The sequence below is a fragment of the Pontibacter sp. 13R65 genome, assembly GCF_047525655.1.
Classification (GTDB): domain Bacteria; phylum Bacteroidota; class Bacteroidia; order Cytophagales; family Hymenobacteraceae; genus Pontibacter.
The window spans coordinates 173,015-230,685 of the sequence record NZ_JBLIQL010000007.1 but is presented as its reverse complement, the minus strand read 5'-3'; the positions used below and the strand labels follow the sequence as shown (position 1 = coordinate 230,685).

Annotated in this window: 47 protein-coding genes and 1 tRNA gene (2 of these 48 running past the window's edge); 18 read left to right on the top strand and 30 right to left on the bottom strand. The window is 46.2% G+C overall.

The annotated features are described in order from the left end of the window. The 8 genes from ACMA1I_RS11395 to ACMA1I_RS11360 all read right to left on the bottom strand — a co-directional run. Positions 1-222 carry the 5' portion of an esterase-like activity of phytase family protein gene (locus tag ACMA1I_RS11395; RefSeq protein ID WP_337068459.1) on the bottom strand. The gene continues 1,056 nt to the left of window position 1, outside the view, so only the first 222 of its 1,278 coding nucleotides appear in the window; the start codon lies at positions 220-222; the stop codon falls past the left edge of the window. A gap of 374 nt (positions 223-596) precedes the next feature. After that, positions 597-3,560, bottom strand: coding sequence for a M16 family metallopeptidase (locus ACMA1I_RS11390; protein WP_337068458.1), 2,964 nt, complete (start codon positions 3,558-3,560; stop codon positions 597-599). Positions 3,561-3,999: 439 nt separating this feature from the next. Then, a complete protein-coding gene (locus tag ACMA1I_RS11385; RefSeq protein WP_337068457.1) occupies positions 4,000-5,901 on the bottom strand; it encodes a DNA polymerase III subunit gamma/tau in 1,902 nt (633 codons plus the stop codon). Positions 5,902-6,078: 177 nt separating this feature from the next. After that, entirely contained in the window at positions 6,079-6,297 is a 219-nt protein-coding gene (locus ACMA1I_RS11380) for a hypothetical protein (protein ID WP_337068456.1), read from the bottom strand. A gap of 263 nt (positions 6,298-6,560) precedes the next feature. Then, entirely contained in the window at positions 6,561-7,484 is a 924-nt protein-coding gene (locus ACMA1I_RS11375; RefSeq protein WP_337068455.1) for a PfkB family carbohydrate kinase, read from the bottom strand. 106 nt (positions 7,485-7,590) lie between these two features. Next, positions 7,591-7,667, bottom strand: a tRNA-His gene (locus tag ACMA1I_RS11370). A gap of 126 nt (positions 7,668-7,793) precedes the next feature. Then, the gene (locus ACMA1I_RS11365; RefSeq protein WP_337068454.1) at positions 7,794-8,162 is read right to left on the bottom strand and encodes a DUF6980 family protein; all 369 of its coding nucleotides are present in this window, start codon (positions 8,160-8,162) and stop codon (positions 7,794-7,796) included. Between the two features lie 19 nt (positions 8,163-8,181). After that, entirely contained in the window at positions 8,182-9,516 is a 1,335-nt protein-coding gene (locus ACMA1I_RS11360; RefSeq protein ID WP_337068453.1) for a dihydroorotase, read from the bottom strand. A gap of 174 nt (positions 9,517-9,690) precedes the next feature. On the opposite strand from ACMA1I_RS11360, the gene ACMA1I_RS11355 reads away from it, so the two are divergent. Further along, positions 9,691-10,779 carry an AI-2E family transporter gene (locus ACMA1I_RS11355; RefSeq protein ID WP_337068452.1) on the top strand — a complete coding sequence of 363 codons (1,089 nt, stop codon included), beginning with the start codon at positions 9,691-9,693 and terminating at the stop codon, positions 10,777-10,779. Between the two features lie 150 nt (positions 10,780-10,929). Further along, positions 10,930-12,285 (top strand): DEAD/DEAH box helicase, encoded by a 1,356-nt coding sequence (locus tag ACMA1I_RS11350; protein WP_337068451.1) that lies wholly within the window; start codon positions 10,930-10,932, stop codon positions 12,283-12,285. A 97-nt stretch (positions 12,286-12,382) separates the two neighbouring features. Here ACMA1I_RS11350 and ACMA1I_RS11345 read toward each other — a convergent pair whose 3' ends face one another. Continuing rightward, positions 12,383-12,835: a hypothetical protein gene (locus ACMA1I_RS11345; protein ID WP_337068450.1), complete on the bottom strand. Its 453-nt coding sequence runs from the start codon at positions 12,833-12,835 to the stop codon at positions 12,383-12,385. 268 nt (positions 12,836-13,103) lie between these two features. Continuing rightward, on the bottom strand, positions 13,104-13,760 hold the full coding sequence (gene upp, locus ACMA1I_RS11340) for a uracil phosphoribosyltransferase (RefSeq protein ID WP_337068449.1): 657 nt from the start codon (positions 13,758-13,760) through the stop codon (positions 13,104-13,106). A gap of 1,168 nt (positions 13,761-14,928) precedes the next feature. Between upp and ACMA1I_RS11335 the strand changes: the two genes are divergently transcribed. Further along, positions 14,929-16,599 carry a hypothetical protein gene (locus ACMA1I_RS11335; protein ID WP_337068445.1) on the top strand — a complete coding sequence of 557 codons (1,671 nt, stop codon included), beginning with the start codon at positions 14,929-14,931 and terminating at the stop codon, positions 16,597-16,599. A gap of 373 nt (positions 16,600-16,972) precedes the next feature. On the opposite strand, the gene ACMA1I_RS11330 is transcribed toward ACMA1I_RS11335, so the two are convergent. From ACMA1I_RS11330 to ACMA1I_RS11315, 4 genes are all read right to left on the bottom strand, one after another. Further along, the gene (locus ACMA1I_RS11330; protein ID WP_337068444.1) at positions 16,973-17,485 is read right to left on the bottom strand and encodes a VOC family protein; all 513 of its coding nucleotides are present in this window, start codon (positions 17,483-17,485) and stop codon (positions 16,973-16,975) included. A gap of 115 nt (positions 17,486-17,600) precedes the next feature. Beyond that, on the bottom strand, positions 17,601-18,605 hold the full coding sequence (locus ACMA1I_RS11325) for a carboxypeptidase-like regulatory domain-containing protein (RefSeq protein ID WP_337068443.1): 1,005 nt from the start codon (positions 18,603-18,605) through the stop codon (positions 17,601-17,603). A 158-nt stretch (positions 18,606-18,763) separates the two neighbouring features. Beyond that, complete coding sequence (locus ACMA1I_RS11320; RefSeq protein ID WP_337068442.1) at positions 18,764-19,630, bottom strand: alpha/beta hydrolase; 867 nt, start codon at positions 19,628-19,630, stop codon at positions 18,764-18,766. Positions 19,631-19,643: 13 nt separating this feature from the next. Continuing rightward, positions 19,644-20,510, bottom strand: coding sequence for a chlorophyllase/cutinase-like alpha/beta fold protein (locus ACMA1I_RS11315; protein ID WP_337068441.1), 867 nt, complete (start codon positions 20,508-20,510; stop codon positions 19,644-19,646). Between the two features lie 362 nt (positions 20,511-20,872). Here ACMA1I_RS11315 and ACMA1I_RS11310 point away from each other — a divergent pair, with 362 nt between their 5' ends. Continuing rightward, entirely contained in the window at positions 20,873-21,634 is a 762-nt protein-coding gene (locus tag ACMA1I_RS11310) for a hypothetical protein (protein ID WP_337068440.1), read from the top strand. A gap of 260 nt (positions 21,635-21,894) precedes the next feature. On the opposite strand, the gene ACMA1I_RS11305 is transcribed toward ACMA1I_RS11310, so the two are convergent. The 4 genes from ACMA1I_RS11305 to ACMA1I_RS11290 form a co-directional block, all read right to left on the bottom strand. Further along, positions 21,895-24,501 (bottom strand): alpha-L-arabinofuranosidase C-terminal domain-containing protein, encoded by a 2,607-nt coding sequence (locus ACMA1I_RS11305; protein WP_337068439.1) that lies wholly within the window; start codon positions 24,499-24,501, stop codon positions 21,895-21,897. Between the two features lie 520 nt (positions 24,502-25,021). Then, the gene (locus tag ACMA1I_RS11300; protein ID WP_337068438.1) at positions 25,022-25,315 is read right to left on the bottom strand and encodes a hypothetical protein; all 294 of its coding nucleotides are present in this window, start codon (positions 25,313-25,315) and stop codon (positions 25,022-25,024) included. Between the two features lie 33 nt (positions 25,316-25,348). Continuing rightward, positions 25,349-25,525, bottom strand: a complete 177-nt coding sequence (locus ACMA1I_RS11295; protein WP_337068437.1) for a hypothetical protein — start codon at positions 25,523-25,525, stop codon at positions 25,349-25,351. Positions 25,526-25,615: 90 nt separating this feature from the next. After that, complete coding sequence (locus ACMA1I_RS11290; protein WP_337068436.1) at positions 25,616-26,545, bottom strand: NAD(P)-dependent alcohol dehydrogenase; 930 nt, start codon at positions 26,543-26,545, stop codon at positions 25,616-25,618. Positions 26,546-27,412: 867 nt separating this feature from the next. Here ACMA1I_RS11290 and ACMA1I_RS11285 point away from each other — a divergent pair. The 7 genes from ACMA1I_RS11285 (at position 27,413) to ACMA1I_RS11255 (ending at position 35,020) form a co-directional block, all read left to right on the top strand. Then, on the top strand, positions 27,413-29,248 hold the full coding sequence (locus ACMA1I_RS11285) for an ABC transporter ATP-binding protein (protein ID WP_337068435.1): 1,836 nt from the start codon (positions 27,413-27,415) through the stop codon (positions 29,246-29,248). A gap of 122 nt (positions 29,249-29,370) precedes the next feature. Next, entirely contained in the window at positions 29,371-29,712 is a 342-nt protein-coding gene (locus tag ACMA1I_RS11280; RefSeq protein ID WP_337068434.1) for a hypothetical protein, read from the top strand. 9 nt (positions 29,713-29,721) lie between these two features. Beyond that, positions 29,722-30,312 carry a D-sedoheptulose 7-phosphate isomerase gene (lpcA, locus tag ACMA1I_RS11275; protein ID WP_337068433.1) on the top strand — a complete coding sequence of 197 codons (591 nt, stop codon included), beginning with the start codon at positions 29,722-29,724 and terminating at the stop codon, positions 30,310-30,312. Between the two features lie 400 nt (positions 30,313-30,712). Next, positions 30,713-32,251, top strand: a complete 1,539-nt coding sequence (locus tag ACMA1I_RS11270; protein WP_337068432.1) for a YifB family Mg chelatase-like AAA ATPase — start codon at positions 30,713-30,715, stop codon at positions 32,249-32,251. 230 nt (positions 32,252-32,481) lie between these two features. Continuing rightward, the gene (locus ACMA1I_RS11265; RefSeq protein ID WP_337068431.1) at positions 32,482-33,081 is read left to right on the top strand and encodes a porin family protein; all 600 of its coding nucleotides are present in this window, start codon (positions 32,482-32,484) and stop codon (positions 33,079-33,081) included. A 348-nt stretch (positions 33,082-33,429) separates the two neighbouring features. Then, positions 33,430-34,095, top strand: coding sequence for a porin family protein (locus ACMA1I_RS11260; protein ID WP_337068430.1), 666 nt, complete (start codon positions 33,430-33,432; stop codon positions 34,093-34,095). 280 nt (positions 34,096-34,375) lie between these two features. Further along, a complete protein-coding gene (locus tag ACMA1I_RS11255) occupies positions 34,376-35,020 on the top strand; it encodes a porin family protein (RefSeq protein WP_337068429.1) in 645 nt (214 codons plus the stop codon). Positions 35,021-35,205: 185 nt separating this feature from the next. Here ACMA1I_RS11255 and ACMA1I_RS11250 read toward each other — a convergent pair whose 3' ends face one another. The 8 genes from ACMA1I_RS11250 to uvrA all read right to left on the bottom strand — a co-directional run bounded on the left by ACMA1I_RS11250 (position 35,206) and on the right by uvrA (position 49,104). Next, complete coding sequence (locus tag ACMA1I_RS11250; protein WP_337068428.1) at positions 35,206-36,576, bottom strand: dipeptidase; 1,371 nt, start codon at positions 36,574-36,576, stop codon at positions 35,206-35,208. A 106-nt stretch (positions 36,577-36,682) separates the two neighbouring features. Continuing rightward, positions 36,683-37,327 carry a glycerol-3-phosphate 1-O-acyltransferase PlsY gene (gene plsY / locus ACMA1I_RS11245; protein ID WP_337068427.1) on the bottom strand — a complete coding sequence of 215 codons (645 nt, stop codon included), beginning with the start codon at positions 37,325-37,327 and terminating at the stop codon, positions 36,683-36,685. Between the two features lie 397 nt (positions 37,328-37,724). Further along, positions 37,725-42,539: a hypothetical protein gene (locus ACMA1I_RS11240; protein ID WP_337068426.1), complete on the bottom strand. Its 4,815-nt coding sequence runs from the start codon at positions 42,537-42,539 to the stop codon at positions 37,725-37,727. An 11-nt stretch (positions 42,540-42,550) separates the two neighbouring features. Further along, a complete protein-coding gene (gene prmA / locus ACMA1I_RS11235; protein WP_337068425.1) occupies positions 42,551-43,378 on the bottom strand; it encodes a 50S ribosomal protein L11 methyltransferase in 828 nt (275 codons plus the stop codon). Between the two features lie 443 nt (positions 43,379-43,821). Then, entirely contained in the window at positions 43,822-44,583 is a 762-nt protein-coding gene (gene tpiA, locus ACMA1I_RS11230) for a triose-phosphate isomerase (RefSeq protein WP_337068424.1), read from the bottom strand. 209 nt (positions 44,584-44,792) lie between these two features. Next, a complete protein-coding gene (locus ACMA1I_RS11225; RefSeq protein ID WP_337068423.1) occupies positions 44,793-45,203 on the bottom strand; it encodes a DUF3037 domain-containing protein in 411 nt (136 codons plus the stop codon). Continuing rightward, positions 45,181-45,981, bottom strand: a complete 801-nt coding sequence (locus tag ACMA1I_RS11220) for a HipA family kinase (RefSeq protein ID WP_337068422.1) — start codon at positions 45,979-45,981, stop codon at positions 45,181-45,183. The genes ACMA1I_RS11225 and ACMA1I_RS11220 overlap by 23 nt, the downstream gene beginning before the upstream one ends. 321 nt (positions 45,982-46,302) lie before the next feature. Further along, positions 46,303-49,104 carry an excinuclease ABC subunit UvrA gene (gene uvrA, locus ACMA1I_RS11215; protein ID WP_337068421.1) on the bottom strand — a complete coding sequence of 934 codons (2,802 nt, stop codon included), beginning with the start codon at positions 49,102-49,104 and terminating at the stop codon, positions 46,303-46,305. Between the two features lie 382 nt (positions 49,105-49,486). Here uvrA and ACMA1I_RS11210 point away from each other — a divergent pair, with 382 nt between their 5' ends. The 5 genes from ACMA1I_RS11210 to nth all read left to right on the top strand — a co-directional run bounded on the left by ACMA1I_RS11210 (position 49,487) and on the right by nth (position 52,674). Then, positions 49,487-49,606, top strand: a complete 120-nt coding sequence (locus ACMA1I_RS11210; protein ID WP_337068419.1) for a 30S ribosomal protein THX — start codon at positions 49,487-49,489, stop codon at positions 49,604-49,606. A 728-nt stretch (positions 49,607-50,334) separates the two neighbouring features. Further along, a complete protein-coding gene (locus ACMA1I_RS11205; RefSeq protein WP_337068418.1) occupies positions 50,335-50,673 on the top strand; it encodes a hypothetical protein in 339 nt (112 codons plus the stop codon). Between the two features lie 493 nt (positions 50,674-51,166). Further along, positions 51,167-51,769 carry an RNA polymerase sigma factor gene (locus tag ACMA1I_RS11200; protein ID WP_337068417.1) on the top strand — a complete coding sequence of 201 codons (603 nt, stop codon included), beginning with the start codon at positions 51,167-51,169 and terminating at the stop codon, positions 51,767-51,769. After that, positions 51,744-51,974: a hypothetical protein gene (locus ACMA1I_RS11195; RefSeq protein ID WP_337068416.1), complete on the top strand. Its 231-nt coding sequence runs from the start codon at positions 51,744-51,746 to the stop codon at positions 51,972-51,974. Before ACMA1I_RS11200 ends, ACMA1I_RS11195 begins: the two co-directional genes overlap by 26 nt. Positions 51,975-51,993: 19 nt before the next feature. Next, complete coding sequence (nth, locus tag ACMA1I_RS11190) at positions 51,994-52,674, top strand: endonuclease III (protein ID WP_337068415.1); 681 nt, start codon at positions 51,994-51,996, stop codon at positions 52,672-52,674. A 189-nt stretch (positions 52,675-52,863) separates the two neighbouring features. Here the strand turns inward: nth and ACMA1I_RS11185 are convergent, their stop codons facing one another. Next, positions 52,864-53,343, bottom strand: a complete 480-nt coding sequence (locus ACMA1I_RS11185; RefSeq protein ID WP_337068414.1) for a DUF4890 domain-containing protein — start codon at positions 53,341-53,343, stop codon at positions 52,864-52,866. A 193-nt stretch (positions 53,344-53,536) separates the two neighbouring features. On the opposite strand from ACMA1I_RS11185, the gene ACMA1I_RS11180 reads away from it, so the two are divergent. Next, positions 53,537-53,680, top strand: a complete 144-nt coding sequence (locus ACMA1I_RS11180) for a hypothetical protein (protein WP_414703903.1) — start codon at positions 53,537-53,539, stop codon at positions 53,678-53,680. Positions 53,681-53,765: 85 nt separating this feature from the next. On the opposite strand, the gene ACMA1I_RS11175 is transcribed toward ACMA1I_RS11180, so the two are convergent. Together ACMA1I_RS11175 and gldB are read right to left on the bottom strand one after the other, a co-directional pair. Then, complete coding sequence (locus ACMA1I_RS11175; RefSeq protein WP_337068413.1) at positions 53,766-54,962, bottom strand: glycosyltransferase family 4 protein; 1,197 nt, start codon at positions 54,960-54,962, stop codon at positions 53,766-53,768. A gap of 141 nt (positions 54,963-55,103) precedes the next feature. Beyond that, positions 55,104-56,093 (bottom strand): gliding motility lipoprotein GldB, encoded by a 990-nt coding sequence (gene gldB, locus ACMA1I_RS11170; protein WP_337068412.1) that lies wholly within the window; start codon positions 56,091-56,093, stop codon positions 55,104-55,106. 75 nt (positions 56,094-56,168) lie between these two features. On the opposite strand from gldB, the gene ACMA1I_RS11165 reads away from it, so the two are divergent. Continuing rightward, positions 56,169-56,822, top strand: coding sequence for an outer membrane beta-barrel protein (locus ACMA1I_RS11165; RefSeq protein ID WP_337068411.1), 654 nt, complete (start codon positions 56,169-56,171; stop codon positions 56,820-56,822). 61 nt (positions 56,823-56,883) lie between these two features. Here the strand turns inward: ACMA1I_RS11165 and ACMA1I_RS11160 are convergent, their stop codons facing one another. Next, a protein-coding gene (locus ACMA1I_RS11160) for an Rne/Rng family ribonuclease (protein WP_337068410.1) crosses the window boundary here: on the bottom strand, positions 56,884-57,671 show its end. 817 nt of this gene lie beyond the right edge of the window; only the last 788 of its 1,605 coding nucleotides appear in the window; the start codon falls outside the window, past its right edge; the stop codon is at positions 56,884-56,886.

Below are 57,671 nucleotides of genomic sequence, written 5' to 3'. Positions count from 1 at the left end.
GTAAAATTCGCCGGCATGTGTAGGATGCGCAACAGCAGCTGAGCCAAAGCCTCCGTTTCGGATGCTGGTATTATTTTCGGTACTTAAAACGGTATAAGGAATGGCAGCCCCTGCATTACTGAGTTCGGGTACCACAAACTTTACAGGTTCTTCGTTATCGTTCTTACAGGCGCTGAACAGACCTACAGCACAAAAAGTAAGTAGTAAAATGTTCTTCATCATTTGTTTTTAATGCATTTAGAGCCTTCAAAACTACTGCAGGAACATTTCTTTAATATTAGCACCTAATGAAGTCTATATTACCATATGTTAATATAATCAGCAAAAAAGCTATTTTACAACCTTAATGCATTTAGGCCAAGCACCTCTATCTGGTGCGGGTGCATTTTCTCCCTAGAAATTATAAACAAGGTACGAGCTACAAGCTCACACCTGCATCAGGCCTAAACCATGAAATGCTGAAAATGCCTTCTGAAGTCCATTTTCATTTAAATAATTCAAAACCAAAAACAGCCGTAACAAAAGAGGCAGCCAATTTCGGCTGCCTCTTCTTATCAATAATAAATTATGCTAATGATTTTGCCCTTCCGGAGCTGTTAGTAGCCGAAAATCTCTTCGAGTTGCAGCTGTTTTACTTTGCCATACTTTGCCAGCTCTTTAAAGTTCAGGCGGTCTTTTGAGCCAATTACCAGAATGGCTTGTGGCTGACCTTTGATAAACTTCTGCTGAAACTCCTGCAGCTGTGAGAAAGTTAGGCTGTTAGCGCTCTCGTACACATCGCGGCGAATGTCATAGTCGAGGCCGAGGCGCTTGGCCCGCTCGTAGTCGAACAAAATAGACGATTTGGTGATTCGCTCCGAAGAAATGCTGTTGCGCAAGGAGGCTTTAGCAATGGCAAAATTTTCGTCGGCCAGTGGCATGTTGGTAAGCAGTTCCTGCATCCCCACCATGGCTTCTGGCAGCTTATCGGCCTGCGTTCCGATGTACGACAGGTTATAATTAGAGCGATCTTTTTTAGAGGCCAGGCTATAGGCAGAGTAAGCAGAGTAAGCCAAGGCCTTAGATTCCCGCAGCTCCTGGAATACAATTGACGACATGCCACCGCCAAAATACTCGTTGTAGAGGCGTGCTGTTGGCACCATAGTCTTGTCGTAAGGCAGCGATTTGGTAAGGAACAGCATCTCCGCCTGCACCATGTTGTAATCTACCCAGTATACTGCCGGCTGCTTAATCTCCAGCTCCGCAAATTCTTTTTCGGCAGGTACAGGCTTCAGCTTCGCAGGTACCTGGTGGCCGGTGTTAAGAGCAGCTACCAAGTCATTTGTTTCACGTGGACCATAGTACAGCACACGGTGCTCATAAGTCGGGATGCTCTTGATAATAGTTACCAGTTCCTGCGGTTTCACAGCTTTCAGCTGCTTTTCGGAAAGATTGGTTGTGAAAGGATTTTTTGAGCCATATTTAGCAAAGTTTACCAGCGCCTGGTTCAGAATCACGCTCTTGTTGAGCTTGGCATCGGCACGGGACTTAAGCATTCCGGCCACCATGTCATCCAGAGCAGCTTTGTCTGGTTTTGGGTTTTGCAGCGTGTTTTCGAACAGTGCCAGCGCTTGTTCAAAGTTCTCATCTAATCCTGAGAGTGTTACATACACCTGATCGCCGGAAGTAGACACGTTAAAGGAAGTGCCGAGCTTGAAAAACTCCTTCTTCAGCTCTTCCGCACTGAACTTGTCGTTGCCCAGGTAGCGCAGGTAATTTACGGCCATGCCCAGCTTCGGATCGTTGTTGGTACCCATGTCCAGGATGTAGTAGAGCTGGAACAAACCATTTTCCTTGTTCTGGGTGTAGAGCAGCGGAATATCGTTCTTCAGCTTTGCCTCTTTTATGTCGGCTTTGTAGTCCACAAAAACAGGCGACAGTGCAGGCGCATCTTCTGCCATGAAGGTTTTGTAGTAGGCCGATTGCGCATCGCGGTTAACAGGCACCGGTGTAATGGTCGGTTTCTCTACCTTGGCAACCTCGGCATTTTTGTCGGTGCGTTTGTATACGAGCACATAGTTGTCGTTGAGGTATTTGTTGGCCACTTCCATTACATCCTGCTTCGTAATTTTAGCAAATTCCTCCGGGCGGTTAACATACCTTTTCCAGTCGATGTCGTTCACAAAGGCCGTAACAAAGGCATCTGCCCGGCTATTGTTGTTTTCATACTCCTGCATCAGGGTAATTTTGTAATCATTCACGACAGCCGGAATAAGCCAGTCATCAAACTTACCTTGCTTTACCATCTCCACTTGAGCCAGTAAAAGCTTTTTCACCTCATCGAGGCTCTGGCCCTGCCGTGGCGAACCACCCAACCTGAAAACAGAATAGTCTTTCATCTGGTTGTCGTAGCCATAAGCCTGCAGCACCTTTTGCTGTTGGTTCAGGTTCAGGTCTATGAGTCCGGCCTGTCCGTTGTACAGAATATTACTGATCATGCTCAGCACCAGCGCATCGCGGGAGTTCATGCCGGGGAAACGGTAACCAATAGCGATAGACTCCGCACTTGGACCTTTCACCTCCTTCACAATGGGCTGCGCAATAGGTTTTTCCTGAGCTACGGTAAAAGCAGGCACTGGCTTATTTTTCAGTTTGCCAAAGTGCTTGTCTATAACACGTATCGTTTCGTCAAAATCGATGTCGCCGCTCAGCGCTACAGCCATGTTATTCGGCACGTAGTACTGGTCGAAGTACTTTTTGATTTCGGTAATAGAGGGATTTTTAAGGTGCTCGATGGTGCCGATGGTAGTCTGGGTGCCGTACTGGTGCTCCTGGAACAAGCCAGAGTTGAGCGCTTCGTACATTTTCCATCCATCATTGTCGAGGGAGCGGTTTTTCTCTTCGTATACTGCCTCCAGTTCCGTGTGGAACAGGCGCGGCACCAGCTCACCAAAGCGATCTGCCTCCAGCGCCACCCAACGCTCCAACTGGTTAGCCGGAATGTCGTTGGTGTACACTGTTTGCTCTACAGAGGTGTAGGCATTAGTACCTTTGGCTCCTATGGCTCCTAATATTTTATCGTACTCGTTGGCAACGGCAAAAGTGGCTGCAACGCCAGAAATGCTGTCTATCTGGTGGTAGATTTTTTTGCGAGCAGCCGGATCGGTGGTATTACGGTGCTGCTCATACAGCGCCTCAATCTTATCCAGCTCCGCTTTTTCCTTCTCCCAGTTCTGTGTGCCCAGCTGGGTAGTGCCTTTAAACACCATGTGCTCCAGGTAGTGCGCCAGACCAGTGGCATCGGCCGGGTCGTTTTTGCTGCCCGCCTTAACAGCAATATAAGTCTGGATGCGCGGTGCGTCTTCGTAATCCGTCAGGTACACTTTCAAGCCGTTATCTAGGGTATAGATGCGGGCGTTTAGCGGGTCGTTGGGAGCAGTTTCGTATTTATATTCTTTCTCGGCCGGTGCAGCAATTGCAGTGGCCGCGTCAGCAGCAGACTGCGACTGGTAGGCTTCGGTCTTACATTGCGTAAACGTGAAGGCTAACGCAATCAGGAACAAGGACATTCCTTTTTTCATGAGTATAGATGTTAGGTGCTTGAAGTTAGATACTAGATGTTAGATAATAGATGCTAGCACAGAAAAGACCTCGCAGTGTGCGCAGCTCCTGCGAACGTCTGAGCGTTTGTCTGAATCATGGATTAGACGGATGAAAGAATTTCACAGATTGGAAAAACTAGAATCCTAAATTCCGTGCAATCTGCATAATACAATTCAATCTATGATTCAGAAATTATTCAGATGAAAACGGCCTTCCGGAGGTATTCTTTGCTAATTATGCTAAGGGTAAAAATTAGCCGCGCGTTCTAAGGCTAAAACTGTCATAATTTCTATTTTTTGGCCCTTACCCCAAGAGTTTGTAGAATGATAATTACAGACATTCTCCCAATCACTTATCCACTCTTTCAAAATTCCTCAACCAGGCACAGCCTCTAAGCAAATATAAACTTTTCCGGAACTAAAAATCTGTGTCTAAGCCGAAACGCTGTTTTATATCGACGAGTATCGGGAATTTCTCGGCCAAGTAATTAAACTTATCCTGCGAGGTGTACAGTTTTCTGCCTTCGTCCTGCACCTCCATTACCTCAGCGCGCAGCTTTATGCTGCGGTTCTGCAGACGCTCCTTCAGCTCCTGCAGCAAGCCGGGACGCACGCTGGCAAACTGATCTATCAGCACAGGGTTCTCTACATGCAGCAGCACCTCGTTCTCGTCGCTGATGTGGTAGGGGCGGTTCAGGAGCGTAAACTCCATCATGTTCTCCGACTTCTTTCGGCGTAGAATATCGGCCCACACTGAGCGCAGTTTAGCTGGGTCCACAGGCGCAATGGCACCCTTATATACCTCTTCCTCCTCCTCGGCAGTAGCCACGGCAGCAACAGGGTTTTGGGTTTGCTGCTGCAGATCTTTCAGACTAGGAATTTTGCTCAGCTTCTTTTGCGGCGGCACCGGCACCGATGGGCGCTGCATGGCTGCTACTGGAGGCGCTGTAGCTGCCTGTGGTGGAGCCAGGTGCGCATCGGGGGTTACCTGCTGCGGCTGTGGTGGCTGTTGCAAACCAGCAGATGGCACAGGTGCCGGAGTTGGCTGCGGCTGCGATGGCTGCTGCATAGCCGCTGAAGGCACAGAACCTGCCACCGGCTGCTGCAGCTGCGCAGAAGGCACAGGGGCGGCACCTGGTGTTGCAGTAGAGGCCGGTGCCGGAGCCGCTACATTAGCTTTTTTTGTCGCTGCGCCGTTTACTGCTCCCTCTTGGGCAAAGCTGAGTGCTGCATTCAGATGCGCCATTTTCATGAGGCACAGTTCCACGTGCAGGCGCTGGTTTTTGCTGCTCTTGTAGTGCATGTCGCAGGTGCTCACTAGGTTCAGGCCCGACAGCAGAAACGACACCGAAGCCCTTGCCGACTGATCAGCATACTTGGCCTTTACATTATCCGATACCTCCAGCAACTGCACTGTAGCAGCATCTTTACAAACGAGCAAGCTACGGAAGTGCTCGCCAATCCCGATCAGGAAGTTGTGCGCATCGAAACCGTTCTTCAGAATCTCGTCAAAGAGCAGCAGCGAGCCAGACAGGTTCTGCGTGAGCAGAAAATCGGTGAGGCGCATATAATAATCGTAGTCGAGAATGTGCAGGTTATCAACAGTGGCGCGGTAGGTAATATTGCTACCCGAAAACGTCACCATTTGGTCGAAAATGGATAGCGCGTCGCGCAAGGCACCATCGGCTTTTTGCGAGATCAGGTGCAGCGCGTCCGGTTCGGCTTGTATATTCTCCTTGCTGGCAATATTACCGAGGTGCCGCACCATGTCCTCGATCCGGATACGGTTAAAGTCAAAAATCTGGCAGCGCGACAGAATGGTAGGAATAATCTTGTGCCGCTCGGTGGTGGCCAGAATAAAAATGGCGTAAGATGGCGGCTCCTCCAGCGTCTTCAGAAAGGCGTTGAACGCCTGGTTCGAGAGCATGTGCACCTCATCTATGATATAGATCTTGTACTTGCCCGACTGTGGCGCATACCGCACCTGCTCCACCAGGTTCCGGATGTCCTCCACAGAGTTGTTAGAAGCTGCATCGAGCTCGTGTATGTTAAAGGAGCTGTTGTTGTTAAAGCTGCGGCAGGACTCACACTCGTTGCAGGCTTCGGCTTCGGGCGTGATGTTCTGGCAGTTAATGGTTTTGGCTAAAATACGTGCGCAGGTGGTTTTGCCCACCCCTCTCGGCCCACAGAAAAGAAATGCCTGCGCCAAATGGTTGCTGCTGATGGCATTTTTGAGGGTGTTGGTTATATGGTGTTGCCCCACCACGCTGTCGAACGTGGCCGGACGGTATTTACGCGCTGATACTACAAAATTTTCCATTACTACAAATATAATCAATCTGAAGCTGAGATGGGAGGGCTTTTTATCCAGTAGTTTTCCAGAGAGTTATCCACCAAAAGCGATGTGGATAAGAGGAGCCAAAGCTGTATTAAAAGCAAAAGAGAGGCTGCCTTTGCAGACAGCCCCTCTTTCGGTTGAAGCATATATAATTGTATACTATTTTTTCTTGTAAGGCATGTTGTTACCGCCTTGGGCTAAGTTCCGATTCGGGTTCTGCACCTTTGCGTCGTCGGCCTGTTGTATTTTCTGAGAAGGGTCTATGGCTACCTGGTCAGTAAAGCCTTCCTGTTGGCGCTTGTTCTCTGTCTGGCCAGTCACTTGCTTTTCAGACTGTTTCTGTAATCTTTCTTTGTTTTTATCTTTATCCTCGCTCATAGTCTTTTCTATCTTTAGTGTACCTTCTTTTACACTTCCGGAAGGGAGATGGTTACAAAGACTTTTTTATCTGAATCTTTATATAGGGTCCATACCCCAAGGATTTATTAGGTTTCAGCAATACCAAGATATTTTTTTCTGAATTTATTCTAATGAAAAAGCCCTTCCAGAGGCTTTTTGCTGCTGGAAGGGCTTAGGGTCGAAACAGGCCGCAAGGGCTGACCATGACCATTTATAACTTCTAATTTCTAATTTGGCGCAGCCTAAGCCAATTCTGTATCAAAAGCCACCAGGTTTACAAACTGCTGTACGCGCTGCTGTATCTCTTCTTGGCTCAGGTTGATGATTCGCTCGGTTCCGAATTTTTCTACGCAGAAAGAAGCCAAAGCAGAACCATGGATAACGGCACGCTTCATACTTTCGAAACTGATGTTGTTGGTGCTGGCCAGGTAACCGGCAAAGCCACCTGCAAAGGTGTCGCCAGCTCCGGTTGGGTCAAATACTTCTTCCAGCGGAAGCGCTGGCGCAAAAAACACTTTATCCTTGTGAAACAGTAGCGCTCCGTGCTCTCCTTTTTTAATGATCAGGTACTTAGGCCCCATTGCCATAATCTTTTTAGCAGCCTTAGCCAAAGCATAATCGCTACTTAACTGCCGCGCCTCCTCATCGTTTATAGAAAGCACATCTACCAGGGCGATGGTTTGCTTCAGTTCTTCCAGGGCAATGTCCATCCAGAAGTTCATGGTGTCCATGATAATCAGCTTCGGGCGCTGCTCCAGGCGCTCAATTACAGTACGCTGCACCTGCGGGGCAAGGTTGCCCAGCATCAGGAACTCGCAGCCCTGGTAGCTTGCAGGCACTACCGGATCAAAATTGGCCAGCACGTTCAGCTCTGTCACCAAGGTTTCGCGGCTGTTCATATCGTTAAAGTAGCGGCCAGACCAGAAGAAAGATTTCTCATTTTCCTTTACCTGCACGCCATCAGTGTTTACGCCACGCTTGTGCATCAGCTGGATGTGCTCCTGATCAAAATCACCACCTACTACCGACACCACATTTACAGGATTTACAAAGTAAGAGGCCGATAAGGCTGCGTACGTAGCAGCACCTCCAATAATCTTATCTGTTTTTCCGAATGGCGTTTCCAGAGCATCAAACGCCATGGATCCAACTACTAATAAGCTCATTTTTTAATGTTGAATGGTTTACTTGTTAAACGGTTGAACCACAATTTAACAAGGCAGCAATTTAGCAAAAAAATAAAAAGCCCTTGAAGTTTCTGCTTCAAGGGCTTGGGGTGGAAGATGGGGCTCGAACCCACGACCCCCAGAATCACAATCTGGTGCTCTAACCGACTGAGCTACAACCACCGTGTCTCGTAATGAGTGTGCAAATATACGCAGGTTCGCTGTAAATGCAATACCTGTCGCACTTTTTTTGACAAGAATTTTAATTTGATTTGCAAATTCTACTTTAAATCTCTGATTAAAAGTAGCTTATTTTTTCAATTTTTCGCCACACCAGGGGCAGTAGTTAATGAGTACCATAGACGTTCCACCATCATGAATAGGAATTCCAAATAAGCCTTCATCCCATTTATTAATTATAACATCCACAGCGCCATACCGTATTTCCCCATTATCATCTAAGCTACTGTCCACATTATCTGCCATCATCAGGCAACAATAGTTCTGGTAGTCAAAACCTTTCTTTTTCAGTTTTTCAGTTGTAGCCCAATTATAGCAGTCTTCATTTTCGTGCATTGCATCCGAATAGGCATTATACTCTGCCGATTCCAAAGCTTCTCTTGGTAAGTCCTTTTGAGAAAAATATGCATGTAACTCTTTAAATCGCTCCAGATCCATGTCTATTTGTAAGAACTCACTACCGATCGAACAGCATACGCTCTCCTTTTTTGCTCTCATCGAAGGTGCCATTGGCAAAAGCCAGGTGCCCTGAAACAAGCGTATGTGTAACAGTAGCAGCAAATGTTTTGCCTTCCAGAGGCGACCAACCACACTGGTACAAGATGTTGTCTTTGCTCACGGTGTAGGGTTTGTTCAGGTCAACCAGCACCAGATCAGCCCAATATCCTTCGCGTATGTAGCCACGCTCCCGAATGTTGAACAGAATGGCAGGCGCATGGCACATTTTCTCCACCACTTTCTCCAGTGTTAGCTTACCTTCTTTCACAAACTCGAGCATCAGCTGCAGCGAGTGTTGTACGAGTGGCACGCCAGAGGGAGCTTTTTTATACTTGCCCTGCTTTTCTTCCCAGGTATGGGGGGCATGGTCGGTGGCAATAATGTCGAGCTTGTCGTTGAGGAGGCCCTGCAGCAGTGCTTTTTTATGCCGAGCCTCTTTTACGGCAGGATTACACTTTATCTGGCTTCCCAGCGTGTCGTAATCTTCTTTATCGAACCACAGGTGATGCACGCATACCTCTGCCGTAATTCGTTTCTCCTGCAGTGGAATGTCGTTCTGGAATAGCGCCAGCTCCTCTTCAGTGGAGATGTGCAGGATGTGCAGGCGCGTATTATGCTTCTTCGCCAGCTTTACCGCCATAAAAGACGATTTAAAACAGGCGGCTTCGTTACGGATTTCGGGGTGACATTTTACCGGAATGTCTTCGCCATACTTTTCCTCATAAATAGCCATGTTGTCGCGAATGGTCTGCTCGTCTTCGCAATGCACGGCAATAGGAAGCAGCGCTTTTTTGAAAATCTGCTCCAGCGTTTCGGCATTGTCTACGAGCATATTGCCAGTAGAGGAGCCCATAAATATTTTAATGCCACATACGGTGCTGGGGTTGGTGAGCATCACCTCGGCTAGGTTGTCATTAGTCGCTCCCATAAAAAAAGAGAAATTGGCCAGCGAGGTATTGGCAGCAATGTCAAACTTATCTTGTAGCAGCTCCTGCGTTACGGCATTGGGCACCGTATTGGGCATTTCCATAAAAGAAGTAACGCCGCCTGCCACAGCAGCCCGAGCCTCAGAGGCAATGGTAGCTTTGTGTGTAAGGCCCGGCTCCCTGAAGTGCACCTGGTCGTCGATAACGCCGGGCAGCAGATGCAGACCGGAGCCATCTATGGTTTCGTCGGCATCGGCTGCGATATGTTGCCCTATCTGCGCAATGCGACCTTCTTTTACCAGTACGTCGGCAGTGGTAGTGGTGCCTTCGTTTACGAGTTGTGCATTTTTTATCAGGATCACTTTCATGCCGCTAAGATACAGCATGCCGGGCTTAATCCACAGCTATGAGAGTGGATTTGTGCTGAAAGCCAGGCAAAACAGGCTAAGCAGCTCCAAGATATGTGTAACTGATGCAACACCTAAAGAGTACATAGCATCAGACATTATAAATAAATTACTAGCTAGGATAAATAATTACATATGGCACAGCATTCCTCTCTGCAGCGGTTCAACCAGGTGTTGCTTGGCTTTCTGCTTTTCTTCGGACTGCTTTACCTGGGCCGCACCTACCTCATTCCTATTGCTATTGGCGGCTTGTTTGCCATGTTGCTGGTGCCCATTTGCCAACGGATGGAAAAGTGGAAACTATCGAGGGCGGCCGCTGCACTAATATGTGTTTTTACCGTGGTAATAGTCTTGATAGGTTTGATTTCGGTGCTGATTACGCAGATTTTTGCCCTGGCCAACGACCTGCCTGCACTTGGAGAAATGCTAACGGATAAGCTGGACCGGGCCCGAAGCTTTGCTACCGACAAGTTTGACCTCTCGCGTGAGAAACAGAATGAGTATTTCCGCAACCAGCTGGAAGGCGCCACACAAATGGCCGGCAGCTACGCCAAAACGATTCTCCTTTCTACCAGTTCCTTTCTATTGAATTTTGTAGTAGTAATTACTTACACGCTGCTGTTTTTGATATACCGCCGCAGGCTCCGCACGTTTATACTGAAACTGGTTCATAAACGCGAAGGATCTAATGCCCAGGATATTGCAAATAAAATCACTGGTGTTGCCAGCTCTTATATTTCAGGTGTATTTTTGGTGGTTGCTATTCTGGCTGCGGTTAATACAGCCGGGCTTATGATAATTGGGATAGAACATGCTTTATTTTTCGGCCTACTGGCCGGTTTGCTCAATATTATTCCATACATCGGTTCTCTGGCCGGCAGCCTTATTCCGGTGGTGTTTGCCTTACTCACCAAAGAGTCGATCTGGTACCCGGTAGGCGTGGGTATATTTTTCCTGGTGGTGCAGCAGATCGAAAGTTATATTTTAACGCCAAACATTACCGGCTCTAAAATAAAGCTCAGTGCTATGGCTACGTTGTTAGTGCTGCTGCTGGGGAGCATGATCTGGGGTATAGCCGGCATGATTCTATTTGTACCGTACCTTGGCATCCTGAAAGTGATCTTCGATAATATAGAGAAACTGCAGCCGTATGGCTATATATTGGGGAATGAGGAGGAGGAAGAACAAGTCCAGAATGCCGCAAAATCAGCTCCGGGCGGGTAATTTGATTTGAATAATTCAGTTAATTGTTGTTTACTAGTTGCTGATTGTTATTAGGTTTTTACATCTTAATTCAGCAAGAAACTCCCACTTCACCAGCTTCCCTAAAAATCCCGTACCTTTGCAGGTAAACACAAGCAGGACATTATTACCATGGCAGACGAGGAAGCAGAAAAAGAGGCAATTACATTCGAAGATTTTAAGCTGAACAAGCAGCTACTGAACGCCATTGAAGAAGCTGGTTATGAAAAACCTACGCCAATTCAGCAACAGGCCATTCCGCTTATCACAGCAGGTCACGACATTATGGGCATAGCCCAAACCGGCACCGGAAAAACAGCGGCTTACCTGCTGCCTATCCTCATGAAGGTAAAATACGCACAGGGCAAGCACCCACGTGCGCTCATACTGGCTCCTACACGGGAACTGGCTATGCAGATAGAAGAGAATACAGGGCTGCTGGCGAAATACACTGATATTCGTTACACCGCCATTTACGGTGGACTCGGCCCAAAAACACAGGTCGAAAATATACATAAAGGCATCGATATAATAGTAGCCACACCCAAACGCCTGATGGAACTCTACCTGAAAGGCGAACTGGTGCTAAAGGAGCTGAAAACCCTGGTGCTCGACGAGGCCGACAAAATGATGGACATGGGCTTTATGCCGCAGATCCGGCAGCTGCTCGAGGTATTGCCACGCAAGCGCCAGAACCTGCTGTTTTCTGCCACCATGCACGACAAGGTGGTGCTGCTCTCAGAGGAGTTTCTGGAGTTTCCGATGCGGGTGGAGGTTACACCACAGGCTACGCCCGTAGAAACTGTGAGCCAGGTGCTGTACCAGGTGCCTAACCTACGCACCAAAATAGCCATGTTAGAGTACCTGCTGCAGGATAAGGAGAATTTTAATCGGGTCATCATCTTTACCAGGAGCAAGAAAAACGCCGAGAATGTGGCCAAGTTCCTGGAGCGGAAAGAATACGGCGAGGTGCGCGCCATACACGGCAACAAGGGCCAGAACACGCGCATAAATTCCATGGAAGCTTTTAAAAGTGGCGAAGTACGCTTTTTAGTGGCAACCGATGTGGCAGCCCGGGGCATAGACGTAACGCTGGTGAGCCACGTGATTAATTTTGATGTGCCATTTGTGTACGAAGATTACGTGCACCGCATCGGCCGCACAGGCCGCGCAGAAAATATGGGTGCCGCTATTACCTTTGCCAATGAGGTAGAAATGTACCATGTGCAGAAGATAGAGAAGATCATTCGCATGCAGATTCCGCAGGCACCTATGCCAGAAGGTGTAAAGGTGCACGAAACGCCTTTTGAAGAGAAGCAGGAAATGGACCGTGAGATCGACAACATCAAGCGCCGCGAGAACCCAGACTTTAAAGGAGCTTTCCATGAGAAAAAGGCGATTCCAAAAGGCAAGCCCACCAGAAGCAAGGGAGACCCGAAAGCATCTTTCTGGCAAAAGACCAAGAAAAAAGGAAGTAAGAAACGATAAACGCAGCAGGGGCCGGTACTAAACAGTACCGGCCCCTCGCTTTTAATCAACTAAGTAAACTTTGTTATTTCAATTGCCTATACTGCTATACGCTAAATCAGAAGAGCATGGTTACGAACTTCTGAAATTTAAAAGTCATAAAGGTTAGGGTAATGCTCCAGAAAATAGCGCTCCACAGCATGTGCAGGAAAATGCTTCTTTTAGGAACTCCTAATAAGGCCGCCACCACTGTTCCCAGCACAGGTGTCAGCAACAAGGGGGTCAGGAAGGCAATGCCGGTAACTCCGAAGCTATTCCAGACTTTAACGATAGTTCTGCTTTTTTTACTAAATAAAGGTTTGTTCTTTTCTATTCGCCGCCGCACCAGCCAGTTGGCAGCCCTTCTTCCCAGAAATGAAAACACCACTACGCTGGTCATCATGCCAGCAATGGTAAGCAACACTGTTTCAAAGTAAGAAAGACCTAGAGAAATACCTGCTACGGGGCCTCCGAAAAACTTCACGGTGCTTAACAAGTACACCGACAGGTATTTCAATATTTCCTCTAACACGGTTAATTTCTAGCTAATTGCACTTTTAAATAACTGATAATCACTAGTTAAAAGTATACGCAAATTATAATAATATAAACTATAAATATTTTTACGACTAATTCTCTACTCCCTAAAAATTGCTGCTATGTGGAGCAGGTGCAGTATTTTAAAATCCAATACGAATTATTCAAATGAAAAAGCACCTCCGGAGGTTAAAGTGCCTAAAAAAGGATAAGGCTCCAGCCTTGGGATATTAACAAACCACTATAAGCAAAAGCCTGGCAGGTTAAATTTTAGGGCCAAAGGCAAGATCTCCTGCATCGCCCAGGCCGGGCACAATATAAAAGTGTTCGTTTAGCCGCTCATCCAGGTCGCCAAGCCATAGCTGCACATCGGGTATCTCCTGCTGCACATAAGCTACTCCCTCTGGTGAGGCAATAACAGCTGCAATGTGCACCTGCCGTGGCTGCCCGTGACGCAGCATGCCCTTATAAGACTTCACAAGCGATTTTCCGGTAGCCAGCATCGGGTCGGCCAGAATAAGCACACGGTTGTTGAGGTTGCTGGAGGCCATGTACTCCATATTTACTTCCACATCCTTGCCCGCTTCCTCTGCCCGGTAAGCACCCACAAACGCACTAAACGCTTTATCGAAATAGTTGATCATGCCGTGGTACATTGGCAGCCCAGCCCGCAGAATAGTAGCCAGCACCGGTTGCTCTACCAGTAACTCTGTTTCGCGCTCGCCGAGAGGTGTCGTAATGGAGGTAGAAGTATAAGGCAGTGTTTTAGAAATTTCGTAAGCAAGCAACTCCCCCAGCCGCTCCAGGTTGCGCCGAAAACGCAAACTGTCCTGCTGCACACGAATGTCGCGGAGCTCTGCTACAAAGTGGTTGGCAAGCGATGGTTGGCTTGTCAGGATGTGGAGGTTAGATTTTTCCATGCGAGGTACCAGGGTAAATGTTGTTTAGCTAAAGATACGTAGGTCGTTGGCTTGCCACCAAAGTTTGCATAAAATTTTGCCACCGAAGGAATCATGCTGCCTTCAAAATCGAAGATGCGGTTGGTGCCGGCATATTGCCTGATGCAACTATCGNAAGATACGTAGGTCGTTGGCTTGCCACCAAAGTTTGCATAAAATTTTGCCACCGAAGGAATCATGCTGCCTTCAAAATCGAAGATGCGGTTGGTGCCGGCATATTGCCTGATGCAACTATCGAGCAGGAACTGCATGGCATAGGCGCGCCTACCTTCGGCAGATGAGGAAGAGAACAGCAGGATAATTTTACCCGGCTGGTGCACCAGCAAGGCGGCCGCATACATGGTGCCGGCATCATCTGCCACCTGCAGCAGTTCAGCCTGTTGCCTTTGCCGCAGCTCTTTGTACAGGTTCGCCAACAAAAAATAATGCTTTTGTTTAACCTCGTGCAGTTCTTTGCCTTTGGTATTTTTAAAGAGGCTGATCAGTGGCTCAATGTGAGGCAGCGGCTTTACCTGTAGTCCCAAACCCGGGGCTTTCCTGATTTTGGGCCGATGCTTGGGCAGGTAGTTTTTGTAAATATGCTCGTAACCTGTGCTGAGGTCGAGATGGTAAGTTACCCGCTCCTGCCTCACAAACGCTCCTATGTTTTGGGGCGACAAGGTAGAGTTGGCGGTGTTCAGCTGCAGGTACACTTGTTTGTATTTGTCAGGAATCAGCTCCAGGTAGGGCGGCAAGTCTTTTATGGTGCTGCGACTGGTCGTAAACAGGCCAAGCTGCTGCGTAAAGAATGGCTGCAGAACCCCTAACTGCCCCATTTTTCTGCCTAGCGGCAGCGGAAACACCGATACATACTGCCCCTCCTGTTCTTCTACCACCGCATCCCAACGTTTGCATACCGTGTTCAGGTACCAGGAACAGGCATACACCATGTGCTGCTCCGAAGCCTCGACACAGGCATCCCAGGCTTCGAAATTGATCTGATGGAAAGGCAGGTAACGCAGCATACGGGCTTACAGAGTCTTGATTATCCCGCTAAAGTAGAGATTCAGGTTGTTTTACGGAACATTATGCTGCGAAAATTGTAAATTCGGCCTTTACACTGCACTATACTCAAGTTATAAATTACTATATGAGATTCATTTTCTGTCTGCTTGCCAGCTGGCTACTTTGCGCTACCGTGGCGGTGGCGCAGGATGTGTACATGCCTTTTAACCGCGACACTTACCACCTGGTAGACCGTTACCAGATACTGCATGGCGATGAGGTACCGCAACTGCAGACAAATGTGCGCCCCTATGGCCGTAGAGATGTAGCCGCCTTAGCAGAGGTTAGTGCCCGCAACACCATTTCGGCTGCCGATAGATTCAACACAGCTTACCTGCTCAACGACAACTGGAACTATACTACCGAAGACGATAACGAGAGCCAAAAACCTATTCTCACTTATTTCTACCGCAACAAAACCGACCTCTACCACTACGAGAGCGATGTGTTTACGCTGCGCGTGAACCCTGTTATCCATTTTGAGGGAGGTAACGATAACCAGAGCGATGGCCTGCGCTACATCAACACGCGAGGGCTGCAGCTGGAAGGCAGTATAGACGGCAAGTTTGGCTTTTACACGTTTATTGGAGAAAACCAGGCCCGCTACCCGGCTTTTGTAATGGACGGAATCAGGCGTGATAATGTGGTGCCGCACGAAGGATTCTGGAAACGGTTTAAAGAAGATGGCTACGACTTTATTACAGCGAGAGGCTACCTGAACTATGCGCTTTCGCAGCACGTGGAAATTCAGCTTGGCCACGATCGCCACTTTATTGGCGATGGCTACCGCTCGCTAGTTTACTCAGATTATCCGCCTCCTGCCTTTTTCCTGAAGCTGAACACCCGTGTCTGGAAACTGCACTACATGAACCTGTTCCAGGAGCTGACCTCTGAGTTTCGGCGTGCCGGGGCCGACAGGCTGTTTCCTAAAAAATACATGGCTTTTCACCGGCTGGGCGTGAACATCACCAACAACCTGAACATTGGGGTATTCGAGTCGATTATTTTTGCCAGGGGAGCAGGCCGCTTTGAGCTGCAGTACCTGAACCCCATTATTTTTTACCGAAGCGTGGAGCAGATGCTCGGCAGCGAAGACAATGCCATGCTTGGGGCCGATTTTAAATGGAACCTCTTTAACCGGGTGCAGCTCTACGGGCAGCTGGCGCTTGATGAGTTTCTGCTGGAAGAGGTTAGGGCAGGCAATGGCTGGTGGGGCAACAAACAGGCTGCGCAACTTGGCTTTAAGTATGTAAACGCGTTCGGACTGCCAAACCTCGACCTGCAAGGTGAGGGTAACGTAATTCGCCCTTACATGTACCAGCACGTTGATAAGTTCACTAATTACCAGCACTACAACCAGCCGCTGGCACACCCGATCGGAGCCAACCTGTACGAGCTGATCGGTATTGTAAGGTACCAGCCCCTGCCCCGCCTGAACCTGACGGCCACAGCTATTGCCACACGCTACGGCCAGGACCAGATTGCGAACGGCGATACTATTAGTTATGGCAATAACGTAAACCTCTCTTATAACCAGCGCCCCTACTCACATGGGCACAACGTGGCGCAAGGTATCCTCACCAACCAGCTCCATCTCGACCTGACGGCCACCTACCAGTTCCGCCACAACCTGTTCGTGGACCTGAAACAGATCATGCGCCAAACCGACTCTAATGGAAACACGCTGGATCGTAACACGGCTTTTACCTCTGTTGCCTTACGTTGGAACATACCGCAGCGCCTGCACGAGTTTTAAGCCAGCGCTATTCTGTATTAACAGCAAAAGCGGCTATGCTTGAGAGAACAGGCATAGCCGCTTTTGTTTGAAAGAACCCTTGGCAGGGCAAAGGCTTTTAAGACCGAAAATACCTCCGGAAGGCCTTTTTCATTAGCAGAATTTAAGTGTAGCTGTGCTAGGACTAATTCAGATTAGAAATCAAAAATGATGAACGATTTTGATAGTAGCTGGCCTCCTAGGCCCTTTGGCTCTAAAAAACCTCTGGAAGGGTTATTTCATTTGAATAATTTCAGAAGTATAAATTAACTGGTTCCTCTGATGATACAGATTTTAGGACTTTATCCTTCCACCTCATCCGTTGCATCTGTTCTTCAAGCCGCAACTGCTTTACTCAAGCTGTTGCGGCAGCTTCTTCGCCTGTATAAGCTTGCTTCAGCTTTTCAATATCAATCTTATCCATCTGGAGCATGGCCTGCATTACTCTCGCTGATTTTTCAGCACTTTGGCTATGCAGCAGTTCTTCTAGCTCCGTTGGAATAATCTGCCACGACAGCCCGAATTTATCTGTCAGCCAGCCGCACCTGTCTTTTCTGCCGCCTTCCGAGAGCTTTTCCCATAGTTCGTCTACCTCGGCCTGTGAGTAGCAGTTTACATAAAACGAGATGGCCGGCGTAAATTTAAAATGTGGACCACCGTTCAAGGCCATAAAATTTTGCCCGTCCAGCTGAAAAGACAGGCCCATAACACTGCCTTTTGTCCCTGGCCCTGCTTCTCCGTAGCGGTTCAGGCTCAGCATTTTTGAATTTTTAAAAACAGAGATATAAAAGTTCACCGCCTCCTCTGCCTGGTTATCGAACCACAGAAATGGTGTAATTTTCTGCTTGTTTGCTTGCTCATTTTCCATTGTATTTTGGTTTTGTTTCTGATACAAGTTTACTATAAACTGCTCCAAAACCGGAGGTACAAAAACGACAAACTAAGGGCGATTTGCGGCAATAGGAACGTTACCTACATTCAAATTACTTCTGGTACAGCAAGGTAACATACATGCCATAGCTCCTGATGCTAAGCAAGGTAGACTTTAGAATTTGCCAGGGCTTCTGTGCTGAATCGCGGTAGTAGGTTACCTGGTCTTTGGGCATGGTTGAAAACCCCATCAGGGAGCTGTTGTTGAGTTTGTTTGTTTCGGTGAGCCACTCAATCACAAAAGCAACATCTTCCTGCAGCGTTAGGTTGTATTTCTCCAGATTAACCGTTATCCAGCCGGTATGATGCGGCGGAATGGCTACCACCACCGGCTCGGGAAGCAGGCTGAGATGCGGCAAATTATTTTGAATGGAATAGAGGCGAATACCTACTTCTAATTTAGCTACGCCAGAACCTGTAAGCCCAAAACTGACGCTCTGCAAGGTGGCTGGTCCTTTTTTTAAACGGATCAGGGTGCCTAACTCCTGCCCGTGCCGCCCTTCAGGGATGGTATCGGATGGACTTATTTCATGATGAAAGGTGGTGCCTTCGTCTATGTGGTAGCCTACTTTCCGGGCTTTCCACTTGCCGCTCCTGGCCTTTACTTCTACTTCGCTAAGGCTCTCGTGTTTCGGCGCTAAATAAAGCCTGATGCTGCCTTCGTGCTCCTGCTGTTTCAGAAGATCGGCAATAGGAAAATCGCTGGAAATATAGCCCACCGAAGAAACCCTAATGCTCTTCTTCTCACCATCGGCCTCCAGCCTGATTGAAAACTTTCCGCTGGCCCCGGCCTGAACAGCACTTCCGCTGCCAACTACCGCCACCGAGGCATAGGGAATCACCTCTTTACTGGCTTTATCTAAAATAGTACCGTGGAGCAAGGCCGCTAGTAAGTGAGAAGGAGGAGCTGTGGCAGTTGCCTGGCTTTTGCCAGGTAGCAGGAGCAAATAAGCCAGTAGGAAGCTCATCACCAGCAAGGTCTTTCCCTTTATCAAACGCATCAAAAGAGCTCCTTTTTTACTTTGCTTCCACTCCACCCTGATCGTCTGCTGTGCCATGTAGTTGTTTTTACCTTTCTTTATCACCTAAGATGTTGCTTTTGGCAGGCTGGTTGCATTAGCCTCTATCTTTTTTGTTGACAAAGCAACCGGCCGGTGTGGCACCTTAGTTTGCATCAGCTCCGATTTATGCAGGCAGCAGCACCTGGCTAACATCCTTAAAGTTTCGGTTTCAGATACTTGGCGAAAAACTCTTCCATGGCAGGGTCGGTAATGTGGAGTTTGTCGGCATAAGCTACGCCATGTCCTACACCATCTATTTTAAGATACTCAATGGTAGCTCCGGCAGCCCGCATTTTCTGCACAAAATCATCTGTCAGCTCCGTACGAACCACCGGGTCGTCGGCACCTTGGATGAGGAACATTGGTGGATGGTTGGCTGAAATATAGCCAATGGGCCACCACTCGGTTTTAGCCATGGGCACATCGCGTCCTAATTCGGTAGGAGCAGCTCCCCCAATCACAACATTCAGCTTGCTCGAGTACTCATTCCAGCCACCGTCACCTTCCAGACCTGCCGACTCCGGAACCATAGCCAACATCAGGGCCAGGTGCCCACCTGCGGAATGGCCGTAACCGCCTATCCTGTCCGGATCAACGTTGTATTCTTTTGCATGGGCGCGCAGCCAACGCACTGCACACTTTACATCTTCTATACAAGCCGGAAAAGGTGATTCGCCAGTAAGGCGGTAGTTTACGTTAATGGTTACGTAGCCTTTGTTTGCATATTCTACCATGAGCCTCTGGTACACGGCATCCGATTTAGAGCCTGCACCCCAGCCGCCGCCGTGCACAATTACAATGGCAGGCCGCAGCTCTTCTCCGAAATTAGCCGGCATTGCCAGGTCTAATTTCCAGGCCTGGCTGCTGCCTTCGCGGTATGGGATGTCTGGAGTTACGGTAATGGTTTGCTTGCCAGATTCAATCAAAGTAGCACTGGGGCACTTGCTCTTTCTGAGCTCACTGCCACAGGAGCTAATAGTAACTAGCAGGGGCAGCAGTAGGTATAAACAGTTCTTTCGCATATCATGCTCTCCTTTAAGATTTGAAATTTTTAGCCTTAACCGTCCAGCCCGGAAATTTTGCCAGGTCCTTGTTCAGAAATACGGCGGCGTTTTCTTTACGGCCCTTGAACTGCCAATCGAGCCAGGCCAGCGCCATTCTGGAAAAAGAGCCACCATACTCTTCTCCAAAGGTACCCATGTGCCCGGCATCCAGGTTAGTAACCGCCACAGGAACATGCTCAATGCGTTCGTAATCTAATTCTGCATTAGGATAAGCCACATCAGAAGGGCCACCAATAATGTATACAATCGGGCTATGCAGCTTTTGCAAAGTTTCTTTGTCGGCCTTTGCCATAGTCATGTTGCCTATTCCGGAGTTAAACATAACGGAAGACTTGATTCTGGGATCTGCTGAGGCGTATAAAACCTGCGCACCCCCGCAAGACTGGCCCATAGCAGCAATTTTACCCAGATCTACAAGCTTATGGTATTCACTCTTTTTATCTTTACTTTGGCTTTCTATCCAGTTCACAGCATCTATCATCATAGAAGATTCCGTGCTTGAGGGTTTTTCTACAGGAGTTTTCGCCAGTGGGCCTATTGCCACAATAATGTAGCCGTGTGAAGCTATTTCTGAAAGAACCCGCTCGTGTGTGATGGAGGTATTGGCGCAGCCTCCATTACCAAAAACGATTACAGGTAGCTTTCCTTCTGCCTTTGCTGCAGCTTTTATATCCTTTGGGCGGTACACCACAAAATCAGGAAGGGTGGCTTCTTTGGCTGCAAAAGCTTTGTAAGGCCCACTGCTGCCATTATCTATTGTTTTAGAATCTACAACTTGCGCAAAGGCATTAGCCGCCATGGCACAAAAAAGGGTAAGCGTGAGGATAACCTTTATCATATATACCTATTTTTTATTAATATAAAGTTAAATAGCCACATCCACAATATTAGGAAGCTCCTTCTGTAGAAAGACTGCGATATGGTGAATAAATAGGATGAGCTGTGTTTAATTATTTAGATGAAGATAGCTTAATCTGTGTATAAATTGCTCCTGCTGCTTATACACAGATTACTTTCAAATAAATAGGTGGATTACACTTCTTGATTAATGCTTGATTACTTTTATAAAATATTCAATAATTTTATCTTGTCTCCACTCCCTCAGCTTCTATTATATTACAAATATTACAAACTTCTCCACAAAGATTGCAATAAACTAAAATACTATATTTACCTTCAAACCAAAATATACTATATCCAGTGGAGAAGCTAAGACTTTATACTTTCCTATTTATCCTTATATCTATTTCTGCATGTAAAAAGGATGCACCCGAAGCAGTTCCTGAAGAGCAGGAGGCAACAGCATTTGCAGAGCAGATATCATTTGAGATGAATGGCAAAAAATATTCCAGTGATGTAAGGAGTGGAAGTGGAAGAGGAAACAGGCAGATCAATATAAAGCCATATACTAACCCTTTCAGCGGGCGGAGATATGAGTACCAAACCGGTGGTTATTTTTGGTACGGCGAAAAAGACTCTACATTATTTGATACCTTTTATAATTTCAGCTCTAGAAAAGAGTTGATTAGTATCAAAATATCCTTTAGCAAGAAATTCCATAATGATCAATTAAGGAAAAGTTTGAATTTGATAATACCTATAGATAAACTGGATCTTTTTAAAGAAGGTAAACAAACCTTTGCTGTGGACCTTGATAAAGAGAACACAACAGAAGGAGTTGCTCTGTCGCTTAACATTATTTATGAGCAAGAATTTAAAACATTGACATCCTACATGCCAGGTTTTACTATACTTATCAGACCTGAAATGAACAAGGACATTCAACAGAATTCAAACTTTGAAATCACTAAAGTTCAGAAGATTGATGATAACCGCATTTTTGTTCAAGCTAAATTTGAGTTAAACCTTTTCGATGAAGAAGGAACGTTATATCGAGCTGAGAATGGTTTTGTAGAATTCAAAACTTCTATAAAAATGGAAAATGCTGTTGATATGTATTAACATCAAATAATATAGTCCCAAAGCCAAAGCGGCACATATTTACAACATGTGCCGCTTTGGCTTTGGGACTAGCCTAACGCTTGTTGATTTAAGCTTTCTTTCCGCCTATGGAGTACTTCTCCTGCCGCTACTACAGGTATTGTTGTAGCAGCCTTACCTACAGATAGTTGCTGTTATTCTTTTCTGGCTTTTCAAAGAACCTCCGCTTGAGAACCAAACCTAGGCTACAAAAGTTAGTAGCAGGAGGAGTTACTATTCCTTTATTTCTTTGATTTCTTCTCTGCCTTGTTCATTTGAATGAGCACGAAAGAATAAGGAGGTAAGGTAACATCGAAGTTATCTCCAACCTTAAGCTCTGTTGTTACCGGTGTTGCCACTTTATCGCCGGGCTGACCGCTTAGCACTGTTTGCCTACCTGATTGGTTCCCGATGGCAAGACCCTGTAAATTCAGGTTCGCCTTAGCCTCCACCGGTAGCAGGTTCACCATTCTCACAAAGACATCCCCTGATTTGCTGTTGCGCACCACCGAAACGCCTATTCTTTTCTGAACCGCATCGCTGTTATTCGATACAGCCATATCGCTGTTTATGTACATATCGCCGGCGTACTGGCCATACAACTTTTGCACCTCGTAGCTAGGGGTAGGTTTTATTTCCGTGTTGTTGAAGAAGATAAGGTCGGTGCCCCACTGGGTAAACTGCTCTTTCGCTAACAACGGTGCATAAGAGGCCATTTCCACCACATCTCCATTTCGCTCCAGGGCAGTCAGGTAAATAGCCTCTGACAGCGCATTGTATAGAGCATTGCCTTTGGAGGCATATTCACCTAAATACACTTTCGATTTGGAACGGTCGTATTTATCGTAAAAATCCTGGTTATTGATAAACCAGCCTGGCGACTGATAATAATGTTCGTCGACCACAGGCACACCCAGTTCGGTCGCAAATGCCCAGCCCTCCCGGTAATCTGAACCTTCTGAGAACGGCCCCACAGTACCAATAACCGTAATTTCCGGGTGCTTTTCTTTTATGGCTTTGTAGATCATGGCAAACCGCTCTTTAAACACATCAGATATAAGGTCTTCGTTGCCGATGCCAATGTATTTCAGGTTAAAGGGTTTTGGATGTCCGGCTTCAGCCCTTTTTTTACCCCAGGTAGATTTTGCGTCACCGTTGCTGTATTCTATCAGATCCAGAATATCCTGAATATACTCATCCATTTCCTCCAGAGGCACGCCTCCCTGCTGGCCGGCGCCACCTGTTCCGGAGTTCTGGCAAGGTACGCCAGCTGCAATAACTGGTACTGGTGTAGCTCCTATGTCTTCGCAATACTGGAAGTACTCATAAAAGCCTAAACCAAAAGATTGCTGGTAGCCCCAGAGATTGCGATCCGGTTTTCGGGCTTCAAGCGGACCGATAGTGTTTTTCCACTTGTAAATATTGTGTATACCATCGCCGTGCGCCACACAACCACCCGGAAAACGAACAAAGCGAGGCTTCAGGTCAGCAACGGTTTGGGCCAAATCGGCACGTAAGCCATTGCTGTGCCCTTTAAAGGTATTCTGCGGAAACAGGGAAATCATATCCAGTGCAATGCTGCCTGTGGCCTGCGGAATTATCTCTAAACGGGCATCTTTAATTGTATTATTTGCTATAATTACCCCTTTTACTTTCTCCCAGTTAGGAGAGTTGGCTTTTATGGTCGTCTTGCCAATAACCCCGCCATGCTGATCTGTGAGTCGAACCAGGAGATTTTTGCGTTGCTTCTCTGGATTTCTTACAAATGCTGAAAAGTTATATGTCTCTCCCTTTTTTACTGCTATACCATTAAAACCTTCATTTACTAAACCTGTGCCTATTTTGCTAGTTTGTAAAACAGCATAATGCTTGTTGTTGAGGTGTACCGGCGAAACAGAATCAATGGCAAAGGTGCCATCGTTACCAATCAGGCTCCAGGCCTTTTTGCTTGTCCAGGAAGGATCTCGACCCAGTTTATCGTGCAGGTTATATTCAAAGCCACGGTTCTCTACCAGTTCTGCATACAAGCCACCGTCAGCGGCATAGTTAATGTCTTCAAAGAAGATACCCATCAGCAAATCGCTTATCTGTTTACTGTTGCCTGCATCTGCTGTCACCTTCACCTCCACAGGTTTCAGGTCTTTAAACTTTACGGGGTCTTGGTGGTAACTTTCTTCCGCCAGTTGGGCATTGTAGGCCATAAGCTGGTGAGCCTTTATCAAACCATCTACTATACTCCAAGGCACTTTTTTTAACGTACCACTTTCCTCACTTCCGGAAATGATAACCTTTACCCGGCTGTTCAATCGCTTGTTAGTTGCCATGGGTGCAGGCTTAGAATAGTTTTTGAAGTCTTTTGTACTTACCTCATAAGCCTGGGTATTGCCGCCTTTGGTGCTTAACCAGCTAACTTTGTACAACCCGGAAGCAGGGTCGTAATGCGCCTCCAGTTCTGTACAGTTATTGCCTTGTATTACTTCCGGGTAGTCCTGCGGTTTCCAGTTAACAAGATCAGCAGATGCGGCATGGGCAAATACACCATCCCGGTCGTTCACCGTGAAGAGGCAATGCCACTGCTTATTGTTATCCTGGAAAAGGAAAGGCCTATACATTCTCTTTTCAGCTCCCCACCTGCCATAGTCGCTTGGCATAAATCGTTCTTCAGGGCCAATGGCGTTCCATTGCTTTTTATCGACACTCCAGGCAAAATGCAAGCCGTTTTTAGCTTCGTTTTTTGTTGTAGCATAAGCAAAAACATAAGCTGAATCGGGTTGGCTAGCGAGGGTTGAGAAGTTACTCAGGCTAAATAGGATGGCGGCAAATGCCATCAGTAATTTCTGGCAATTCACGTGTTTGTTTCTGATTTGTAGATACATGCTTTGTAAGAATTTCTTTAGGAGCATTTTACGAGCGCCTCTTTAAAATATATTATGATAAACCCTTGGCGAAATTTGAATAAAAATTCTTCTGAAGGGCATTTTTATTTCAATAATTGTCCTCCACGCCACACGAAGAACTTAGATATAATTGGCTTTATAGATACCTTATTTGCAACTACTACTGGCGCTGCCCTGCCCACCTGATAAAAGGTAAACAAGAAAAATTATTTGAGCAGGTTAATTTAATGTTTTTTTGACAATTAATAACAAATATTAGTAAGTCAGACTTATATTTTTGTAAGTAAGAGCAGAAAATGCAGGAGTTGGACAATACTAAAGCTGCCGTACATTTGTGAAGTCAGCCCTACGGAAAGCAGGAATAAATTCCATGTTCCGGAGACTCATCGGCAGGAACTACCTAATTTCTTCTGAGAATAAATTACCTCTTATGAGTGTAGAAGACGTGCAGGGGCAACAGCTGAAGCATGACTTATTTAACTTTCTGGTAATAAGGCTTGTGTTCAAAGTATTTGGTCCAAACTTTTTCCTTTTTTAAAATAAAGGCTGTTCCCACTCCAAATACTGCGGCTGTTGCAATTCCGACCATAGCAAAAAATGGCTTTTCCGGAAGCCGCACGCTTAGCTCTGAGGCAAAGGCGGCATAGAGCCCCAGAACCGAATAGTACATAAACCAAACATGAACGGCTTTGTAATGTTGTGCCAGGTACTTTAAGAACAGCGGTACCATTCCCAAAGCCAACGTTAAGAAACTGACAATAGACATAATGTGAAAAATACCGATTCTTCCTGTCAGGTTCTAGACACCAAGCGCAGAACCACAAACCAATACCTTGGCCACAACATAACTATAGCCAATCGTTGTATGCTTTGTAGTACCTTTTTTCGCAGCAAGCACAAAAGCACCTGAAACCATGGCCAATAAGGCTGTACCCAAATGAAACCAACCTAAATTAGAATTTACAAAGCCATACATTGCGGAACTGTCTTATAATTTATAAGAACTCAAATTTCTAAAATTGGCACAATCTCCGTTTCTAATTTTGCTGTTCTTATTAACTGAACATTATACAGTAATAACTACATTTCCTTTTTTATGTCCTTTGTCAACATACCTGTGAGCCTTTACTATTTGTTCCAGAGGGTAACGTTTGTCTATTACTGATCTTAGTCTTCCTGCCTCGCAGAGTTCTTTAAGAAAGATCAAATCTTCAGCCTTTAACTTAAGATTGTTTGACAAAGCAAGAACATTTAAATAGATCCCTGTCTTTGACAGTTGTTTTTTACGTTTTGAAGGTGCAATCTTGCCTACTGCATCAAAAATGACATCATAAACTTCACTACTTTGTGTAAAATCTTCCTGGGTGTAGTCAATAACCTTATCGGCTCCGAGAGACTTTACCATTTCTAAATTCGTAGTGCTGCATACGCCTGTAACTTCTGCTCCAAAGTACTTGGCGAGCTGTATGGCAAAAGTGCCAACACTGCCAGAGGCGCCATAAATTAATACCTTTTGACCCTTCTGAATATTGGCTTTTCTAAGATTAAGCAAGGCGGTTAATCCACCATTAGAAAGCGGGGCAGCTTCCTCGTAGGACATATTGGTTGGTTTTAATGCAAGCACCCCATTTTCAGGAATACAGCGATACTCGACATAAGCGCCAAATTCAAATTCAGTGGATGCAAAAACAGGATCTCCTACCTTAAACAACGTAACATCTTTTCCGACTGCTTCAATTTCTCCAGCCAGTTCCATTCCAAGTATCTTTTTTCTTGGCCCCTTGAAACCTATCATTATACGCATCATGGGCTTGAAAAAGAAATCTCTGAGAGGTCCTAAGCCAGGCTCTAAACGGCGAACTTTAGTATCTCCTATATGTACAGTTGTAGCCTTTACCTTTATCAGTACCTCATTATTTTTGGGATAAGGCTTTTCGATTTCTTTAAACTCAAGAACCTCCGGTGGTCCATATTTGGAACATACAACTGCTTTCATTTTTCCATATTAAATTTTAATCTATCGAACTAACTGATTTATAGTGAGGCATAATGGATTAGCTAATCTATGCCTTGATGTTGATTAGGTCATGATATGTGAAGCTTTTTTTCTTACTTCTTAACTTGTTTGAGAGCCAGATTAAGACATTATATAAAAGTACCAATCCAAGTCAGGAAAGAATATTTCTAAAACACCCATTGCTATTAGAATCATTGTGAATAGAAACATGAAGCCAATTGTAGCATTGAGATTTTTATCTTCTTTTAAAACTTGTTCAAAACCTCTTGATTTGTCACTCACAGCATAGCTGATAAAGGCTCCTGGATAGCTGAAGAATTTAACAAAGAACACTATCAGCAGTAACTTTATGACGATCCACATATTAGGGCTACTTAGAATTTTGTTGATTTAAGCTACACTTAACTAACAGACAACAGCAATAAACTTACATTTTTTTAACTAAAAATCATATATTCGAAACTAAACACAGGAATATTATATTTAACAAACTGCAAGATATACATCTGGAAATAAACCGGCACAATCCGCATACTCTTAATTCTGCTAATAAAAACTACCTTTAAGAGGCCTAGGCAATCGTCAATCCAACAGGCTTTTATTGTTTATCTCCACCATCAGCTCCCCTGGCATCACAATTTCACTTACCATACAAATTCGCAGGTAATTTGGCTATCTTTGCGCCGGCGCCGGCACAATGTTTTAGGCTGGCTGCTTTACCAATTAACTTTACATTCTGACAACCTGGCTCCGGGCGGCGACAGACATATATTCTTTCGCCAGGTCAGTTACATTATCTGCGGCAACACCTGCAGTAAATGTAGCCGCAAAGGAGCAACCTGATTTATGAAGACTTATCTCCGTATACTACAGTACGCAAGGCCCTATAGCCGATTTGTGCCACTTTATACCATTTTCACTATTCTGGGCATTATTTTCGGCCTTTTTAATTTTGCACTTATCATGCCGTTGCTCAACGTGCTCTTTGGCACCATTGGCGCCGAGGATGCCACGATTATGGTAGCAGAAAAGCCCGAATTTAAAATGTCGGTTGAGTTTATTGCCGATTTCTTTAACTACTACTTTGGGCAGGTTATTCTGGAGCAGGGCAGGCAGGGCGCGCTTGTATTTGTATGCACGGTGCTAATTGCTTCGGTTTTTCTGGCCAACCTCTTCCGCTACCTCGCCTTTAGGGTAATTGGAGCGCTACGGGCACATGTGGTGCAGAAAATGCGGCATGCGGTGTATGAGCGTGTAACCGAACTGCAATTAGGCTACTTCTCTAACGAGCGCAAAGGCGACCTGATGACACGCCTGACCGTGGATATCCAGGAAGTAGAAAACTCGGTGGTAAATACCTTAACTGTAATTGTGCGGGAGCCGATCAGCATTATTGCCTTCTTTGTGGTGCTGTTTACCATGTCGGTAAAATTAACGCTGTTCACCTTGCTTCTGCTACCAATATCGGGTGGTATAATTGCAGGCATTTCGAAGCGCCTAAAACGAAAGGCGCAGCAAGGCCAGGAGTCGCTAAGCTTTATCCTGACAATTATAGACGAAACGCTGAGCGGCATACGGGTTATCAAGGCATTTAATGCAGAGCCTTTTATTCTAAACAAATTCAACGGGCAAAACAATCGCTACGCCGACATTCAACGATCTATAGCCAACAAACGTGACCTGGCATCGCCGCTTTCAGAGTTTTTAGGTGTAACAGTGGTAGCAGGCCTCCTGTACTATGGTGGTATGCTGGTGCTCACACAGCAATCGGAGCTAGGGCCGAGCGAGTTCATTACCTATATTGTGCTCTTTTCGCAGGTACTGGTACCGGCCAAGGCCATGTCTTCGTCGTTTAGCAATATTCAGCGCGGCCTGGTATCGGGGGAGCGGGTGCTTTCTGTTATCGACACAAAACCAACAATAGTAAACAAACAAGGCGCAACAGAGCTAAAATCTTTTGAGCACAACATCGAGTTCCGTAACGTGAACTTTGGCTACGAGCAGAGCCCTGTGTTGCAGGATATTAACATTACCATACCCAAAGGCAAAACGGTGGCGTTGGTGGGGCCGTCGGGTGGCGGCAAGTCTACACTGGCCGACCTAATCCCAAGGTTTTACGATCCGCTCTCTGGCCAGATTCTGATTGATGGGCACGACATGCGCGACTATACCATAGAATCGGTTCGGGACAAAATGGGTGTGGTAACGCAGGAGTCGATTCTGTTTAACGATACCATTTTCAGTAACATTGCTTTTAACAAAACCGATGCAACCGAGGCCGAGGTTATAGCCGCCGCCAAAATTGCCAATGCCCACGAGTTTATTATGCAAACCCCCGACGGCTACCAAACTACTATCGGCGACAGAGGCAGCAAGCTTTCAGGAGGGCAGCGGCAGCGCATCAGCATTGCGCGGGCTATTCTGAAAAACCCGCCCATCCTGATCTTAGACGAAGCCACCTCAGCTCTTGACACCGAGTCGGAGAAGCTGGTACAGGATGCCCTTACCAACCTGATGCGTAACCGCACTTCTATTGTAATTGCGCACCGCCTTAGCACCATTCAGCATGCCGACGAAATACTGGTTTTACAGAAGGGGCGCATTGTTGAACGGGGCACGCACGAGCAGCTCGCCCTTACCGACGGACTCTATGCACGACTGATTCAGTTACAACTGAGCTAGGAGAAAAAGCAGGCATGGGTACCGGCATATAAACCTTGCTAATAAGGGTTTTATACAAAAGTCGTATTTTTTTTATAATTTTATCAAAATTACGATGTTGCACCCAAAACCAGCTTTACCCTATGAAAGCTCTCAAAACTATTCTAGACCTGGTGGTGATTGCCTACGTTTTACTGGTTATGCTGCTCCTAACATCACTATTAGATGCAGCTACCTTCTTTAACCTCTCTACTGAGTCGCAGCTTCATACTCTATATAAAGTCCTATTAACAACCGGTGCTGCCCTTCTGGTGGCCAGGCTGTGCCTGGGATACATTATAGTGGCCGATAAAAAACACCATTTGCACAAGGCACAGTTAAAAATAAACGAACTCAAAGCGGAGCTTTACGAGCGGCGGCAGGCTTACCGGAACAAAAACCACCAACCACTGGAAATGGAAACGTGGCAAACAGCAGAAAACTAAACACCATACATGATCACTACAATTCTGGCAGAGCTTGTGCAGGCACAAAAAACACTGGCCGCCTTTATCGCTGATACAGCTAACACCGCAGCCATAGAACAAGCCGCTGTGCTAATGGCACACTCTATTAAATCGGGTGGAAAAATTTTGTCTTGCGGCAACGGAGGCTCCATGTGCGATGCCATGCACTTTGCTGAGGAGCTCACCGGCCGCTACCGCCACGACCGAAAAGCACTGCCGGCCATTGCTATTGCTGATGCCAGTCACATGAGCTGCGTCAGCAACGACTATGGTTACGATGCTGTTTTCTCGCGCTACGTGGAGGCGCTGGGGCAATCCGGAGATGTATTGCTGGCCATTACCACCAGCGGCAACTCTGGTAATATTCTAAAAGCAGCCGAAGCCGCCCGCGCTAAAGGCATGAAAGTAGTAGGCCTTACCGGAAAAGACGGAGGCAAACTGGCGCCACTCTGCGATGTGGAAATTCGGGTACCACACCAAGGCTACTCCGACCGGGTACAGGAAGTACACATTAAAGTAATTCACATCCTGATCCTGCTCTTAGAGCAACAACTGATTGATTCCCCCCAGGGGCTTTAAACATAAAACAGGCTCCGGAAGGGCATTTTCATTAGAATAATTTGATTGCTGATGACTGAAAGGTTGAATGGCTAAAGAATTAAATGGTTGTTCGAAGAGTACATCTGTTTTTTCTTAAACTTTTAACTCCTTGCTAGTGAAGGGGAGCTAGTATCTAACATCCACAATTTATTCATAGGCCACCTTCATTAGCATAAGCAAACTAATACCCCGACCAGTTTTTGGCTTTTCAACATAAAAAAATTAATCGGCGGCAACTTTTTAGCCGTTGTTTTTGGTTAGAAAACAAATTACACGTTTACAGCTCTTGCCGTTGACTACAAAATGCGGTACTGTGGCTGCCAAAAACAGTACTGGTAGCAGCTATGCCTGCACAGGGAAATTATTTTGATATTAGAACATGCTCATTAAAACATTCGGAAGCGCAGTACAAGGAGTAAACGCATACACTATCACCGTAGAAGTAAACGTAGGAGCTGGAACCAAATACTATGTAGTCGGCTTACCAGACAACGCTATCAAAGAAGGAGAACAGCGTATAGATTCTGCCTTAAAGCAATACGGTTACCGCATGCCCCGGCAAAAGGTGGTAGTAAACATGGCTCCCGCCGACATTCGGAAAGAAGGCTCTGCCTATGACCTGACCATTGCTCTGGGCATACTCGCTTCTTCTGCCCAGATCGAGACAGGCAAGCTCTCCGAATACATTATTATGGGCGAGCTGTCTTTAGATGGGTCGCTCAGGCCTCTGAAAGGAGTACTGCCCATTGCCATACAAGCGCGTAAAGAAGGTTTTAAAGGATTTATTTTGCCGGAGCACAACGCCCGTGAAGCCGCCATTGTAAACAACCTCGAAGTTATTGGTGTTACCAACCTGCAGGAGGCGGTGGAGTTTCTGGATGGCAAGCGCCAGATAGCTCCCACCATCGTAAACACACGCGAAGTATTTGATAGCGCTGTAGACCAATATGCCGCCGACTTTGCCGATGTGCAGGGGCAGGAAAATATTAAAAGAGCCCTGGAAATAGCAGCAGCCGGAGGTCATAACGTGATTATGATTGGCCCGCCCGGAGCTGGCAAAACCATGCTGGCGAAACGCTTGCCCTCCATTCTGCCGCCTCTCTCACTCTTTGAAGCACTAGAGACAACCAAAATTCACTCTGTGGCTGGTAAGTTGGGTACAGCAGCATCGCTGTTGTCTACACGGCCGTTCCGGTCGCCGCACCATACTATTTCAGATGTGGCACTGGTAGGAGGTGGCGGTGTGCCACAACCTGGCGAAATATCGCTTTCGCACAACGGGGTTTTGTTTCTGGACGAATTACCAGAGTTTAAGCGCACCGTGCTGGAAGTAATGCGGCAACCCTTGGAGGAGCGTCGTGTAACTATTTCGCGCGCCAGAACCTCTATAGATTTCCCGGCTAATTTTATGCTGATTGCCAGTATGAACCCCTGTCCGTGCGGTTATTATAATCATCCCGACAAAGAATGTGTGTGCGGCCCGGGCATTGTGCAGCGCTACCTCAACAAAGTGAGCGGCCCCCTGCTCGACCGCATTGACCTGCACGTAGAAGTTACTCCCGTTACTTTCGATGAGATGACCTCAACCCGCAAGTCTGAGGAAAGCAGCACCATTCGTGAACGTGTCGTAACCGCTCGTGAAGTACAGCGCCAGCGGTTCGAAGCTTATGACACCATTCATTCTAACGCCATGATGCCCTCACAAATGGTAAAGGAGATCTGCCAGATAAACGAGGCAGGCAGAACGCTACTTAAAACTGCTATGGAGCGTCTGGGCCTATCGGCCAGGGCTTACGACCGCATACTAAAAGTAAGCAGAACCATTGCAGACCTGGCAAAAAGCGAAGAAATAAAAATTGAACATTTGGCAGAAGCCATACAATACCGCAGCCTTGACAGAGAAGGATGGGCAGGCTAGTTAAACATGCCTTAACAATTTAATAAACATCAATTTACACAAAGCAGCTGCATCAATTGCAGCTGCTTTTTTTGTTTAACTTAAGAAATAGCTTCTTCTGGATCAGCAACCATCAAACTTAAAAAAGATAATATTTTTTATACTTTCCTGGAAACAGCCCGTATTAGGCTAACATCTGGCCAATAAAAAACTTGGCTATTAGTAACCCTAAACCCTAAAGTATTACGATTATGAAAAAGACAATTCTATCTCTTGTATTTGCTTTAGCAACTATAGTTGCAGCACAAGCACAAGGACCACGTATTGGTGTGAGAGCAGGTGCTAACCTCGCCGGATTTGAAGGTAATGACAATGATGCTTTTAAAAGAAGATGGGGCTTCCATGCCGGTTTAACCACCAGCTTTGGCATCATAGATAATTTTTTAACGATTCAGCCAGAAGTACTTTACACGCAAAAAGGAGCTCAGAGCGAAATCGAAATGCTTAAACTGCGCACCAGCTTTATAGAAGTTCCTGTTCTGGGTAGAATTAATGCTGGCCCGCTTTATTTTGAATTAGGCCCACAGGTAGCAGTTCGTATTAGCGAGAAAGCAGAGTGGTCTAATCAAAGCGGATCGTTTATGCTAACGGATGATGATATAAATAGTCTGCGTCGCACCAATATTGGGTATGCAGCAGGTGTTGGTCTTACTGCTACTCCACTGGGCATGAGCCTAGGTGTGCGCTATACTTCAGACTTCTCAAGGGCGTTTGACACAAGCGGAAACAATCCTAATCTTAGGAATTCCGTATTCATGTTAACAGCCGGCTTTGCATTGCCAACCCGTTAACCCGTGACACCCATTAGTACAAAATAAAACTTATTATAGCACCCGCGCCTGAAGGCCGGGTGCTTTTTTTTTCGCCACCTAATTACCAGCTATATTTCTCATAGCCAATATCATATTAAACTATTTCCTACATATTCCAAGTCGCTATATATTCAATATATATATTTTGGCCCGCTTGTTGTTATATTCAATATGAAAGTACGTGTTTAACAAAACAAGGGCAAGGCAGAAAGCAAGAGCTTTATAGAAGAAAAACAATATATATAAATTAATATTTTATTAAATAACTTTGCTATCTCCTGCTCTTAAAAGCACGTATAAAGGTCAACTATAAAACATTTAATGATTATGAAAAAATTATTCCTAGTATGTTCTATTCTGTTTGCTACTGCCACTCTTGCGCAGGCCCAAACAGCGAAATTCGGTATTCGAGGCGGCGCCAATATTTCAAACTTATCGGGTGATTTACAGAATGAGGATCTGTTTAAGAACAAAATTGGTTTTCATGCTGGGGCTACGTTGAACTTTGGTATTGTTGGTGACTTTTTTTCCATTCAGCCAGAGCTATTATATTCTGTTAAGGGCTTTAAATACGATGAAAAAGTGCCTGTACTTTTAGGCGTTGGTAACCCTGGTTACCGCGAAGGTCATGTAAATTACAATTACCTCGACTTACCTATTTTGGCAAGAATAAAAGCTGGTCCACTTTATTTTGAAGCCGGTCCGCAGGTTGCCTACCTGATAGGTGTTAACAACCAGGTAAAAACATACAGCAGCAATGGAACTCTGGTAAGCGAAAGCTCTAGCCAAAGAAGCAAAGAAGGATTATCTGATTTTGAGGCTGGCTACGCAGCTGGTATTGGTTTTGCTTCTAACAATGGCATCAGCTTTGGGTTGCGCTACAATGGCAACTTCAGCGATTTTGTAAAAAATGATGTAAATTTTGGCGGCGATGTGTCAAATGCACGCCACTCAATAATTATGGTTACTGTTGGTTTTACAGTAGGAAACTAATTGTAATTTAGTTCAGTAAAAGGTCAGCTTTACCTTCTGGTAAGGCTGACCTTTTACTTTATAAGTTATTAGGATACAACAACTAAGAGCCTACAAAACTTCAGCTACTCGCTTATGTTGTTGGCAAACATCAGGCAACGACTCAAACTTAAGCTTTAAACTTCTTTCTTATCGCGACACGCGCAACAGCGTCGTGGGTTCTTAACTTTTTTGGGCGAGGTCAGTACAAGAGGGAAGCTATTGACAATGACTACACACCTAACCAGTAAACCACGCACCTATGAAAAAGAAAGTTTTACTCCTGCTGTTGGTACTTAGTCCGATACTGGCAGCACAAGCCCAATACTTCCGGTTTGGCGGAAAAGCCGGTGGTGGAGTTGGCGGAGCTGTTGGCAAGGATGCTCCCTCTGAGCAGATAAACCGCTACGCCAGCGCTCATGTTGGTCTTATTGCCGCTTATGACTTTGTTTCGCCTGTTACGCTGCAATCAGAGCTGCTTTACATAAAAAAAGGATTTACCTATAGCAATTACGAAGCCAACCAAACCGATGCCTACTCCGGCGACTTGCGCCTGAATTACATCCAGCTGCCTTTACTTGTTAAACTTAGAGCAGGCGGCCTTTTTGTAGAGGCAGGCCCTTACGGTAGTTACCTGGTAAGTGTAAATAGCGACGTAAGCAGAATAGACCTTAGCACAGCAGGCAGCGCCTCTCCCGTTATCCTAGGCCAGCAGGGCTTTGATCGGAGCGAGTTTCAATCTTTTGACTATGGCTATGCCATTGGCGGCGGACTAGCCTTCGATAATGGTGTTTTTCTTGGCCTTCGCCACACAGGTGGCCTGCGCTCCTTTTCCAGCCAGGGCCTGAACATGAGAAACTCGGTATTTCAGCTTTCCATAGGTTACCTGTTGCCTGGCATCCTCTAACAACCCTTGGCCTCATGTTGGTTAATAAGCCTGCGGAAGGCCATTTTGATTAGAATAATTTGGTTGATTGTTGAATGGTTAAACTAAAAGTACTTTTTTTATTCTTCAACTCTTAACTCTCCTTATAACAAAAGCGGGGCTGCCTGAGTTTTCAGACAGCCCCGCTTTTGTTACATTGGTTATGGCTAATTGCTTTTGCTCATTTCGGTGTAGTATTGGTAAAACAGTGGTATGGTCTCTATACCCTTTAGGAAGTTGAAAAGGCCAAAGCTCTCGTTTGGCGAGTGGATGGCATCGGTGTCGAGGCCAAAGCCCATGAGCACAGAATCGATGCCCAATACAGATTTAAACATCGCTACAATCGGAATAGAGCCACCACTGCGCACAGGAACAGGTTTTATACCAAAAGCCTCTTCGTATGCTCTGGAAGCTGCCTGGTAAGCTACCGAGTTAGTTGGTGTTACCACTGGCTCTCCTCCATGATGTGGTTTTACAAGCACCTGCACACTAGGGGGAGCTATGCTCATAAAGTGCTTTGTAAACTTCTCCGTAATTTCTTCCGACGATTGGTTGGGCACCAGCCGCATCGAAATTTTAGCATAGGCCTTGGAGGCAATTACGGTTTTAGCACCGTCACCGGTATAACCTCCCCAAATGCCGTTTACATCAAGCGTAGGGCGAATAGAAACGCGCTCTCGGGTGGTATATCCTTTTTCCCCATGCACATCGGACAAGGCCAACGACTGCTTATACTTATCCAGATCAAAAGGTGCACGCCCCATCTCCTGTCGCTCCTCTTCCGATAGTTCCTCTACGTTATCGTAAAAACCAGGAATGGTAATATGGTTGTTCTCATCGTGCAGCGAAGCAATCATCTGGCAAAGAATATTGATTGGGTTGGCAACCGCGCCGCCATAGCTGCCGGAGTGCAGGTCGCGGTTAGGGCCTGTAATTTCTACTTCTACATAGCTCATGCCGCGTAGGCCTGACGTAATAGAGGGAGTGTCGTTGCCGAGCATGCCTGTGTCCGAAATCAAGATAACATCTGCTCTCAGGCGGTCGAGGTTATTTTTCACGAAGGTGCCCAGGTTGCTCGAGCCCACTTCTTCCTCACCCTCTATCATAAACTTAACATTGCAGGGTAGTGCATTGTGCTGCATCATGGTTTCAAACGCCTTTACGTGCATGTACATCTGGCCTTTATCGTCGCAGGCACCACGGGCATATATCTTTTCGTTTTTGATTACCGGCTCAAATGGTGGCGAATGCCACAACTCATACGGGTCGGCGGGCTGCACATCGTAGTGGCCGTAAACCAGCACAGTGGGCAAAGCAGGATCTACTATTTTCTCGCCATACACAATCGGATAGCCAGCCGTTTCGCAAAGTTCTACGTTCTCTGCGCCGGCATCTTCTAACTTTTGTTTCACGAACTCGGCCGTTCTAAGTACATCGGCCTTAAACTTAGGATCGGCACTAACCGAGGGAATACGAAGCATGTCCATCAGTTCGTTCACAAACCTGTCTTTGTTTTCGGAGATATAGTTTTTTAGCATAATCGATTAAGAATTGGATCTTTTTATGAAAAATGCCACCCCCGATTAAAGGGTGGCATTTACTATTTTGTCGGCAAGATGCCGGACGAAGCACTTGTGCAGGCACTTATCTTTTGCGCCCCAATTTAATAGTGGTTTTACTTTCTTCGCCCTGTAGCAAACGGTTAATGTTTTTACGATGAGTGAGCACAACAACGGCAAACAACACGAATCCAAATACTATGAGTACCGGGTTCTCAGGGTTAAAGCGAGGCAGCAGCAACAGGATAGGAAAAGCAAGCGCTGCGATCATGGAACCAAGCGATACATACTTGGAGGTAAAAAGTACGATCATGAAAATAACGATACAAACAAGCGCTACTTCCGGCTGCACAGCCAGCATCATACCTAGCAAGGTTGCTACGCCTTTGCCGCCTTTAAACTTCTCGTACACCGGGAAAATATGACCTAATACGGCCAAACCGCCCAGTATCAACTTAAACGTAATCAGGTTATCTGCTTCAATGGCATTAAACAGGACAAGGAAATTTGCAAGCGAGGCAGCAGCCCAACCTTTGAAGATATCGATAAACATAACGATAGCACCAGGCTTTTTGCCCAATACCCGAAATGTGTTGGTTGCTCCTGAGTTACCGCTACCATGCTGGCGGATGTCAATACCATAATAGGCTTTGCCCAGCCACACCGCCGTACAAATAGCACCAATCAGGTATGCGGCTACAAAAAGCAAAACAAACAGAAGTATATTCATGAATTATAAAATTATAAAACAGCCATAACCATATTATAACTGAAAGGCTTTATTAAAGCCTGCTAGCCTTATACGAAAAGACGTAAATATAGCTAAATCTTAATCTAATCTCCAATATGAGCCCCACTTAAACTTTATACCCAAGTTTCTAGTTCCTGGTTCTAAAAATTTGCTTCTACTCGCATCAAACTACTAAAAATTACTACGCGGAACAAGTACCTCCTACTGCACATAGGCATTGTACCCTTACATAAGTGGAGCCAAAGTCATGTATTAACCTGTTAGGAAACATGACTTTGGCTCCACTTATTACACCCCCTAAAAATTTTATTTCCAGGACTGCTTTTATTTTATGCCGATGCTAAAAAATAGCTTAGGCAAATCTGCAACAGCAGGGTTAGTTGTACTCTTCTTCGTTATACTCTTCTTCTAAAGCGCCTCTTTTGCTCTTTTTCTTCTTCTTATTACTGTCTTCTTCGTCGTAGTCGTAACCTACCGGAGCGGCATTATCGAAAGATCTGGCTGCAGAAGAGAGCTTAAAGTCTTCTTTCCCGTTCAGGTAACTGGTTCTAAAGTAGCTCACAAAATTGGTGCGCTCAGCAGGCTGCGCCACAAAAAAGCCGTAGTTTGTAGCGGTTAGCTCCCGGCTTCCTTTAGACTTAGACCGGATAACCTTGTTGAACTTATCGTCAGATGAATCTATAATAAGGCCGTTGTCTACAAAACTGAAGTAGTACCAGTTGTACACATCTGACTGCAGGTACAGATTGACCACAGGTTTGCCATACTCTTGGCGCACTTCCAAATACCCATCCACCTGTGCGTTAATGTCTTCTTTCAGTATGCCTGCCAAGCTAATTTTGCCTACACTGTGCCAAGCCTTTTTCTCTGCCGACCAATTTAAGTTTACATTGTTTAGCAGCAGACTCCGAACCAGTTTGGAAGAAACAGAAGGCAGCGGAACATGCTTGCTGGTGCTTCGCTCTTTATATTTAAGGGCATCGCGATTATTTAAGAAATCGGCAATTCTGTTAAAGGTTTCTTCATCTGCTGTAACTGCAGCCGGCAAGCCTTCGGCATTTTCTTTCAGCCCTTTGGCCATAATGGCAAGGGCCGGAGCAGGCACATTTAGGTCGAAAGCCATAAAAGCGCTTATCAGGTAGAGGCTGCTGTCTATGTTGGCAGTACCTGCGCCGGTAGCTTCTATTCCAAAGTTTTTAGTTGATTTCAGCAAGTTCAACTTGCCCTTAAAGTTTAACTTGTTCGACTCCGGGTTAAAGCGGAGCACGTTGCCTTCGTAAGAAGCCGGATCGTTTAGAATTTTAGCGTCGCCGATTTCAAACTCATTTTTGTCTTTGTTGTAAGTCAGCAAACCATCAACGGTAAACAGGTCCAGGTCTTCTTCTTCAAGCTTTCTGGAAACAAAGGTTTGATACATATCTGCAGAGCCGGCAGCTAAATGAAGTCCGCTGCGCAAAGGTACTCCATCAGCTGTTTTTGGGTTGGAGAGCGGAATAAGTATTTTTTCGGGGTTCAGAGAATCGCGCTTAAACGGAAACCAGTCTGTATCGGCAGCATCGCCAGAGAAGTTGAGCTTCAGGAAACCATCGAAGTTCATATACTTCTGCGAGGAGTTCATGGCGACTTTACCTTTGTATACGATGCTCGGAAACACAGGGAAAGGACTAGTCTCCCCTACCGTTGCCACAGCAGTAGTAAAAGAAGGCAACTTCTTTTTAGAGTTAGCGGCAACTGGAGCACCATAGGCAAAATCTGAAAAATGCAGTTCGTAAGGAGTGTCTGTTGAGGTTTGGTAGGTATAGCTTGCATCGCCCTTAAATGCGTTACGCGACAGAATACGGATGTTGCCAGCATGCATTTTATGGAACTGGTGCAGGGAATCTGCCATAATGGAAGCATTTTGCAAAGGCTTCATTTCGGCACCTGCTGTAATCTCAATTTTACCGCTATCAGGCACGATGTAAGAATCGGCTACCGCAATATGGGGTACGCCAATAGCCTGTAGTGCATTTTCTTTGAGATCGTATTGCCCGCTGGCAGCCATAAAGCGCAAGCCGACCTGCTCAGGGTGCAAGGAGTAAAATAGGTTGCTGGCACCATCTGTGTTGGCTTTCAAGTTAACTTTTTGCCTGGCAATGTCCCAGGTGCCGCTGCTTAGCGAGGTTTTATACTGCGCCTTAGGAAACTCCAGGCTGGCGGCTCCTTTCTGCACTGTTTCGAAATCGACTAAGCCTTTTGCCAGATTATAGTGTACATGCACCTGCCGCGCATCTAATGCGGGTTTATCTTTGGTATCAGACTTTAAAATGAGCTGCCCGTTTTTAGCCGAAAAGCTGCGCTGGTTAAACAAGAACCTATCAGACAGCAACAGCGATGTTTCGCTATCAAGCTTGCCGCTACCATACAACCCGTAAGGTGTGAGCTTTACCAGGCCTTCTAACAAGAAAGGCTCTTTGTATAACTTCATGGGTTCTGACAAAACACGGAGGTTCATGGTATCAGCTTTTGGCAACCAGCGCATGCTGTAAGCCGCCAAGGTAGCTCCAGGCAAATCTGCGTCTCCGGCTTTAGGTTCAGCTATTGTTACTGCCGTTCCATTGGGAGTGGTAACCGAATCCTGATAAAAAGTATACACAGGTGCCTGGAGGGTAGCAGTAAGGTATTTTAGTTTGCCTTTGCTCTGGAGGCCGCCTGCATTCATTACAATAGAATCGTACACAATGCCTTTGCCTCCAAAAACAGGAATACCGGCAACCGGTGCTTTATGATGAAAGCCCATAGCTCCATCTGGCATCATGACCACTTTGGTTTCGAAGGGAGGCATCATGCCGCCGGAGTGGAACCTGCCTTTGAACCCTACCTCACCACGCCGGGCATTGCTCAGGCTATCTACCTTGAATGGGAACATTTCGAAATACACAGTAGAGTCGTAGGCACCACCTAAAATATCGGGGCTCGAAAAAGAGAGCTGTCCACCTGAAAGCGCGTCGAATTTCGGGTAATCAGATAAATAATCTTTGCCAGATTTGTTGTCTTGCCTGTTTATGTAGAGCTTACCAGAGAACTTTCCACTGCTACCGGGCACAATTTGATTAATGGTTTTAGACTTGCTGTTCTTTTTGGGTTCTTTAGAGTTTAGCGACATGTACTTGAGTTTCTGCAAGTCTATGGAAAACTCATTGTAATCGAACTTAAATTCAGTTCCCTTAAAGGCAAGTTGGTTGGCATGTACTTCGCCGCTAAACTCCATGTCGCGGTTCGAAAGGATGGTGATGGTGCTGCTATCCGGAATGATGTAAATACTGGTGGTATCGCTGGTAAAGAATACTTTTCGCACACCACGCACTTCCAGCCTGTTAGTTTCGAGGTTCAAGGTCGCGTTTCTGCCAGATGGCACAAATGATTTAATAACCAGGTGATCGTAGTCGTGCTTGTGTTGCGAGGCTCCTACATAGTGCCAGGCTTTCTGCTTTAACCTGATGTGGCCGGAGGGTGCATCGTAGTCTATAAACCCTAGTTGCGCCAGCCTAAGGCCAGCATCTCTAAAACCCTCTTCAGGCAGTTTGGTGTACTTGGCTACATCCGACACATTAAACTCATTGGTATTCGCCTTGGTGGCATAGGCAATCAGTGGCTTAAGCGGGTGAAAAGTAGCCACTCCCACCAACTGCTGATACTGGCTGTTTGAAAAATAGGAGGCAGACTCCAGCCTTACCGGCACCAGCATTTTGTTGCTCACCGTCAGAAAGTCGATGTCTGAAGTAGCCAGATTCCAGTGCAGTCTCTCAGCCAGAATTTCCATCTGGTGGTAGTTATCCAGAAAAGGCGTATTACTGTGGGTTCCTTTTTCGCGGGTAAGGGTGAGGCTGTTGGTTGGCCTGGAGTAAACCAGCTGCATGGCAGGGTGCGTGAGCAAGTCTTTACCCTGGTAAATTTCTACAGAGGCACGTGAGGAGGTTAGTAAACTGTCTGAGATCACAAACCCACGCGATTCTGACCTGAACTTTTTGGCACCATTGTGTGATACCGTTATTTCAGAGGTCTTACCATCGAGGCAGCTGCTCCCCAATAGGTTGCCTGCCAACGAGAACCCGCCCCTGTACACCATGTTCTGATCAAGGTTCTTCAGCCTGGCATTATCTGTAAAAGAAATAAACTTTGGGTAACCTGTTTCGCCTTTGCTGCTCCTTTTCAGGCTTTTATACTCAAAAGCTCCTTCTATTGGCTCCTGCAGAATAGCAGAATAAGTTAATGTAGCATCTGGCACCTTATAAGCAGGTGCTGTAATACTAAAGCTGTACTTGCGGAAAATAGCTGAGGCAGGATTTCCGTTTACCTGCCACTCAAAATTGCCGCCTTCGCCTACAAAAAGCTGATGCGCCAGCACCACATGCCCGTTGGTATGTGCAATGGTCACCGAATCGTGAGGAGTAACAAAAGCAAGCGTAATGTTCTCGAGCTTTAGTGCCGGCCCTTCCACTTTAGGCTGCGCCGGAATAAAGCGTTGCTTTGCCTGCAGCGCCTGCTCTTTTTTACTTAAAACCGTTGCCTTTACCGGAGCGGTGCTGATGGTTCCCCAGGGGTCTTCTTCGGCACTTTGAGTAGGCTCCACTTCATCGTCCCATGAAATGTTATCCCACTCCGCGTTGTTGCTGTTTTCTTTGCCTGTTAGCTTGGCTGCTGGCCCTCCTTCGTACTCAAAGCTAAATTTGCCCCCTACTACCCTCAACTTCTGAAACTTGTTCTGAAACAGCAGGCCTGATGATAGGTACAGGCTGCTGGTTGCCAGAAAGCGCTCCAGGTTGGCCATGTCTTCCTGCTTTACGGATTTGGCTACTACCTCCAGCATGTTGTCTAAAGTGCTGCCACGCAGGTTGTGCCTGCTGCTGCCATCGGTGAACATACCAAAAAATTGTTCGAAGTGCGGCCGTGCTCGCATTTTCTTTTTATACATCTGCTGCGAGATGCTTACAATTTCCTGCTGCTGCCGCGAGGTTAACCTGCCGCTGTTCCAGAGTTCCTCTAGATTGGTGGCAAGGGTTTGGGCATTAGGTCCTTTTCCGTTAAGCAACAGGGCTTTTGCATCAGCAACAAACTCAGCAGGGTTTTCAGACAACTTCGACTGGGCCAGCGCCTGCCCAGAAAAAACAGAAAGTAAGAAGCAAAAGAAGGGGAGTAAGGATTGTTTCATGAGGGGGTAGGTTAGATAGCCTGGAAAATGGCGGAAACCCAGTTATTTTTTTCCCGGTGAGATTGATAAGTCAGGCCGAGTGCCACTGCCCTTTCGCGAATCTTGGAAAGGTCTTCTGTGTAAAAGCCGCTCAGCACCAACCAGCCTTGCGGTACCAGTACTGCTTTGTAAGCGGGCATATTGTCTAACAGCACGTTGCGGTTTATATTCGCCAGAATAATATCAAAAGGTTTCTCTCCGGCTATCTGCTCTGCGCCACCAAGTCTTACATCTATCTGGCAGGCATTGAGTTCGGCATTTTCGCGGGCATTCTCTACAGTCCAGTCTTCTATGTCTACGGCCACTAAGTCGGTGGCTCCCAGTTGGGCGGCTGCAATAGCCAATATGCCGGTGCCGCAGCCCATGTCCAGTACACGTTTGCCAGTGTGGCTCAGGGTAAGCTGGTTCTCGATCATGAGAGTAGTGGTTTCGTGGTGCCCGGTGCCAAACGACATTTTCGGATTAATGACGATATCGTATACCGCTGCTTCCGGCCGCTCATGAAAAGAAGCTCTTACCGATACCTGCCCGGCAATAAAGAGCGGCTCAAAATTACGCTCCCACTCCTCGTTCCAGTTCTGCCGCTCAATTGTCTGTACCTTGTATGTTACCTGCACCATGCTGCTATAGCGCTCCAGCACCTCGTCCAGCGCCTGCTGTTCAAACAATTCTTCGTTTATGTAGGCACAGAAACCATTTTCTGTTTCCACAAAGGCATCGAAGCCTAATTCTCCAAATTCGGCAATGAGTATGTCCGCAAATTCGGAGTTAACTTGTAAGTCTACTTCTACAAAATCCATGAAATTAATATTATGCCGCTCAATGTGTATGAGCAGGTAAAGGTATTGAGTAACACTATTCTGTCTGCTGAAATGGAAAGCACCTGCGTACAAGGCATCTGCCTGTGCAAAATTAATCCAAATATAATTATATATACCAATAATAGTAGCAAACCGCTACCTGTTTTTAGGTATGTTAAAGTTTTTATAATACTTGAGCTTTCCTTACCGAAACCGGGTTCTCCGGCTCATTCCCAATAACTAAATGCCCTTATACCGGGAAGTACAAAAAAGCCTCCGGAAGGGCATTTTTATTAGCAGAATTGGAGCATACAGCCTGCCTACTGCCGATCTATGTTGGTATCATTTCTGAAATTCTCAGCTAGTATGCTTTGCTTGCAGCAAGGCATTAAAAAAGCCCTGCTCGTTTCTGAGCAGGGCTTTTTTAATTGCTGTAACTGATATTAAAAAGACTTGATAATGTCGGTAAAGTCTCTTGATTTAAGCGAAGCACCTCCTATCAGGCCACCGTCTACATCTGCTTGTGAAAACAGCTCTTTTGCATTGCCTGGGTTTGCACTGCCGCCGTAAAGAATGGTGCAGTTAAAAGCCGCTTCAGCATCGAACATGCGCGAAAGTTGCTCTCTTATGTATGCGTGCATCTCCTGCGCCTGCTGGCTGCTGGCGGTACGGCCTGTGCCAATTGCCCAGATTGGCTCGTAAGCAATCACAATCTGGTCAAACTCTTCGTTGCTCAGGTACGACACGCTGTCTTTCAGCTGCTGCCCCACATACTCAAAATGGCGGTCGGCATCGCGTTCTTCCAGAGGCTCGCCACAGCAGAAAATCGGCTTAATGCCTTGCGCAAGAGCAGCTTTCATTTTTTTGTAAAGTGTTTGGGCATCTTCGTGGTGGTACTGGCGACGTTCGCTGTGGCCTACCAGCACATACTCCACTCCTACCGACTTGAGCATGGCTGCCGATACCTCACCGGTATAGGCACCACTTTCGTGCTCGCTCACGTTCTGAGCCGCCAGGAGCAGGTTGCCATTGCCTTGTGCCAACTTGCCTACGCTCTGCAGGTAAGGGAAAGGAGGCGTTACGATTACGGTCACATCGCCGCGACCTTCGTCTTGCAGCATGTTATCAATTTCTGATACCAGCGACAAGGCTTCCTCGTATGTTTTATTCATTTTCCAGTTACCTGCAACAATTTTCTTTCTCATAACTTATACTGTGTTGGTTAACGATTGATCTAGTGTTTAGCAACTTCCGTTGCAGTGTTGGCAATTTAGCAATTTATTCGGGCAAGACTTAAACCCCGGCAACTTTTGGCAAAAAGACACTGGACTCGCGCCACAGAACCCTACTACTTCGCCCGGCAAATTACCAGCGTGCGCCTCTCTTCACATATCATCTGCACTGCTTTCGCTCTTTATTTTCCTTTAGCCGACAGTGCTTCCTGCCGCACGAGTTGCGTGAACAGCCTGTCCAGCGTTTGCTGCGGCTCTGCACACAGGCCCGGGTGCACTGCCGATGTTTGTACTACGGTGCTGCGGGTGGCAGTTAGCCAGCGGAAGCGTGAGGCAATAGGCAACTTGCCAATAGGACCACCCTCGGCACCTCCTTTGCAAATTCGTACGAAAGCCTGAAGCCGCTCCTCCAGTTCCTGCACATCCAATTCAGCAGAAAAAGCCCGGAGTCGCTCTTCATTTAATGCGTAGCGCGTTTGCAGAAAGCCTTTGGAGGAGCAGTACACAATTACGCCCACATTTATAAACTCTTCGCGCTCTACACAGGGCACCACACGGATTACAGCGTACTCAAATAAGTGTCTCTCTTGCATCTTGGGCTGCTTTTATAAAAATGTCTGAATGGGCAACGCGTGTTTCCAGGTAATGTGCGTAGGCTTTGCGGTGTTCGCTGGCCGTTTCGAATGGCGAATCGCTGGTGAGCAGCCACTCGTCGGGTATAAGTGCTACAATGTCTTGTATGCGTTCGGGGGTTATGGCAGCCCGGGCTGCTGCATCGGCCGCTTCAAGCTCCGTGGCCTGAGGCAGCAGCACATGGTCTTTTATCAGCACAAAGGGCCGCTTGCCTTGCTCCTCCAGGTTCTGCCACGAATGATGAAAGTAAAAGGAGGCGCCATGGTCAATGAGCCACAGCTCTTTGTGCCAGATCAGCATGTTCGTGTTACGGGGCGTGCGGTCTACATTCATCACCAAGCAGTCGAGCCACACAATCTTAGAGGCCAGCGTAGCATCTATGGTGGTTACCAGAGAGTCGTAGGTGATGGCGCCGGTAAGATAGTGCAGCGCCAGGTTAAGTCCTCCACTTGCCTGTAGCAGGTCCTGAATTTCTTCGTCGGGTTCGGTGCGGCCAAAAGCGGCATCCACTTCAATAAAAACAATCTCCGGCACCTTTAGCCCCAGTGCACGCGCCAGTTCTCCGGCAATAAGCTCCGCGATAAGTGCTTTTACTCCCTGACCGGCTCCTCTAAATTTTACTACATATAGAAAATCGTCGTCGGCCTCTACAATGGCTGGCAAAGAGCCGCCTTCGCGCAAGGGCGTAACGTAGCGCGTCATGGTCACGGTTCTAAGTTCGGGAGGACTATAGGTCATACGTATACAAGCTTTTGTAAAGTTAAATTCTGCTAATGAAAATGGCCTTCCAGAGGGGTTTGGGAGATTTTAGATGCTAGACTTTAGATGCTAGACTTTTTTCTAAAACTGGTTTCTGATAGTGCTCCAACTTTTACCAGACGCTCGCAGGAGCTGCGAGGTTCTTGCCATTCTTTTGCCAATCAACCAATTAACAACCAACCTCAGATAATTCTAATGAAAACGACCTTCCGGAGGCTTATAATGCTGCTTTGGCCGCCTGGCAAGCAAGAGGTAAAACAGCACTATAAGCTATCCTAAAGGCAGGTTTTCCAGAAAAACTTACAGTTTATCTTTCAAGAATCGGGCCGTATGGTTTCCGTCGAGCTTTGCCATATCTTCCGGGGTTCCTTCGAACAGCAGGTGCCCTCCGTTGGTACCGCCTTCCGGGCCTAAGTCTATAAGCCAGTCGGCCGACTTTACAATGTCCATGTTATGCTCAATGATGACCACGGTATTACCATTCTCGATGAGTGCGTTCATGGAGGTGAGTAGCTTGCTGATATCGTGGAAATGAAGTCCGGTGCTTGGCTCGTCAAAAATAAACAGAATGTTTTTATTGAACTGGGTAGCGCCTTTGGTCAGGAACGAAGCCAGCTTTACGCGCTGCGCCTCTCCACCAGACAAAGTATTGCTCGACTGCCCCAACCGAATATAGCCTAGCCCCACATCGTTAAGCGGTTTCAGACGTTCCAGTATCTTCTGCTGATCGGCAAAAAACTCCAGGCTGTCGGCAATGGTCATATCCAGCACCTCCGAAATGTTCTTGTCGTTGTGTTTAATATCGAGCACATCTTGCTTAAAGCGCTGGCCATGGCAACTGTCGCAGGTCAGGTAGATATCGGCCATAAACTGCATCTCTATTTTCACCTGGCCTTCGCCCTGGCACACTTCGCAACGGCCACCTTCTATGTTGAAAGAGAAATGCGACGGCTTAAAGCCTCGTGCTTTCGCTAAAGGCTGGTCGGCATACAGGGTCCGGATGGCATCATACGCTTTTACATAAGTTACAGGGTTGGACCGCGACGATTTGCCTATCGGGTTCTGGTCTACAAACTCTACGTGCTCTATTTTGCTGTAGTCGCCCTGCAGTTTATCGTGTTTACCTGTTGCCTCGGAAGTAGTACCATTCAGTTTCTGCATAGCCGGGTACAAAATTTTCTTTACTAGTGTAGATTTGCCGGAGCCGCTCACTCCTGTCACCACCGTCATTACCTCCAGCGGAAATTTAACGGTTAGGTTTTTCAGGTTGTTTTCGCGGGCACCCACAATTTCTACGTAGTTGCGCCACTTACGCCGCTGCGCCGGCACAGGCAGCTCCATTTTGCCGCTCAGGTATTGGCCTGTGTAGGTTTCGGCGGTCGCAATCATTTCTTCAAAGGTGCCCTGGAACATCAGGTTGCCGCCACCAGAACCAGCCTCCGGACCAATATCAATGAGCTGATCAGCGGCTTTCATCATCTCTTCCTCGTGCTCCACCACAATAACCGTGTTGCCAATCTGCTGCAACGAGCGCAGCACGCCAATGAGTTGTTCGGCATCTTTAGGGTGCAGGCCAATGCTTGGTTCATCCAGAATATACATAGAGCCCACCAAAGCACTTCCCAGAGAAGTGGCCAGATTAATACGCTGGCTTTCGCCTCCTGAGAGGGTATTGGAGAGGCGGTTGAGGGTAAGGTAACCCAGCCCCACCCGCACCAGGTAGCCCAGGCGGTTGGTTACCTCCACAGCCAAGCGCTCGGCTATGTTGCGTTCGTGCTCCGAGAGCTGCAGGTTCTCGAAAAAGGTAAGCACCTCCGTAATGGGGAGCAGCACCAGGTCGGTAATGCTTTTGCCGCCTATTTTTACATAGCTGGCATCTTTCCGCAGGCGCGAGCCACGGCACTCAGGGCAGGTGGTGCGGCCTCGGTAACGCGATTGCATTACGCGGTACTGGATCTTGTGCGACTGCGACTGAATGTGTTTGAAAAAGTCGTTGAGGCCTTCGAAGTACTTATTGCCGGTCCAGAGCAGTTCCTGCTCCTCAGGGCTCAGCTCGTTGTAAGGCCGGTGAATAGGAAAATCAAAACGGATACCATTTTTGATCAGAGGCTGCAGCCATTCATTCATTTTATCGGAACGCCAGGGCGCAATAGCTCCCTCATACACCGTTAAGCTTTTATCCGGAATAACCAGGTCAGGATCTATGCCGAGCACACTACCAAAACCTTCGCAGGTCTGGCAGGCGCCGTAGGGGTTGTTAAAGCTGAAGAAGTTAACAGTTGGCTCCTCGAACACAATGCCGTCCAGCTCAAACTTGTCAGAAAATACCCTTACCACGTCGCCATGCATTACACGACATTCGCCGTGGCCCTCAAAAAAGGCCGTTTGCACAGAGTCAGCAATCCGAAACTGCAGGTCCTCGTCTTCTTTGTAAATAACGGCACGGTCTATTAGAATGTATACCTCATTGCCAAGGTCTGGCAAGTCCCCTAGCAGCTCTTCAATAAAATACACTTGCCCCTGGGCGTAGATGCGGGAGTAACCTTTTTGCAGCAACAGATCCAGCTCTTTTACAAGCGGGCGCTCTACCTGCAGTTGCAGCGGAGCCAGAATCAGAACCCGGGCTTCGTTTTCGAGGCTGAAAATAAAATCCACTACATCGGTTACCGTGTCTTTCTGCACCACCTCCCCCGATACAGGCGAGTATGTTTTGCCAATGCGGGCGTAGAGCAGCTTTAGGTAATCGTAGATTTCGGTATTGGTGCCAACAGTGGAGCGGTTGTTTTTAATGCTCACCTTCTGCTCAATGGCAATGGCCGGGCTAATGCCTTTAATGTAATCTACGTCAGGTTTATCCATGCGGCCCAGGAACTGGCGGGCATAGGAGCTAAGGCTCTCCACGTACATGCGCTGCCCCTCGGCATAAAGCGTGTCGAAAGCCAGCGATGACTTGCCGGAACCCGAGAGGCCGGTGATCACAATAAATTTATTGCGCGGAATAGCCACGCTCAGGTCTTTCAGGTTATGGACTCTGGCCCCTTTTATAATAATATTATTCCGGGGGTCGAGCGTATCGATATTTTGTTCAGAATTGTTTGCCATACAGCCAGGTGAGCCATGCTTTGAATGGCACAGGAGCCATTTAAAACCGAAGCCCAAAACTTAATTTGTTTAATTTGCAAAGGTACAAATACTTAACCTGATTTAGAAGGTCCTGGTTACAGTTGCCGCTGCTTTTGCTCAAACAGTGACTGTTCTTCTACATAAACGTCAGCATAGCACATGGCTGCTGCGCCCAGTACTGGTAATAACCTGCTTACGCATTATTCTGTTGCCATATTTACCGCTGCCGGATTTACTTTTTTTGTTTGATTTAGTAACTTAGCCTAGGCAGTTGGCAAATTTTTACAGCTGTCTGGCACTTTCACCCGTATGGATTTAGTAAATAATGTTTAAACCAAACCATCATTAACAAATTATATTTATGGGAAAAGGAGATAAAAAATCGAAGAAAGGTAAAATAGCAAAAGGAAGCTATGGCAACAGCAGACCACGCCAGGCTAACAAAAAAACAGAAGCTCCTAAAAAAGAAGCTACAGCCTAACTACCTGATACAAAAGCATAAACAGAAAGGCGTTGTTCCAACTTTAGGAGCAACGCCTTTCTGTTTTAAGAATACTGGCAACTGCAGGAACAGTAACACGAGCTGTACCGCGCTCTTGTATTACCACTTACTGTCATATCCAAAGCAGAGTACGGCAGTGTCCTAAAACAAATTTGCATATTCCAATAAATTAGTTAACTTTAGTAAAAGTGCTTCCTGTAAAATATACCGATGAGCAGGTAAAGTGGTCAGGCTTTTGTTCTTAATATCTGTGAAAGTTATAGAAGCACCCTATATAGTCAGACCTATAAGAGAATTTAGAGAAAAAAGGAAGCAAAGGACAAGATCAATATTTAACAAAAACTCACAAAAAACGCCTTTTGTTTCCTAAAAGAGCACCTATAAATAACAATTATTTGTTTTTTATTAAATTATTAATGGAATAAATTAATTATTATTAAAATATTATCTTCGTATAAATGTTATTGAATTTTGAAACACACATTCAAAATAAAAAGTATAAAACATTAAAAAGGGCCTATATACCCAACCTGAAATTAGCTTCTTTGGCCTAGCCAGATAGTAGTACCAGGCCTGCTTGCAACAGTAAACATAGTGGTGGACGCACCAACCTATAGCTTATAATTTATGGCCGGCTAATCCCATCTGGATACAAAAACCAGAGAAGAAGAGTATTGTCTAATTATTAACCTAAACGCTGACATTAAATGAATCAACTGGACATCAGAAGTTTGTTGGAGAGCATTGAGAGAAAGGTGTACCAGCAAGAAATCACGACAGATGACGCGGTTACAAAGCTGATTAATTCTGAAATAGCAAACGCTATAAACCTAAAATACACAGCAGAGAGCAACCATACAACAGAGGCTCTTCGCCAGGTAAACTGCACAACATTAGAGTGCTACCTCAATCACTTGAAAGCCCTTGAGCAGAAACTGCAGAAGCCAAACGACATTACGGCACAATGCAAACCTGTAGAAGAACGCGAAATTAATCGTAGATTATTGCTGATCCTTAACCGCCTGAAGGGCTATAGCAGAAAGTAAGGACATACACTGTAAATAACAACCAGCTCCTTTGCAGGCCGATAAACCGGCAGTTGCGAAGGAGCTTTATTTTTGCACCCTGCTACCTCCCCTCAGCCAAAATAAAGTAAAAAACCTCCGGAAGGCCAAATTCATTAGCAAGATTTGGCTGCTTTAAGTAATTGGTAAGGTTATTGCGCGGGTAAAACTAGAGCTAAAGGTAAAAAGCCAGGATAGTGCAGCGGCAGGCAACTGTAGTTAAAACAGAATGTTTTCATCATAACATACTGTTTATTCCAGAACAATGATTTGCTCATGCTAAATCATCGGTAACGCTACCTTTAGAGCACATAGTACCTTTGCTATAGAATCTTTTTATTCAGAAGCTTGAGCAACATTTGCACAAACTAAAACCTTTACTTATATTTGATTTACCCTTCAAAAAATAGTTTATTAATACAAACGCTCACAATATGATATAAAGCTTTACGTTAAACATAATGTAGCTTTTACGATGAATACAACTACCCAGCTAAGCGACTCCGCATTGGTAACGCTTTACATCGCAGGTACAGAAAATGCGTTTGAACAGTTAGTAAACAGACACAAAAACAAAGTATATACTACGATTTATTTGATCGTTAAAGACTCGTATACCGCCGAAGACCTGTTGCAGGATACTTTCATTAAAGCTATTCACACCATGAAAAGCGGCCGGTACAACGAAGAGGGAAAATTCTCGTCCTGGATATGCCGTATTGCCCATAACTTGGCCATCGACTACTTCCGGAAAGAGAAGCGAAGCCCAATGATCACCCTGGAAGACGGGAGCAACGTGTTTAATAATCTGTCGTTTGCAGAAGACTCCGCAGAGTCGCTGCAAATACGGGAAGACACCCATACCCGCCTGCGCGAGCTGATCCAGACGCTGCCACAAGCGCAGCGCGAAGTGCTCATGATGCGGCATTATGCTGACATGAGCTTTCAGGAGATTGCCGAGGCTACTGGGGTGAGCATAAACACTGCCTTAGGTCGTATGCGCTATGCGCTTATAAACCTGAGGAAAAAGATGCTAAACCAAAGTATCACTTATGATAAAAACCTCTACTCAGAATGAGCTAATCCAGTACGTTTATAATGAATTGGCAGATGATGCCTGTGAGCAACTGGAATTGGCCTTAATGCAAGACAGTGAGCTGGCTGAGAGCTGCTCTGATCTGTTAATGGTACACCACCTGCTTACAGGTTTTACTAAAATACCGCACGAAAGAGCAGTTAACAACATCCTGAATTACTCAAAAAGCTTAAGTTTGCAGTCTTAACGACTGTAAACTTTTTTTTATGCACAAAAAGGAACGTTTCAGGCACCTGATCGAGTACTTTACACAAAACTTCCCGGAGCCTCAAACGGAGCTGGCGTACACCAATCCGTATGAACTCATTGTGGCGGTGGTGCTGAGTGCCCAGTGCACCGATAAGCGGGTGAACATGGTTACGCCTGCCTTGTTTGAGGCATACCCTACACCTGCTCACCTGGCTACAGCCACTCCTGAGGAGGTGTTGCCTTATGTTAAAAGCATTTCGTACCCCAACAACAAGGCCAAGCACCTGGCTAGCCTGGGCAAGATGCTGGTAGAGCAGTTCAATTCCGAAATTCCGAGCACAGTAGACGACTTGGTGAAGCTACCCGGCGTTGGCCGCAAAACTGCCAACGTTATTGTATCAGTTATCTGGAACCAGCCAGCCATGGCCGTAGATACACACGTGTTCCGGGTGAGCAAGCGTCTGGGGCTGGTTACCAAAGATGCTAAAACACCTTTGGAAGTAGAACGGCAACTGGTGGCTAACCTGCCCCAGGAACTGGTAGCCAAAGCGCATCACTGGCTCATTCTGCATGGCCGCTACATCTGCGTTGCCCGCCGCCCAAAATGTGAAGAATGCCCTCTCACACATTTCTGTGCCTTTTTCCAGAAGAACTTCCCCAACATTCCGGATGATCCGGAGAATAAACTGGGCGGGTAAGCAATTCTACTAATGAAATTGCCCTTCCGAAGGCTTTTTTATATAATAAGGCACAAGGCCTGCGACTTTTATCTATTCATTTTTACTACAAGACGGAGCTTTTGTGCAGGTGCCACTATTGTAGTTATAAAACAAAAGAAGCAGGCTAAACCTGCTTCTTTTGTTTTATAACTATGGGGATTTTGTGTATTAGCTTCTGTGAGAAGATTTTGCACCGTTTCTACCTCTGTTCTCCTTGCCTTGCTCCCTCTTCTCAAAGCGGTCCTGCATTTCTTTACGGTCGGCTTTGTACTGAGCGTATTGCTTGTTGTTCAGTATCTTCTTCAGTTCCGCCTGGTATTGCGCATGGTTCGCTTTCATGGCTTCCTTAGTTGCCTCCCGATCAGCAGAGGCTTGTTGTCGGTTAGCGCGCATGGCTTCCCTTTCGCTGGCTTGCTTCAGGTGGAGCGCTTCTAATTTATTTTGCTGAGATTTATTGAGTTCATATTTCTGCGCCATGCGCTCAGTTCTCATTTTAGCTCTCTCTTCAGGAGCTTTGCTGGCTTGCTTTCTACCTTTGTGGGCACGGTGCTCTGTTTTATTTTTCTTGCCTGCTTGAGGAGCATCCTGCGCATAAGAACCACCAGCAACCATTACACCTAACGCGAGCATTACAATTATCTTTTTCATATCTTCTTCAGTTTAACAACTTCTATGATTTCTTATCGGTAAGAGCAAAAACGGTAGGCCTAGTGTTTACTTGCTTTGTTGATGAGACTTATCCAAAGCCCGTGCCAGAATTCATAAAATCTCTGCAACAGGGATTTCTAAACTGATCATAACCCTGAATTTCAAACCATTATAAATTATAAAAACATAAAAAATGACATTAACCGCTCCTTATGACGGGAATTGCCAAGGAACCTTACCGAAAGCAGAAAGGTTTGATGCTATTAAAAAGATGAAAAAAAAGCTAACGAAGCAGCCGCGCCCAATTAAATTATTCAGAGGCAAGCCCAATTATTAAAGTGGCTCAGTTAGCTCGTAACAATTGGAGAGGTACCAATACAGCACCAATTTTGTTGCATGAAGGGGAACCAAGGAGAAAGCAGCTACTGAACAACTTTTCTTAAAACTTCTTCTACCTGATGCACCAGGTTAAACCGGTCGAACTGCTTTTTGGACACCATAGCGCCCCTGGCACCTGCAGCCCTTAAATGATCAGGATTAGACAATGCCTCTGTAATGGTGTTAGCGAGTGCCGTAGGGTTTTCGGCAGGAGTATACCAGCCACAGCCAAACCGCTCTACAAAGTTTTTGGTCCAGCCAGGGTTCGTTACAACAACAGGGGTGCCACAAACCAGGCTATCGTAAAATTTGGCAGGTGAGTTAGTGGCCAACACCGGCAGGCCATTAAAAGTAACCAACGAAACGGCTGCTAACTTAAAAAGTGAAAATACCTGGTGCCGGGGCAGAGGTGGCACCAGCGTTAGGTTGGGGTATTTTCTAGCTATTTCCAGTACCTGCGGCTCGTAGTAGCCACTACCAGTAAACACAAACTGAATATGTGGTTCGTTCGCCAGGGCGGTAACTGCGCTAAGTAGTGTGGGTATGTCGTTGGCTCTGCCATAGGTGCCAGCATATAGTACTACCTGCTTTTGCTGAAGGTTTAACTGCTGCCTGAGCGCCTCTACCTGATCAGCAGTTACCTGTTGCGCCAGGTGTAGATCGGTACCATTCAGGTTAGTGGTAATCTTGTGTGAAGGCACTCCCAGGCTCTCTACGTAAGCTGTCATATCCGGAGAGAGCGTTATAATATGGCTGGCGCTCCGGTAAAGGTTTTTTTCGAGCTGGAAGAGCCTGCGCTGTAGCCACGGGTTCTGAACAGCCCCCATAGCAATCGGGAACGACGGCCACAAGTCCTGTACTTCGAAAACCCAGGGCACACGCCGCGCTTTTGCGACCTGCGCCGTTACCCAAGGTGTAGTAAGCGGAGTCGATACGGCCCAAAAAAGGTCAGGTTTAGGCACCGAGAGTCCTTTAGCTACACAATAGGCACCAAAGCGGCCATATGAGAGCAGTCGCTCTGGCACGTTCATCTTATTTTTATAAGGCACGTTGCATTCGTAGAGCGTTACGCCCTCGGGTACCCAACCGAAACGATCGGTTATGCGATGTTCACGCCATGCACTGCTTGTTATCAGGCTGATATTGTGCCGTTGCGCCAGCGCTTCCAGAAAGGTGTAGTGCCGGCAGGTAGCCGGGCAATCTGGGCTATGGTGGTGCTGGTGCAGTAGCGTTATGTGCATAAACTTGTCCGGAAGGCTAAAAACTAATAAAACGAGGGCGCTTAAGAGCCAGCCTTATTTTAAGTAAAATTGACTCTGGAAGGGCGTTTTCATTAGAATAATTGGGTAGCACCACTTCCTTAGCAGAGAAGAACTCTTAAGCTATTTGCGAGGCTTGTACTTCGACTCGTTCAGGATCTTCTGATGATCTATTTCAGCCAACAGCTCCGGCAACGTTACATCAGGGTTACGCTCCATATACTTTCTAACAATTTGCCAGCCCACCCAGGTACCCAGGCGACCGGGAGCTGTAGCGTCTATTTCAGGTGTATTAGGTCGTTCGCCAATGTACTTGGTTATAACAAATGGGCTTCTCTCATACAGTAGTCCTTTCTCGATAAAGTGTGCCCATATTTTAGCTTCGTTATGGCGCACATCAGCAATATCTTTTCTGCTGTAGCCAATAATGGCCGAGTCCGGAGTACAGGGGAGAACCGATTCTACAAAATAATATGCTTTACCAGTATTTATCATCTCAGCAAGCAAATTGCGCTCGGAGCGGCTTGTCTGGTTAAAGCGGTTCGAGAGCAGCAGCATCGCAGTCGGCACCATGTTTGGCCGCTCGTATCGCTTTAATATATAATCGTACACATCGGGGCGGTAACTGGCTTGCTGTCCCACGAAAAAATCGATGCCTAACACCAGCAAGCTATCTGTTATTAAAAAATCGCGGCTCAGCCCTGATACAAATGTTTTAACCTCCGGCACTACAAAGTCAGGGTAATAGTATTTAACTACCTTAAATGCCGACTCCAGTTCCTGCCTTTCCTGCTCCATATTGCCAAACCTGTCTTCTGCTTCCTTCCCTAATTTTCGAAGCTCTGGGTTAGTAGCCAAGCCGTGCAGCGCATTAATAAGAACAGAATCGGAACGGAGCTGGCTCCTCCTGAAAAAGCTCTCTACAAATTCAGGATGTTTTTTTACAAAATCTGCCAAGTCGCTTCGGCTGGTATCCTGGAAAAAGCGCTGCTCCAAACGTTCAATTTCAACACGCAAAGGTATTTTTTCGGCTTCTTCGGGTATACTGCAAGTGCTCTTCTTACAGCCGAAAATAAAAAGAAGTGTTACTAGTATGAGTAGTCTGTAATACATTCTATTATATATTTGTGCAAAAATACAGGGTAAAACCTTTTGGAGTATCTTTATCTTTCAATTTAAACTATGCAAATGAAGAAGTTATCACTGTTACTGATGTTTTTATGTTTTGGGCTAAGCGCCTCAGCTCAGATTGAGATCGGAGTACAAATATCACCTAATATTGCCGGCAATCGATTTATAGCTGAGGATCATTATAACTTCCGCAACAGCAACAACCTGAAAATTGGTGTGGGTGTAGTCGCTGACTATTTCTTTGCTCAGAACTACGCAATAAGTACCGGGCTTTTTTACCGTAGCAAAGGCGGTAAAATAACTTACAGCCATAACAACGGCACTGCTACCATTTCTGGTTCAGATAACATTTCTATTCAGTACATTCAACTTCCGGTTACGCTCAAGTTATTTACAAACGAAATAGCACCAGGCACCATTTTATATGTGCAGGTCGGTACAGCCATTAACACGAAGGTAGCCGCTGAGGTAAACGACAGGAAGATGATCAACAGCCAGAAAATGATTAAGCGTTTCAATATTTTTGAGGTTGACGCTATTCTGGGTACTGGGGTGGAATTTACGCTTGGCCAGAGTACTAAATTGCTGGCAGGCCTTTCTTACCACAGAGGTTTAACTAATATCGACGATTACTACGATAATCAATTAGGGGACAGAAACATATCTGTTAAAAACAACGTGATAAACCTTGACTTTGGAGTGAAGTTCTAAAGCCCTCTTCCTATAAAAACAAAAGAGCCGCGCCCTAACAGGCACGGCTCTTTTGTTTTAGTTATATAACTTCTTCTTTTTCAGATGATATGCCATTTACTTCCGCAAAGGCTGTACGTAACTCTATCTCATCTCCCCTGTCGTCCATTACTTTAAAATCGGTCAGGCCAAGTGAGGTGTCTTTTACGAGCTTCACCCATTTAAAATACTTAAAGAACCATTTTGTTTGCCTCGAAATAATTCCTTTGGTATAATAGGCGTACACAAACGGGTGTACATAAAGCTCCAGACTTTTATGATTGTGGCTCGTCAGCAGGTCGTCTACCGCTGCGTCAATTTCATCAGTTACCAGAATACTGGCGGTAATTTTACCGGTGCCGTTACAAGTTGGGCAAACCTCACCGGTTATAATGTTTTGCTCTGGCCTTACACGCTGTCGTGTAATTTGCATCAGGCCAAATTTTGATATTGGCAGAACTGTCGATTTAGAGCGGTCTTTCTTCAGTTCTTCTTTGAAAACCTCATAAATGCGTTGTCGGTTTTCAGGCGACTTCATATCGATGAAATCAACTACAATGATACCACCTATATCTCGGAGGCGAAGCTGTCTGGCAACTTCTCTGGCAGCCATCATATTTACATGAAGTGCAGTTGCTTCCTGATCGGTTTCGGTATTAGATTTGTTCCCACTGTTTACATCCACCACATGCAGTGCTTCGGTATGTTCTATTACCAGGTATCCGCCACCCGGTATAGTAACTGTTTTGCCGAAAGCAGCCTTAAGCTGTTTCTCGATGTTGAAGTGTTCAAAGGTTTTGGTCTTACCGGCATAATGCTTCAGAATTTTAA

Excerpts from the sequence above, each read along its gene's own strand:
- ACMA1I_RS11390 (WP_337068458.1), bottom strand. The coding sequence starts at position 3,560 with ATGAAAAAAGGAATGTCCTTGTTCCTGATTGCGTTAGCCTTCACGTTT.
- ACMA1I_RS11385 (WP_337068457.1), bottom strand. The coding sequence starts at position 5,901 with ATGGAAAATTTTGTAGTATCAGCGCGTAAATACCGTCCGGCCACGTTC.
- ACMA1I_RS11380 (WP_337068456.1), bottom strand. The coding sequence starts at position 6,297 with ATGAGCGAGGATAAAGATAAAAACAAAGAAAGATTACAGAAACAGTCT.
- ACMA1I_RS11375 (WP_337068455.1), bottom strand. The coding sequence starts at position 7,484 with ATGAGCTTATTAGTAGTTGGATCCATGGCGTTTGATGCTCTGGAAACG.
- ACMA1I_RS11365 (WP_337068454.1), bottom strand. The coding sequence starts at position 8,162 with ATGGATCTGGAGCGATTTAAAGAGTTACATGCATATTTTTCTCAAAAG.
- ACMA1I_RS11360 (WP_337068453.1), bottom strand. The coding sequence starts at position 9,516 with ATGAAAGTGATCCTGATAAAAAATGCACAACTCGTAAACGAAGGCACC.
- ACMA1I_RS11355 (WP_337068452.1), top strand. The coding sequence starts at position 9,691 with ATGGCACAGCATTCCTCTCTGCAGCGGTTCAACCAGGTGTTGCTTGGC.
- ACMA1I_RS11350 (WP_337068451.1), top strand. The coding sequence starts at position 10,930 with ATGGCAGACGAGGAAGCAGAAAAAGAGGCAATTACATTCGAAGATTTT.
- upp (WP_337068449.1), bottom strand. The coding sequence starts at position 13,760 with ATGGAAAAATCTAACCTCCACATCCTGACAAGCCAACCATCGCTTGCC.
- ACMA1I_RS11335 (WP_337068445.1), top strand. The coding sequence starts at position 14,929 with ATGAGATTCATTTTCTGTCTGCTTGCCAGCTGGCTACTTTGCGCTACC.
- ACMA1I_RS11330 (WP_337068444.1), bottom strand. The coding sequence starts at position 17,485 with ATGGAAAATGAGCAAGCAAACAAGCAGAAAATTACACCATTTCTGTGG.
- ACMA1I_RS11325 (WP_337068443.1), bottom strand. The coding sequence starts at position 18,605 with ATGGCACAGCAGACGATCAGGGTGGAGTGGAAGCAAAGTAAAAAAGGA.
- ACMA1I_RS11320 (WP_337068442.1), bottom strand. The coding sequence starts at position 19,630 with ATGCGAAAGAACTGTTTATACCTACTGCTGCCCCTGCTAGTTACTATT.
- ACMA1I_RS11315 (WP_337068441.1), bottom strand. The coding sequence starts at position 20,510 with ATGATAAAGGTTATCCTCACGCTTACCCTTTTTTGTGCCATGGCGGCT.
- ACMA1I_RS11300 (WP_337068438.1), bottom strand. The coding sequence starts at position 25,315 with ATGTCTATTGTCAGTTTCTTAACGTTGGCTTTGGGAATGGTACCGCTG.
- ACMA1I_RS11295 (WP_337068437.1), bottom strand. The coding sequence starts at position 25,525 with ATGTATGGCTTTGTAAATTCTAATTTAGGTTGGTTTCATTTGGGTACA.
- ACMA1I_RS11290 (WP_337068436.1), bottom strand. The coding sequence starts at position 26,545 with ATGAAAGCAGTTGTATGTTCCAAATATGGACCACCGGAGGTTCTTGAG.
- ACMA1I_RS11285 (WP_337068435.1), top strand. The coding sequence starts at position 27,413 with ATGAAGACTTATCTCCGTATACTACAGTACGCAAGGCCCTATAGCCGA.
- ACMA1I_RS11280 (WP_337068434.1), top strand. The coding sequence starts at position 29,371 with ATGAAAGCTCTCAAAACTATTCTAGACCTGGTGGTGATTGCCTACGTT.
- lpcA (WP_337068433.1), top strand. The coding sequence starts at position 29,722 with ATGATCACTACAATTCTGGCAGAGCTTGTGCAGGCACAAAAAACACTG.
- ACMA1I_RS11270 (WP_337068432.1), top strand. The coding sequence starts at position 30,713 with ATGCTCATTAAAACATTCGGAAGCGCAGTACAAGGAGTAAACGCATAC.
- ACMA1I_RS11265 (WP_337068431.1), top strand. The coding sequence starts at position 32,482 with ATGAAAAAGACAATTCTATCTCTTGTATTTGCTTTAGCAACTATAGTT.
- ACMA1I_RS11260 (WP_337068430.1), top strand. The coding sequence starts at position 33,430 with ATGAAAAAATTATTCCTAGTATGTTCTATTCTGTTTGCTACTGCCACT.
- ACMA1I_RS11255 (WP_337068429.1), top strand. The coding sequence starts at position 34,376 with ATGAAAAAGAAAGTTTTACTCCTGCTGTTGGTACTTAGTCCGATACTG.
- ACMA1I_RS11250 (WP_337068428.1), bottom strand. The coding sequence starts at position 36,576 with ATGCTAAAAAACTATATCTCCGAAAACAAAGACAGGTTTGTGAACGAA.
- plsY (WP_337068427.1), bottom strand. The coding sequence starts at position 37,327 with ATGAATATACTTCTGTTTGTTTTGCTTTTTGTAGCCGCATACCTGATT.
- ACMA1I_RS11240 (WP_337068426.1), bottom strand. The coding sequence starts at position 42,539 with ATGAAACAATCCTTACTCCCCTTCTTTTGCTTCTTACTTTCTGTTTTT.
- prmA (WP_337068425.1), bottom strand. The coding sequence starts at position 43,378 with ATGGATTTTGTAGAAGTAGACTTACAAGTTAACTCCGAATTTGCGGAC.
- tpiA (WP_337068424.1), bottom strand. The coding sequence starts at position 44,583 with ATGAGAAAGAAAATTGTTGCAGGTAACTGGAAAATGAATAAAACATAC.
- ACMA1I_RS11225 (WP_337068423.1), bottom strand. The coding sequence starts at position 45,203 with ATGCAAGAGAGACACTTATTTGAGTACGCTGTAATCCGTGTGGTGCCC.
- ACMA1I_RS11220 (WP_337068422.1), bottom strand. The coding sequence starts at position 45,981 with ATGACCTATAGTCCTCCCGAACTTAGAACCGTGACCATGACGCGCTAC.
- uvrA (WP_337068421.1), bottom strand. The coding sequence starts at position 49,104 with ATGGCAAACAATTCTGAACAAAATATCGATACGCTCGACCCCCGGAAT.
- ACMA1I_RS11210 (WP_337068419.1), top strand. The coding sequence starts at position 49,487 with ATGGGAAAAGGAGATAAAAAATCGAAGAAAGGTAAAATAGCAAAAGGA.
- ACMA1I_RS11205 (WP_337068418.1), top strand. The coding sequence starts at position 50,335 with ATGAATCAACTGGACATCAGAAGTTTGTTGGAGAGCATTGAGAGAAAG.
- ACMA1I_RS11200 (WP_337068417.1), top strand. The coding sequence starts at position 51,167 with ATGAATACAACTACCCAGCTAAGCGACTCCGCATTGGTAACGCTTTAC.
- ACMA1I_RS11195 (WP_337068416.1), top strand. The coding sequence starts at position 51,744 with ATGATAAAAACCTCTACTCAGAATGAGCTAATCCAGTACGTTTATAAT.
- nth (WP_337068415.1), top strand. The coding sequence starts at position 51,994 with ATGCACAAAAAGGAACGTTTCAGGCACCTGATCGAGTACTTTACACAA.
- ACMA1I_RS11185 (WP_337068414.1), bottom strand. The coding sequence starts at position 53,343 with ATGAAAAAGATAATTGTAATGCTCGCGTTAGGTGTAATGGTTGCTGGT.
- ACMA1I_RS11180 (WP_414703903.1), top strand. The coding sequence starts at position 53,537 with ATGACATTAACCGCTCCTTATGACGGGAATTGCCAAGGAACCTTACCG.
- ACMA1I_RS11175 (WP_337068413.1), bottom strand. The coding sequence starts at position 54,962 with ATGCACATAACGCTACTGCACCAGCACCACCATAGCCCAGATTGCCCG.
- gldB (WP_337068412.1), bottom strand. The coding sequence starts at position 56,093 with ATGTATTACAGACTACTCATACTAGTAACACTTCTTTTTATTTTCGGC.
- ACMA1I_RS11165 (WP_337068411.1), top strand. The coding sequence starts at position 56,169 with ATGAAGAAGTTATCACTGTTACTGATGTTTTTATGTTTTGGGCTAAGC.